At 72.7% G+C, this 43,001-nt stretch carries 39 protein-coding genes and 1 tRNA gene; 17 read left to right on the top strand and 23 right to left on the bottom strand.

Features of this window, described 5'->3' with window-relative positions; genetic code table 11:
* Positions 1 to 832: 832 nt before the first annotated feature.
* The 4 genes from ACO0E0_RS05795 to galU all read right to left on the bottom strand — a co-directional run bounded on the left by ACO0E0_RS05795 (position 833) and on the right by galU (position 3,936).
* Positions 833 to 908 (bottom strand) — tRNA-Ala (locus ACO0E0_RS05795).
* A gap of 148 nt (positions 909 to 1,056) precedes the next feature.
* Complete coding sequence (locus tag ACO0E0_RS05790) at positions 1,057 to 2,226, bottom strand: hypothetical protein (RefSeq protein WP_422870439.1); 1,170 nt, start codon at positions 2,224 to 2,226, stop codon at positions 1,057 to 1,059.
* A 90-nt stretch (positions 2,227 to 2,316) separates the two neighbouring features.
* On the bottom strand, positions 2,317 to 2,988 hold the full coding sequence (locus tag ACO0E0_RS05785) for a GNAT family N-acetyltransferase (RefSeq protein ID WP_422870438.1): 672 nt from the start codon (positions 2,986 to 2,988) through the stop codon (positions 2,317 to 2,319).
* Positions 2,989 to 3,045: 57 nt separating this feature from the next.
* Positions 3,046 to 3,936, bottom strand: a complete 891-nt coding sequence (gene galU / locus ACO0E0_RS05780; RefSeq protein ID WP_422870437.1) for a UTP--glucose-1-phosphate uridylyltransferase GalU — start codon at positions 3,934 to 3,936, stop codon at positions 3,046 to 3,048.
* A gap of 103 nt (positions 3,937 to 4,039) precedes the next feature.
* On the opposite strand from galU, the gene ACO0E0_RS05775 reads away from it, so the two are divergent.
* The 3 genes from ACO0E0_RS05775 to mscL all read left to right on the top strand — a co-directional run bounded on the left by ACO0E0_RS05775 (position 4,040) and on the right by mscL (position 5,606).
* Positions 4,040 to 4,624 carry a 5-formyltetrahydrofolate cyclo-ligase gene (locus ACO0E0_RS05775; protein WP_422870436.1) on the top strand — a complete coding sequence of 195 codons (585 nt, stop codon included), beginning with the start codon at positions 4,040 to 4,042 and terminating at the stop codon, positions 4,622 to 4,624.
* 2 nt (positions 4,625 to 4,626) lie between these two features.
* Positions 4,627 to 5,043 carry an FmdB family zinc ribbon protein gene (locus ACO0E0_RS05770; RefSeq protein WP_422870435.1) on the top strand — a complete coding sequence of 139 codons (417 nt, stop codon included), beginning with the start codon at positions 4,627 to 4,629 and terminating at the stop codon, positions 5,041 to 5,043.
* A 62-nt stretch (positions 5,044 to 5,105) separates the two neighbouring features.
* The gene (gene mscL / locus ACO0E0_RS05765) at positions 5,106 to 5,606 is read left to right on the top strand and encodes a large conductance mechanosensitive channel protein MscL (RefSeq protein ID WP_422870434.1); all 501 of its coding nucleotides are present in this window, start codon (positions 5,106 to 5,108) and stop codon (positions 5,604 to 5,606) included.
* Between the two features lie 27 nt (positions 5,607 to 5,633).
* Here the strand turns inward: mscL and ACO0E0_RS05760 are convergent, their stop codons facing one another.
* Both ACO0E0_RS05760 and ACO0E0_RS05755 read right to left on the bottom strand, forming a co-directional pair.
* Positions 5,634 to 6,221 (bottom strand): CDP-alcohol phosphatidyltransferase family protein, encoded by a 588-nt coding sequence (locus ACO0E0_RS05760; RefSeq protein WP_422870433.1) that lies wholly within the window; start codon positions 6,219 to 6,221, stop codon positions 5,634 to 5,636.
* A gap of 371 nt (positions 6,222 to 6,592) precedes the next feature.
* A complete protein-coding gene (locus ACO0E0_RS05755) occupies positions 6,593 to 10,288 on the bottom strand; it encodes an AAA family ATPase (protein ID WP_422870459.1) in 3,696 nt (1,231 codons plus the stop codon).
* 306 nt (positions 10,289 to 10,594) lie between these two features.
* Between ACO0E0_RS05755 and ACO0E0_RS05750 the strand changes: the two genes are divergently transcribed.
* Genes ACO0E0_RS05750 through ACO0E0_RS05735 form a run of 4 tightly spaced genes read left to right on the top strand, consistent with a single transcriptional unit; the run spans position 10,595 to position 15,207 of the window.
* The gene (locus ACO0E0_RS05750) at positions 10,595 to 11,467 is read left to right on the top strand and encodes an HpcH/HpaI aldolase/citrate lyase family protein (RefSeq protein ID WP_422870432.1); all 873 of its coding nucleotides are present in this window, start codon (positions 10,595 to 10,597) and stop codon (positions 11,465 to 11,467) included.
* The gene (locus ACO0E0_RS05745; protein WP_422870431.1) at positions 11,464 to 11,952 is read left to right on the top strand and encodes a hypothetical protein; all 489 of its coding nucleotides are present in this window, start codon (positions 11,464 to 11,466) and stop codon (positions 11,950 to 11,952) included. Before ACO0E0_RS05750 ends, ACO0E0_RS05745 begins: the two co-directional genes overlap by 4 nt.
* Positions 11,953 to 11,980: 28 nt before the next feature.
* Positions 11,981 to 13,885: a gamma-glutamyltransferase family protein gene (locus tag ACO0E0_RS05740; RefSeq protein WP_422870430.1), complete on the top strand. Its 1,905-nt coding sequence runs from the start codon at positions 11,981 to 11,983 to the stop codon at positions 13,883 to 13,885.
* Between the two features lie 35 nt (positions 13,886 to 13,920).
* A complete protein-coding gene (locus ACO0E0_RS05735; RefSeq protein ID WP_422870429.1) occupies positions 13,921 to 15,207 on the top strand; it encodes an FAD-dependent oxidoreductase in 1,287 nt (428 codons plus the stop codon).
* Between the two features lie 36 nt (positions 15,208 to 15,243).
* Here the strand turns inward: ACO0E0_RS05735 and ACO0E0_RS05730 are convergent, their stop codons facing one another.
* The gene (locus ACO0E0_RS05730; RefSeq protein ID WP_422870428.1) at positions 15,244 to 15,369 is read right to left on the bottom strand and encodes a hypothetical protein; all 126 of its coding nucleotides are present in this window, start codon (positions 15,367 to 15,369) and stop codon (positions 15,244 to 15,246) included.
* Between the two features lie 133 nt (positions 15,370 to 15,502).
* Here ACO0E0_RS05730 and ACO0E0_RS05725 point away from each other — a divergent pair, with 133 nt between their 5' ends.
* Positions 15,503 to 16,381, top strand: coding sequence for an aldo/keto reductase (locus ACO0E0_RS05725; protein WP_422870427.1), 879 nt, complete (start codon positions 15,503 to 15,505; stop codon positions 16,379 to 16,381).
* 163 nt (positions 16,382 to 16,544) lie between these two features.
* On the opposite strand, the gene ACO0E0_RS05720 is transcribed toward ACO0E0_RS05725, so the two are convergent.
* Positions 16,545 to 16,976, bottom strand: a complete 432-nt coding sequence (locus ACO0E0_RS05720; RefSeq protein WP_422870426.1) for a hypothetical protein — start codon at positions 16,974 to 16,976, stop codon at positions 16,545 to 16,547.
* A 106-nt stretch (positions 16,977 to 17,082) separates the two neighbouring features.
* Here ACO0E0_RS05720 and ACO0E0_RS05715 point away from each other — a divergent pair, with 106 nt between their 5' ends.
* Positions 17,083 to 18,063: an NAD(P)H-quinone oxidoreductase gene (locus ACO0E0_RS05715; RefSeq protein WP_422870425.1), complete on the top strand. Its 981-nt coding sequence runs from the start codon at positions 17,083 to 17,085 to the stop codon at positions 18,061 to 18,063.
* 3 nt (positions 18,064 to 18,066) lie between these two features.
* On the opposite strand, the gene ACO0E0_RS05710 is transcribed toward ACO0E0_RS05715, so the two are convergent.
* Positions 18,067 to 18,678 (bottom strand): TetR/AcrR family transcriptional regulator, encoded by a 612-nt coding sequence (locus ACO0E0_RS05710; RefSeq protein ID WP_422870424.1) that lies wholly within the window; start codon positions 18,676 to 18,678, stop codon positions 18,067 to 18,069.
* Between the two features lie 70 nt (positions 18,679 to 18,748).
* On the opposite strand from ACO0E0_RS05710, the gene ACO0E0_RS05705 reads away from it, so the two are divergent.
* Positions 18,749 to 20,188, top strand: a complete 1,440-nt coding sequence (locus ACO0E0_RS05705) for a DHA2 family efflux MFS transporter permease subunit (protein ID WP_422870423.1) — start codon at positions 18,749 to 18,751, stop codon at positions 20,186 to 20,188.
* Between the two features lie 163 nt (positions 20,189 to 20,351).
* Here the strand turns inward: ACO0E0_RS05705 and ACO0E0_RS05700 are convergent, their stop codons facing one another.
* The 9 genes from ACO0E0_RS05700 to ACO0E0_RS05660 form a co-directional block, all read right to left on the bottom strand.
* Positions 20,352 to 21,113 (bottom strand): amino acid ABC transporter ATP-binding protein, encoded by a 762-nt coding sequence (locus ACO0E0_RS05700; protein WP_422870458.1) that lies wholly within the window; start codon positions 21,111 to 21,113, stop codon positions 20,352 to 20,354.
* A 149-nt stretch (positions 21,114 to 21,262) separates the two neighbouring features.
* Entirely contained in the window at positions 21,263 to 22,132 is an 870-nt protein-coding gene (locus tag ACO0E0_RS05695) for an amino acid ABC transporter permease (RefSeq protein ID WP_422870422.1), read from the bottom strand.
* A gap of 7 nt (positions 22,133 to 22,139) precedes the next feature.
* Complete coding sequence (locus tag ACO0E0_RS05690) at positions 22,140 to 22,952, bottom strand: ABC transporter substrate-binding protein (RefSeq protein WP_422870421.1); 813 nt, start codon at positions 22,950 to 22,952, stop codon at positions 22,140 to 22,142.
* 121 nt (positions 22,953 to 23,073) lie between these two features.
* On the bottom strand, positions 23,074 to 24,645 hold the full coding sequence (locus ACO0E0_RS05685) for a transporter (RefSeq protein WP_422870420.1): 1,572 nt from the start codon (positions 24,643 to 24,645) through the stop codon (positions 23,074 to 23,076).
* A complete protein-coding gene (locus ACO0E0_RS05680; RefSeq protein WP_422870419.1) occupies positions 24,627 to 25,400 on the bottom strand; it encodes an ABC transporter ATP-binding protein in 774 nt (257 codons plus the stop codon). The genes ACO0E0_RS05685 and ACO0E0_RS05680 overlap by 19 nt, the downstream gene beginning before the upstream one ends.
* Before the next feature lie 35 nt (positions 25,401 to 25,435).
* The gene (locus ACO0E0_RS05675) at positions 25,436 to 25,936 is read right to left on the bottom strand and encodes a cupin domain-containing protein (RefSeq protein WP_422870418.1); all 501 of its coding nucleotides are present in this window, start codon (positions 25,934 to 25,936) and stop codon (positions 25,436 to 25,438) included.
* Entirely contained in the window at positions 25,933 to 27,309 is a 1,377-nt protein-coding gene (locus tag ACO0E0_RS05670) for an amidohydrolase family protein (protein WP_422870417.1), read from the bottom strand. Before ACO0E0_RS05670 ends, ACO0E0_RS05675 begins: the two co-directional genes overlap by 4 nt.
* Positions 27,309 to 29,033: an adenosylhomocysteinase gene (locus ACO0E0_RS05665; protein ID WP_422870416.1), complete on the bottom strand. Its 1,725-nt coding sequence runs from the start codon at positions 29,031 to 29,033 to the stop codon at positions 27,309 to 27,311. Before ACO0E0_RS05665 ends, ACO0E0_RS05670 begins: the two co-directional genes overlap by 1 nt.
* 63 nt (positions 29,034 to 29,096) lie before the next feature.
* Positions 29,097 to 30,239, bottom strand: coding sequence for a PrsW family intramembrane metalloprotease (locus ACO0E0_RS05660; RefSeq protein ID WP_422870415.1), 1,143 nt, complete (start codon positions 30,237 to 30,239; stop codon positions 29,097 to 29,099).
* Positions 30,240 to 30,355: 116 nt separating this feature from the next.
* Here ACO0E0_RS05660 and ACO0E0_RS05655 point away from each other — a divergent pair, with 116 nt between their 5' ends.
* On the top strand, positions 30,356 to 30,538 hold the full coding sequence (locus tag ACO0E0_RS05655; RefSeq protein WP_422870414.1) for a hypothetical protein: 183 nt from the start codon (positions 30,356 to 30,358) through the stop codon (positions 30,536 to 30,538).
* A 5-nt stretch (positions 30,539 to 30,543) separates the two neighbouring features.
* Here ACO0E0_RS05655 and ACO0E0_RS05650 read toward each other — a convergent pair whose 3' ends face one another.
* Complete coding sequence (locus ACO0E0_RS05650) at positions 30,544 to 32,103, bottom strand: carboxylesterase/lipase family protein (protein ID WP_422870413.1); 1,560 nt, start codon at positions 32,101 to 32,103, stop codon at positions 30,544 to 30,546.
* A 386-nt stretch (positions 32,104 to 32,489) separates the two neighbouring features.
* Between ACO0E0_RS05650 and ACO0E0_RS05645 the strand changes: the two genes are divergently transcribed.
* A complete protein-coding gene (locus tag ACO0E0_RS05645; protein ID WP_422870412.1) occupies positions 32,490 to 33,338 on the top strand; it encodes a glycoside hydrolase family 16 protein in 849 nt (282 codons plus the stop codon).
* 44 nt (positions 33,339 to 33,382) lie between these two features.
* Positions 33,383 to 33,652, top strand: coding sequence for a glutaredoxin family protein (locus ACO0E0_RS05640; protein ID WP_422870411.1), 270 nt, complete (start codon positions 33,383 to 33,385; stop codon positions 33,650 to 33,652).
* Between the two features lie 30 nt (positions 33,653 to 33,682).
* On the opposite strand, the gene ACO0E0_RS05635 is transcribed toward ACO0E0_RS05640, so the two are convergent.
* Both ACO0E0_RS05635 and ACO0E0_RS05630 read right to left on the bottom strand, forming a co-directional pair.
* The gene (locus tag ACO0E0_RS05635) at positions 33,683 to 34,495 is read right to left on the bottom strand and encodes a GNAT family N-acetyltransferase (protein WP_422870410.1); all 813 of its coding nucleotides are present in this window, start codon (positions 34,493 to 34,495) and stop codon (positions 33,683 to 33,685) included.
* A gap of 39 nt (positions 34,496 to 34,534) precedes the next feature.
* On the bottom strand, positions 34,535 to 35,011 hold the full coding sequence (locus ACO0E0_RS05630) for an ATP-dependent zinc protease family protein (RefSeq protein ID WP_422870409.1): 477 nt from the start codon (positions 35,009 to 35,011) through the stop codon (positions 34,535 to 34,537).
* Between the two features lie 100 nt (positions 35,012 to 35,111).
* Here ACO0E0_RS05630 and rimK point away from each other — a divergent pair, with 100 nt between their 5' ends.
* Positions 35,112 to 36,317, top strand: a complete 1,206-nt coding sequence (gene rimK / locus ACO0E0_RS05625; RefSeq protein ID WP_422870408.1) for a 30S ribosomal protein S6--L-glutamate ligase — start codon at positions 35,112 to 35,114, stop codon at positions 36,315 to 36,317.
* A 31-nt stretch (positions 36,318 to 36,348) separates the two neighbouring features.
* Entirely contained in the window at positions 36,349 to 37,254 is a 906-nt protein-coding gene (locus ACO0E0_RS05620; RefSeq protein ID WP_422870407.1) for a L,D-transpeptidase, read from the top strand.
* A gap of 74 nt (positions 37,255 to 37,328) precedes the next feature.
* On the opposite strand, the gene argG is transcribed toward ACO0E0_RS05620, so the two are convergent.
* Complete coding sequence (gene argG / locus ACO0E0_RS05615; RefSeq protein WP_422870406.1) at positions 37,329 to 38,771, bottom strand: argininosuccinate synthase; 1,443 nt, start codon at positions 38,769 to 38,771, stop codon at positions 37,329 to 37,331.
* 41 nt (positions 38,772 to 38,812) lie between these two features.
* Complete coding sequence (locus ACO0E0_RS05610; protein WP_422870405.1) at positions 38,813 to 39,397, bottom strand: uracil-DNA glycosylase family protein; 585 nt, start codon at positions 39,395 to 39,397, stop codon at positions 38,813 to 38,815.
* A gap of 96 nt (positions 39,398 to 39,493) precedes the next feature.
* Here ACO0E0_RS05610 and ACO0E0_RS05605 point away from each other — a divergent pair, with 96 nt between their 5' ends.
* Together ACO0E0_RS05605 and ACO0E0_RS05600 are read left to right on the top strand one after the other, a co-directional pair.
* A complete protein-coding gene (locus ACO0E0_RS05605; protein ID WP_422870404.1) occupies positions 39,494 to 40,711 on the top strand; it encodes an MFS transporter in 1,218 nt (405 codons plus the stop codon).
* A 144-nt stretch (positions 40,712 to 40,855) separates the two neighbouring features.
* Positions 40,856 to 42,997 (top strand): Ig-like domain-containing protein, encoded by a 2,142-nt coding sequence (locus tag ACO0E0_RS05600; RefSeq protein WP_422870403.1) that lies wholly within the window; start codon positions 40,856 to 40,858, stop codon positions 42,995 to 42,997.
* The last annotated feature ends 4 nt before the right edge of the window (positions 42,998 to 43,001 follow it).

Raw genomic sequence — 43,001 nt, 5'->3', positions numbered from 1 at the left:
CGACTCCACCGAGCCGGGGCGCTCTCCCGCGTCCACCCCCGCCCCCGCGCCGGCACGGGCCCCCCGTCGAGCGTGCAGTCCGGCCGCGTCCACGCCCGAACCACGCGGCGAAACTGCACCCTCAGCGCAGCCCCCACCCGCAGCCGACACGGGTGAGCACCCCCGACGCGGCCCGCACCGCCACCCGATGCGGGTGCGCACGCTCTGCGCGGCCGGCCTCCGAGACGCCCACCCCCACCCGCCTCCAGCAAGGGCGACCGCGAGCGTGCAGTTCGGCCGCGTTCCCGCCCGGTATACGCGGCCAAACTGCAACCTCGGCGCAGCCCCCACCCGCGGCCTCCATCCGCAGCCGACGAGGGTACGCACACTCGGCGCGGCCCCCACCCGCAGCCGACACGGGTGAGCACCCCCGATGCGGCCTCCACCGACAGCCGACGCGGGTGCGCACGCCCGACGCGGCCGGCCTCCGAGACGCCCCCCCCCCCCCCCGCCAGCACGGGCGACCGCGAGCGTGCACTTCGGCCGCGTTCCCGCCTGGAACACGCGACGGAACTGCACGCTCAGCGCGACCTCCACCCGCCGCCAGCACGGGCGACCGCGAGCGTGCACTTCGGCCGCGTCCCCGCCTGGAACACGCGGCGGAACTGCACCCTCAGCGCGGCCGCCACCCGGAGGCGACACGGGAACGACCGCGAGCGTGCACTTCGGCCGCGTCCGCGCCTGGACCACGGGGCGAAAGTGCACGGTCAGCGCGGGCGACCGGCGGGACAGGCACCGGCGCGGGAACGACGAAGGCCCGAGTCCTCGTGGACCCGGGCCTTCTTCGATGACCTGGTGGAGCTAAGGGGATTCGAACCCCTGACCTTCTCATTGCGAACGAGACGCGCTACCAACTGCGCCATAGCCCCAAGTGCCCGGCAAGCCTAGCACCGCCCGAGCCGTGATCCGAAATCGGGCCAGCCGGACCAGCCGGACCAGCCGGACCAGCCGGGCCAGCCGGACCAGCCAGACCGAGAGCATCAGCCGGACCGGCCAGACCGCCCGCGGCCCCAGGCCTCAGACCGCGCGACGACGACGCAGGACCGCGTCGAGGTCCGTGCGCTCGTACGACTCCGTGTCGAGCAAGCCCATGCCCGCGTACCGACTCGGTGGCTCTGCGGGCGAGGTCGGCTCCGGCTCGGGTGTCGCCTGCGCGGCGATGCTCCGCGCGATCGGCCCCTCGGCCGGCGACGGCGCCCGGAGGCCCATCCGCTCGGCGAGCGTCGCGGCGGGCGCGTCGTCGTACTCGGCGAGGGCGTCTGCCGCCGCCTCGACGTCGGACCGGATGCGCGTGACCCGGGCGCCGGACGGGTCGGTGTTCGCCGCGTGGATCGCGGCGGTCTCGGCCTGCCAGGCGGCGGCCTCCGCGTCGGCCTCCGCGGCCGCAGCCGCGACGCGTTGCCGGAGTCGGGCTGCCAGCGCACCGGAGGACTCCGCGGTCGCGCGTCGGGCGTCCTCACGGGCACGCTCGACGTCGGGCCGGGAGACGTAGAGCGGACGGGGGACCTCCCGGGGCGTCCACGAGCGGTCCTCGGCGGTCTCGGTGGTGGTCACCTCCGCCACGACCGGCGCGGCCGGCGCCGCGGTTCCTCGAGCGGACGGACGGGAGGCCCGGGTGCGGACCGGCGCGGCCGTCACCCCGCGCAGACGGCGGGCCCGGGACACGGCGGCGAGCTGCACCAGCACGGCGACGGACCCGACGACGGCGAGGATCCCCGCGAGCGCGACGAGCCACATGCCCGGAGCCACCACCAGCGTGACGACGGCGACGACGATGCCGAGGAGGCCGAACAGCGTCGCCCCGAGCCGGGAACGGCGCATGCGCATCACGGTCAGCGCCGGGGCCGAAGCGGCCCGCTCGAGCTCCGGGGCCTGCTCGGCGAGACGGCGGGTGATCTCGCGCTGGCGAGCGGCTTCGTGGGCACGGACGATGGCCCGACGCCGGGCCTCCTCGCTCGCGGCGACGCGCTGGGCCTCGGCCAGGGACTTGGCGTTCATCTCCACGCGGATCTCCTCCGGGAGCTCGGCGGTCTGCGCGAGGATCCGGAGCGTCTGCTGCAGCCGGATGGCGTTCCGTTCCGTCGCGAGGTACTGCCGACGGGCGTGCCACGAGGGCATCAGGTAGGCGAGCCAGAGGACGGCCGCGACGAGCAGCACGATGCCGCCGCTCCAGGACCCGATGCTCATGCGAACACGCTAGGGGCGCGAGGGAGGCCAGACCCTCATTGAGCAGTGCGTGTTGCCGCCGTCGGAGCGAGCGACACCCGCACGCGGCCCTCAGAGGACGCTGCCGCCGCGCCGCCGCGTGTCGAGCGGCATCGCCGCGTCCTGTCGTGCCGCATCCGGCACGGAGCCGACACCGGCCGGGACCGTGCCGCGGACCCAGCGGTCGAGGACCCCGTCGCGCACCTCCTCGGCCACGAGCGCGAAGCAGAAGTGGTCGCGCCAGTCCCCGTTGATGTGGATGTACCGGCGGCGGAGCCCCTCGAACCGGAACCCGAGCTTCTCGACGACGCGGAGCGAGGGGGCGTTCTCCGGACGGATGCAGATCTCGACCCGGTGGATGCCGACGACGCGGAAACAGTGGTCGACGGCCATCGCGACCGAGATCGGGGTCACGTTGTGCCCGGCGGCCGACTCGACGACCCAGTAGCCGATCGACGCGCTCGCCAGCGACCCGTACGTGATGCCGGACACGTTGAGCTGTCCGACGAACCGACCGTCGAGCTCCATCGCGAACGGCAGCCCGAGCCCGGCACGCGCGTTCGCCTGCAGGGCCCGGATGCTGCCGCGGACGTCGGTGGAGACATGCCCGGACGGGTTCGTGGCCTCCCACGTCCGGAGCCACTCGCGGTTCCCGGACAACGCCAGGTCGAGGTCGCGGGTGTCACGGAGCCGCAGCGGCCGGATGGAGACCCGGCCGTGCGTCAGGGTGGGGATGGTCGTCATCGAGGGGTCACGTTCCTGGTTCCGGTGTCCCTGGCGGGACGGTCCCCGAGGGGACGTCTACTCGCCCGCGTTGAACTCCTTGAGCCACTGCTTGAGTTCCGGCCCGAGGTCGTCGCGGTCTGAGGCGAGCTGGACGATCGCCTTGATGTAGTCGAGTTTGTCACCCGTGTCGTACCGGCGTCCACGGAACACGACGCCGTACACGCCGCCGGTCCACTCCTCGGCGCTCGCCATCTTCATGAGCGCGTCGGTGAGCTGGATCTCACCGCCCTTGCCCGGCTCCTGCTTCTCGAGGACGTCGAAGACCTCGGGACGGATCACGTAGCGCCCGATGATCGCGAGGTTCGACGGCGCCTCGCCCGGTGCGGGCTTCTCGACGAGGCCCGTGATCTTCACGACGTCGTCGGTGTCGGTCGGCTCGACCGTGGCGATGCCGTAGAGGTGCGTCTGCGACTCGGGGACCTCGAGGAGCGCGATGACGCTCGCGTTCTTCTCGCCCTGGACCTCGATCATGCGCTTCAGGAGCGGGTCGCGGGCGTCGATGATGTCGTCGCCGAGGAGCACGGCGAACGGCTCGCGACCGACGTGCATCTTGGCGCGCAGCACCGCGTGACCGAGGCCGAGCGGGTCGCCCTGCCGGACGTAGTGCATGTCGGCGAGGTCCGTCGACTGGTTCACCTTGGCGAGCTTGTCGTGGTCGCCCTTCTTCCGGAGCGTCTCCTCGAGCTCCGACACGTGGTCGAAGTGGTTCTCGAGCGCGTTCTTGTTGCGCCCGGTGATCATCAGGACGTCGGTGAGACCGGCCTCGACCGCCTCCTCCACGACGTACTGGATCGCGGGCTTGTCGACGACGGGGAGCATCTCCTTCGGCATCGCCTTGGTCGCGGGGAGGAAGCGCGTGCCCAGGCCTGCGGCTGGGATCACGGCCTTGGAAATCTGGTAACCCATGTCGCAGAGCGTATCTGCTCTCCATCGACGGGACCGTCGGTGGAGTGGAGGACACGGAACGGGGGACACGGGGCCGAGTGCACCCCCGGTTAGGCTCGCAGGCATGGAAGCCGACAGCGGGCACGAGAAGAAGCTCCTCCGCGCCGAACTCCGTCAGCGCCGACGCGCTCGCACCCGGACCGAGCGGGAGCACGACGCGCTCACCTTGACCGCGACCCTGCAGCGCTTCGTGGAGGAACGCGAGATCGCCTCGCTCAGCGCATACCTGTCGTCCCCCGACGAACCGAACGTCCGCCCGTTCCTGAACTGGGCCGCCGAGGCGGGGATCCGGTGCCTGTTCCCGGTCACCCGCGACGACGGACTCCTGGACTGGGCGGTCGGCGACGGCGAGACGGAGCGCGAGGGCCGGTTCGGGATGCCGGAGGTCGTCGGTGAGGTCCTCTCCCCCCTCGCGATCAACGACGTCGACGTGATCCTCACCCCGGCGGCCGCGGTCGACCGGAGCGGCATGCGGATGGGCTGGGGCCGGGGGTACTACGACAAGACCCTCGGTTCCATGGCGAAGCGCCCCCCGGTCTATGCTGTGGTGTTCGATGCGGAGTTCCTCGACGAGGTCCCGAGCGAGCGTCACGACCAACCCGTCGACGGCATCATCACCCCGTCTCGGATCCTCACGTTCCGGAGCTAGCGTTGCCCACCTATTCCTACCGCTGCACCGAGTGCGGCACCGCGTTCGACGTCAAGCAGGCGTTCACCGACGACACGCTCACCGAGTGCCCGACGTGCGGCGGTGTCCTCCGCAAGGTGTTCAGCCCCGTCGGCGTGACGTTCAACGGCTCCGGCTTCTACCGCACCGACTCGCGCTCCGGCGGCTCGGGAGGCTCGGGCTCCGGTGCGGAGGGTTCCGGGGGTTCCTCCAAGGACGGCGCGGCGGCGGCAGGGACGTCTACGGGCGCCTCCGCCGACAGCGGCTCGTCCACGCCGAAGACCGAGTCGAAGCCGGCTGCCGCGGCGTCGGGGTCGGGGTCGGGGTCGACCAGCGGGAGCAGCAGCAGCAGCGGGAGCAGCAGCAGCGGCGGGAGCAGCAGCGGCGGCTCTGGGGCCTGACCAGCGGACCCCGGGTCGGCTCCCCCGCTAGGGTGGCACCACATCCGACCGGAAGGGGTCCCATGAAGGGCTTCAGAGAGTTCCTGCTCCGCGGCAACGTCATCGACCTCGCCGTCGCGGTGGTCATCGGTGCGGCGTTCACCGCCATCGTGACGTCGATCGTCACGAACGTCATCAACCCGCTCATCGGCGCGGCGTTCAACGCGAACATGCTCGACAAGACGCTCATCGTGTCGATCCCGACGGCGTCCGGCGGGCACGCCAAGCTGCTCTTCGGCGCGGTCATCGGCGCGCTGATCAACTTCCTCATCATCGCGGCGGTCGTCTACTTCGCACTGGTGCTGCCGGTGAACCACCTCATGAAGGTCACCTTCGCCAAGTTGAAGGCGGACGAGGAGAAGCCGCCGGCCGACGTCCCGCCGACGGACGTCGAGGTCCTCCTCGAGATCCGCGACCTGCTCCGGAGCGTCTCCGGCCGGGACACGCTCGGGGTGGAGGGTGCGCACGCCGCCCACTCGGACGCACCGGAGGGACCCGGGCTCCCGAGCACGACGAAGCTGTAGTCCTCTGGACGGCCCGGACCCGTCGCGCTACGCGGTCCGGACCCGCCGCGCCTTCCGGACCATGCCGAGCACGTACTGGAAGCCCGCGACGACGTGCCCGACCGTGCCGGCGTAGACGAACACGAGCGCCACCACGCGGACCCATGGTGCGCTGTCCTGCACGGCCTGGACCGACGAGAACAGCAGTACCGGCAGTCCGACGAAGAGCAGTGCCGAGCGGATCTTGCCGGTCCAGGTGACGTCGAGGTCCGCCGAACCGTGGAACAGCGCGCTCGAGACGGCCAGCATGACGAGGTCGACGAGCAGGACAACCGCGACCACCCACCACGGCAGCAGCCCGACGAGGACGAGCGAGAGCACGATCGCCACGATCGAGGTGCGGTCTGCGAGCGGGTCGAGCATCTTGCCGAGCGCGGATCCCTGGTCGAACCGGCGCGCGATGAACCCGTCCGCCCAGTCCGTCACGCCGAGGACGGCCAGGGTGATGATCGCCCACCCGGGGTGACCCTGCACGACGAGGACCACGAACACCGGGATGAGCAGGAACCGGACCAGCGTCAGCAGGTTCGGCCAGGTCTGCCAGTCCGGCCGTGCACTCGGCGTGGTGTCGGTCATCGTCCCATTCTGTCAGCCCCAGTGGGGAGGCACGTCCGAGCGCAGCCTGGCGTCGTTCTCGCCCTCGCCGTGTCGGGCCGGCTCCGGCGCGGGATGCGGATCCGAGCCCGGCACCGGGGCGGTCGTCACGCGCCGGCCCCGGCGAGACGTGGGTCCGGACCGGACGGGAGGCACGGCCGACGAACCGTCGTCGGCCCGCGCCGCCGACGGGGTCGCGACCGGCATCCCGGCGACCGGCACCCCGGCGACCGGCACCTCGGCGACCAGCACCTCGGCGACCGGGGCCGCCCACGTCCCGCGGAGGTGGTCCGTGCCGGACGTGACCGGTCCCATGGGTCGGCTGGCGCGCCTCCCGGCCATCGGTGGGGGCCTCAGCGCCGCGCCGGCACCGGCGGGATCGCGATCTCCTGTGTCGCACCGCGGTCGACGCCGAGCACCTGCGCCACCGTCGTCGCGACGCGGTCCGGGTCGGAGAACAGCTGGAACGCGTGCACGCGGACGTAGTGCCAGCCGAGCCGTCGGAGGACCTCCGGGCGGAGCCGCAGCGACTCGCGCAGCGACCCGTTCGCGAGCGTCGCGTCGGTCTCGATCGTGACGCAGACGCCGCCGTGCGCCGCGACGAGGCCGAGCTTGCCGCGGTGTCCGAGCGCGACCGGGATGCCGCGCATCTCGAGGCGTCGGGCGAGGTCGACGAGCAACGGGTCGCTGTCGTCGGGCACGTACTCCATGCTCGTGCGGGCACGGACCTCGGCGAGGATCTCGGCGAGTGCGACCGTGCCGTGGCCCATCCGCTCGGCCTCGATGTCCGACGGCTGGAAGCAGGTCACGATCACCATCGAGCGCCGGGCCCGGGTCATCGCGATCGCGAGGAGCCGCTCGCCACCCGGCTGTCCGAGCGACCCGAAGTCGCGGAGGACCCGGCCGTGCGGGGTCCGGCCGTACCCGATCGAGAACACGACGCGGTCGCGGCTCTGTGCGACGGACTGCTCGAGCGTCGCGACCATGAACGGCTCCGCGCGGTCGCCGATCACGAAGTCAGTGAGGTCCTTGTGCCCCTGGACGGCGGTGAGCACGGCCTGCTCGACCCGCACCGCGTGCTTCGCCGACGCCGTGATGACCATGAGCGACTCGGTCGGCCGGGTCTTCGCGTGGTCGAGGACGAGCCGCACCACGCGGTCGACCTCGGCGTCCACGGACTCCACCGCCCCGGACTCCGGGTCCGGGACCGCCTTGCCCTCGGCGACGTAGTCGAGCGCGATCGACCCGTGCCCGAGGAACGACCCGGCCCACGGGAGCGACTCGATGCGGCCGCCGTAGAAACGCCGGTTGACGAGCTCCGCGAGGTCCTCGCCGCCCGCCCGGTACGAGCGGGTCAGGGACAGCGTCGGCAGGAGCGTCGACAGCTTGGCGAGTGCCGAGTCGGCGTGCAGGGAGTCGAGGATCTGCTCGTCCACCCGGAGCGCACGGTGGTCGGGGTCGACGGCGATCCGGAACGGCGACGGGGTCTGCGTCACCGGGTCACCGAACACGACGGTCTGCTTCGCACGGCGGATCGCGCCGACCGTCTCGGCGATCGTGACGGCACCGGCGTCGACGAGGATCACGGTGTCGAACGGCATCGTGTCCGCGATCGACGGCACCTCGTACGGCGACGCGAGCCACACCGGTGCGATCGCGCGCGACAGGTGCGGGGCGGAGTCGTGCAGGAGACGCGAGGTGATGGCGGGCTGGCGGAGCTGGGCCTTGAGCTGCGCCGACTCCTCCGGCCAGTCGACGAGCCCGACCTTCCAGTTCTCGGCGAGCTGCCACGCGAGGCCCTGGGAGACCCCGGCCGCGTGCGCGTCGTCGACGAGCCGGAAGTCGGCCTCGACCCGGTCGAGCATGTCCGTGTTCGCGCCGAGCAGTGCCCGATCGCCCTCGAGCATCGACTCGAGGGCCGACTGCCACCACGCGAGCTCGAGCTCGGCCGGGACCTGCGACTCCGGGACGTGCCGGTTCGCGAGGTCCGTGATGAGGGGTTCGAGCTCCAGGTCGCGGAGCGTCGTCATGAGCTCCGTGCGCTCCTGCAGGTTGTGCAGGACGTCGGACTCGGCGGCGAGTTCCTCCACGTACGCGACGAGGGTCGCGATCGGCAGGTTGGCGAGCTGGTCCTCGCGGCTCGTGTTGCCGAGCGGCTCGTCGAGCTTCGCGAGGTCCTCGGCGACGTTGGAGTACAGCACCTGGACGTCGGCGATGCCGGTCGGGATCTCCGGGTTCACCCCGGCTGAGACGTAGCGCTGCCAAAGGGTCCGCTGCTGCTGCACCCGGGTCAGCGCCTCGTGCAGGTCGGACACGTGCACGCCGGGGCGGACGTACTCGCGTGCGAGCTTCTTGAGGCGGCGACGGTTCGTCGCCGACATCGGCGAGCCCTCGCCGCGGGGCGCGGTCGCGGCGACGAGTTCCGACACCGAACGGTCGAAGACCACGGGGAGGAACCGGTCGAGGGTGTCGCGGATCTCGGTGAGCAGCCGGAGGTAGACCCCGAGCTCGGCGATGGTCGTGAACGGGCGCATCCGGGTCGAGCCGATGAGGTCGTTCCCGCGCTGCAGGAGCGACGGCAGTCCGCTCGCGTGCAGGTCCTTCGCGATCTGGTGCGCCCGGGTGGCGGCCGCCGACGACGCGAACCGCGCGCCGTACCAGGGCGAGTCGTCCGGGCCGTACTTGAACTCGCCGAGGTTCGCCGCGCTCACCATGGTCTCGGCGACCCGTGCTCGGCCGTCCACCATGCTCGCGACGGAGGTGCGCGACAGCCGCGCGGTGGTCGCGGGCGGGACGGGGAGGAGTGAGAGCCGGGACAGCTCGACGAGGCAGTCGAGCACCGACACCCCGATCGTCGGGTCCTGCCGGCCGAGCGCGCCCCGGTAGTCGAGGAGCACCTTGCGGAGCCGGACGAGCGCGTCGTCGACCTCGCGGAGGTTCGGCTTGGCGGACTTCTCGTTCCGGGCGATCGCCCGGATGACGTCGCGGCGGAGCGTCGCCGGGGTGACCGCGACACCGGGGAGCTGCACCTCGCCGAACCGACTGGCGATCCCGCGGAGCGTGGCACGGCGCGGACTCACGACGAGCACCCGCTTGTTCGCGGCGACGAGGCCGGCCAGGGCGTTCACGATGGTCTGCGTCCCGCCGGTGCCGGGCAGGGTCTTCACCACGATCGAGTTGCCGGCCGTGATCTGCGCGATCACGTTCTCCTGCTCGTCGTCCGCGTCGAGGAGCAGGGTGTCGGTCTCCGGGCTGCGGTCGTCCGACGGGGTCTGCGCCACCGGGTGGTAGGACTGCTCGACCTGCCACTTCGCGCTCGGGTTGCCGGCGAGCGCGTCGAGGATGGGGTGGGCGAGCTCGGTGGCGTCCTCGACCATGCCGGTCGCGACCTCGGCGAACGTCGACACGACGAGCCGGGGGTGGACGCTGAAGTGCTTGAGGTGCGCGGTCAGGCCGCGGAGCCGGTCGATGACGGGGTTCGGGGTGAACGAACCGTCTTGCTGGGCGAGCGCCACGAAGGTCTCGGCGTCGAGCACGATCCCGAACTGGTCGCGGAGCGCGTCCGCGAGGCCCGGGTTGAGCACGGGTTGGCCGAGCAGTCGCACCTCGAAGTCCCGCCCGTGGCGACGGATCGCGAGCGGACGGAGCAGCACGGGCCCGCGGTGGTCGACGTCCTGGTGCTTCCAGTCGACCATCCCGATGCCGAGCTTGACGGCGTCGATGCCCCGGACCGTCGCGAGTTCCATGCCGCGCTCCTCGACGAACGCCGCTGCGATGCGGGCCGCACGGAACGCGACCTCGTCGCGGATCAGGCTCGAGAGGAGGGTGGTCTTGCCGGTGATGAACTGCGCGAGACCGCCCGGGTGCGTGGTGCTCAGCTCGATGCGGGAACGAGGGTGGTCGCTGAAGTGCACCAGCGGCGAGGTACCGCCGACGCCGGCCAGCTGCTGACGCCAGGCGTCCCACGCCGGCTCGGCAGCGTTCCCCGCGGTCAGACGCGGGTCGCCGAGGCTTATCTGCTGCGGACTCGTCACCTGGTGCGCGGGGATGTTCGCCGACTCGGGGACGTCCGCCGACCCTGGGACGTCCGCCCGGGCCTCCCGTCCCGGCGCGGCGACGACGCGGCCGGCCTCCGGTTCGCGGTCCTGGGGTTCGGGCGCGCGCAGGTCGTCGCCGAGAGCGTCATCGCTCACGTCGTCCTCACGCTCGTTGGTCCTGTCGGCACGCCACACACCGCTACTGTAGGCGGCTTCGCCGACCCGATCTGGCAATGAACCGAGGTTTCTGCAGATCGACGGGCGGCGACGGGACGCCTCGGCCCGGTGTCGCGCATCCGGCCTGTGGTACCAAGGTGCATGGCCATCGACGACCGCACCGCTCCCCCCGTCCCGACCGCGGACCGTCACCGCGAGGTCCCCGCGGAGATCAGTCGGTCGTGGCTCCTGGTCTCCGGCACCGCCGAGGACCGGTTCGACCGTGCAGCCCGGTCCCGTGCCGACCAGGTGATCCTCGACATCGAGGACGCCGTCGACCCCGCCGCGAAACCCGCCGCCCGCGCCACCGTCGCCGCGTGGCTCGCCGGTGGTGGCGAGGCCTGGGTGCGCGTCAACGACGTCACGACGCCGTTCTGGACCGACGACCTCGAGGCGCTCCGGGCACTCCCCGGGCTGAAGGGCGTGATGCTCGCCAAGACCGAGGCCGCCGAGCAGGTCACCGACACGTTCCACCGCCTCGGCGGCACCACGCCCGTGATCGCGCTCGTCGAGTCCGCCCTCGGGATCGAGGACGCGAGCACGATCGCCCGCGCCAAGGGCGCCTTCCGGCTGGCGTTCGGCAGTGGTGACTACCGCCGCGACACCGGCACCTCCGCCGACACCCTGGCGATGGCCTACCCGCGCTCCCGCCTCGTCGTGGCGTCGCGGGTCGGGAACCTCCCCGGACCGATCGACGGCCCCACGGTCGGGTCCTCGCACCCCATCCTCCGCGAGCAGTCGCAGGTCGCGGTGTCGCTCGGGCTGACCGGCAAGCTCTGTCTCGACACGGAGCAGCTCCCCGTCATCAACGAGGTCATCTCCCCCACCCCGACCGACGTGGCCTGGGCGCAGGACTTCCTCGACGACTTCGACGCGCGCGGTCAGGTCATCCGGGACGGCTCGGACCTCCCCCGGCTCGGCCGGGCGCAGAAGATCCAGAAGCTGGCGCAGGCGTTCGGGGTGGAGGCACGGTGAGCTGGAACGGTGCGGGCGGCGGTCCGGCGGACCGCTGGGAGACGCCGGAGGACCGGGAGGCACGGCTCGCCTGGCAACGGGGCGGCACCTCGCTCCTGCCCTCCGCGGGCCGGTTCACGGACCGGGTCGTCACCGTCGTGCTCCTCGCGGCCGGAGCGCTCCTGACGATCATCGTCGGCATCATCACCGTGATCGCGCTCTTCGTGCAGGTCGCCGCCTGCGACGCCGCGACCGGGTGCTCCCCGGGCGGCGTGCTCGGCGGGGCCGCGATCGTCGTCGGCGGGTCGTTCGTGATCGGGGTCGCCGCGCTCGTCGCCGTCATCGCGACCTGGGTCCGACGCCGGACGACCTGGTGGATCGCGGCGGTCGGGCTCGTCCTGACGATCGCGTGCGTCGTCGGGGGCGCGATCGTGTACTCGGCCGCCGCCGAACACACCGGCGAGGGGCAGATGACCGCCCAGCCGTACCCGCTCCCGGGGAGCTGACCCCGCGACCACGCTCGAAAGGCGACCCATGGCCTACACCGTCCCGCCCGCGTTCCAGACCCGCCCCGACCTCCGCGGGACGTTCGGCATGTCCGCCGCGACGCACTGGCTGGCCACGGCGAGCGCGCAGTCCGTGCTCGAGCGGGGCGGCAACGCGTTCGACGCCGCGACGGCGGGGGCGTTCGTGCTGCACGTCGTCGAGCCGCACCTCAACGGGCCGGGCGGGGACATGGTGGGGATCTTCGCCACGGCCGCCGACCCGACGCCGCGCGTGCTGATGGGGCAGGGGCCGGCGCCTGCGGGTGCGACGGTCGAGCACTACCGGGGCGAGGGCCTCGAACTCGTCCCCGGGTCCGGCGCGCTGGCCGCGGCCGTGCCGGGCGCGGTCGACGCCTGGTTCCTGCTGCTCCGCGACCACGGCACGTGGGAGCTCGCCGACGTCCTCGAGTACGCCATCGGGTACGCGCGCGACGGGCACCCCCTGGCTGGTCGGGTCGCTGCGACGATCGGTGCCGTGGCCGCGCTCTTCACCGAGCACTGGCCGACCTCCGCCGAGCGGTGGATGCCGGGGGGCCGCGTGCCCGAGGCCGACGAGGTCGTCCGGAACGCGGCGTACGCGTCCGTGCTCGAACGCCTCGCCGCCGCCGGCGGGCCGGACGTCACGCGCGAGGAGCGGATCGACGCCGCGCGGTCCGCCTGGGCCGAGGGGTTCGTCGCCGAGGCCGTCGACCGGTTCGTCCGCACCCCGCACCGACACGCCTCGGGCTCGGACCACGCCGGCGTCATCCGGGCGTCCGACATGGCGGCGTTCCGCGCGTCCGTCGAACCCGCCGTGACCCTGGACTTCCGGGGACACACCATCGCGAAGACCGGCGCATGGGGACAGGGTCCGGCGCTGCTGCAGACGCTCGCGATCCTCGAGCCGATGGACGACGACCTGCTCGACCCGTCGACCGTCGACGGTGCGCACACGATCCTCGAGGCCGAGAAGCTCGCCCTCGCCGACCGCGAGGCGTACTACGGCGACGGCGACGTGCCGCTCGACCACCTGCTGTCGGCCGAGTACGCGACCGAGCGCCGGGCCCTCATCGGCGATCGTGCGTCACTCGAGGTCCGGCCGGGCACGTCCGGGGTCCCGGGTGCGATGCCGCCGCTCCGGGAGTCGTACTCACCGCCGTCGGGTGCCCAGGCGGCCGGGGTCGGCGAACCGACCGTCGGGTCGTTCCCGCGGCCCGCAGGGGGGTCCCGGGAGGACGCCGCTCCGCGCGACGGCGCCGCTCCGCGCGACGACGCCGCTCCGCTGGAGGACGCCGGAGAGGCGGTCGTCTCCCCCACGGGCGAGATGCGCGGTGACACCTGCCACATCGACGTCGTCGACCGCTGGGGCAACATCGTCTCGGCGACACCCTCCGGCGGCTGGCTGCAGTCCTCGCCGACGATCCCCGAGCTCGGCTTCTGTCTCGGCAGCCGCCTGCAGATGACCTGGCTCGAGGAGGGCACCGCCTCCACCCTCACACCGGGTGCGCGCCCCCGGACGACCCTCACCCCCACGCTCGTGCTCCGCGACGGCGTCCCCGTCGTCGCGCTCGGTTCGCCGGGCGGCGACCAGCAGGACCAGTGGCAGCTGCTCTACCTGCTCCGGACCATCGTCGGCGGGTACAGCCCGCAGCAGGCGATCGACGCACCGGCACTGCACTCGACGTCGTTCGCCGGGTCGTTCTGGCCGCGCACGTGGGAGCCGGGCGGCGCGGTCGTCGAGGACCGGCTCGGCGCCGACGTGATCGCCGGACTGGAGGCCCGTGGTCACGTCGTCACCCGCGCCGGCGACTGGTCGTTGGGTCGCCTCTCGAGCGTCTCCCGCGACCCCGCCACGGGCCTCCTGTCCGCTGCGGCCAACCCGCGCGGTGCGCAGGCGTACGCGGCCGGTCGGTGACCAGGCGATCCCGGACCGCTCGGAGTGTGCGCGACATGATCACCGTGTCACGGACCACCTGCGCGATCGTCGGCGGTGGCCCGGCCGGGGTGGTCCTCGGCCTGCTCCTCGCACGAGGCGGTGTCGCGGTGACCGTGCTCGAGCAGCACGACGACTTCAACCGGGACTTCCGCGGGGACACCGTGCACGCGTCGACGATCCGGCTCCTCGACGAGCTCGGCCTCGGCGCGGCGTTCCGGGCGATCCCGCAGTCACGGCTCGACGACTTCCGGCTCCCGCTGCCCGACGGGTCCGAGGTCACCCTCGGTGAGTTCGCCCGGCTCGAACCCCCCTACGACCACGTCGCCATGGTGCCGCAGTGGGACCTCCTCGACATGCTCGTCCGCGCGGCGACGGACGAACCGACGTTCTCGATCCGGATGGGCACGAGCGCGACGGACGTCATCGTCGAGAACGGCCGCGTGACCGGGGTGCACCTCCGCGGTCCCGGCGGCGGTGCCGAGGAGCTCCGGGCGGACATCGTGGTCGCGTGCGACGGTCGGGACTCGCGCATCCGGCAGGCCGCAGGACTGGTCCCGATCGAGATCCCCGTGCCGTTCGACACCTGGTGGTTCCGGCTCCCGCTCCGACCGGGCGACGCAGCGACGTCGCTCACGCCGCGGTTCGGCGGACACGACGTGCTGCTGAGCTTCCCGCGTCGGGACTACCACCAGGTCGCGTTCTTCGCCGCGAAGGGGTCCGACGCACGGCTCCGCGCCGAGGGTCTGGCGCGGTTCCGCGAGCGCGTCGCGGCGCTCCGACCGGAGTTCGCGGACCGGCTCGACGCACTGGCCTCGATGGACGACGTGCACGTGCTCGACGTCCGGATGAACCGGCTCCGGCGCTGGTGGCGCGACGGGCTGCTCTGCATCGGCGACGCCGCGCATGCGATGTCCCCGGCCGGAGGAGTGGGCATCAACCTGGCCGTCCAGGACGCCGTGGCCGCCGCGGCGATCCTGCGGCCGGTGCTCGCGGCGTCGACCGACGTCGCCGCGCCGACCGACCTCGCCGCGGCGCTGCGTGCTGCGTCGCGCGCCGTCCAGCGACGTCGGACCCCGCCGATGCTCGTGGTCCAGGCAGCGCAACGGGTCCTGCACCGCGTCGTGTTCCAGGCCGCGCTCGACGGACGGCTCGCGGACGGACCACCCGTCATCGCGACGGCGCTGGCCCGTCACGTGCCGTGGTCGCGCGGACTCTACGCACGAGGGATCGCGTTCGGACCGCTCCCGGAACACGCTCCGCCGTTCGCCCGGCGCGACGACCACACCGGGTCGGCTAGCTGACCCGGCGCGGGAGCCGGCCGACCCGGACCGCAGCGCTCAGTCGTCCGCGAGCTGTCCGGCCGTGTCGTCGAGGGGCTCGCGGAGCAGGGCGTCGCGGACCTCTTGCTCGTCGATGGACTGCTTGACGGCATCACGCTTGCCGGAACGGGACGTGGCGGACATGGCGACTCCTGATCTCGTGGTGGATTGATGGCCCCCAGTGTGAACCCGCCCACCACCCCGCACAAGCCTCCGCAGGAGGTCTGTGGACAACCGACCTGAACGCGTGCGACGGGGTGGAGCGCATGCTGGGTCGATGAAGCAGCGAACCATCGGCGACGTCGACGTCAGTGCCATCGGTCTGGGCGGCATGCCCATGTCCATCGAGGGGCGACCTGACGAGCGACAGGCCATCGCCACCATCCATGCCGCGCTCGAAGCGGGAGTCACCCTGATCGACACTGCGGACGCCTACCACTTGGCTGCCCACGACGAGGTCGGCCACAACGAGTCGTTGATCGCGAAGGCGCTCCGCGACTTCGGCGGCGACACCGACCACGTGCTCGTCGCGACGAAGGGCGGCCACCTCCGCCCCGAGGCCGGCGCCTGGGCGCAGAACGGCGACCCGAAGTACCTCAAGGAGGCCGCAAGGGCATCCGCGAAGCGCCTCGGCGTCGAGGCGATCGGGCTCTACCAGTTCCACCGCCCGGACCCCGACGTGCCGTACGCGGACTCGATCGGCGCGCTCGTCGAGCTCCTGGATGAGGGTGTGATCCGGATGGCCGGGATCTCGAACGCGACCGTCGACCAGATCCGGCAGGCGAACGAGATCCTCGACGACCGTCTCGTGTCGGTGCAGAACCAGTTCTCGCCGGCCTTCCGGTCGAGCGAGGCCGAACTCGAACTCTGCGACGAACTCGGCATCGCGTTCCTGCCGTGGAGCCCGCTCGGTGGTATCGGCGGCGCGGCGGACCTCGGCAGCACGTTCGAGGCGTTCGCCACCGTCGCCCGCGACCACGGCGTCACGCCCCAGGTCGTCGCGCTGGCCTGGGAGCTGGCGAAGAGCGACGTCGTCGTCCCGATCCCCGGCGCCTCCCGCCCGCAGTCGATCCTCAACTCGGTCACCGCGCCGACGATCAAGCTCCGCCCGGAGGAACTCGAGCGACTCGACGCCGCGGACGCCGCGTCGGCCTGACCCGTCGGGGCTGCCACACCCCGCGACGATGCAGAGAACCGCAGTGCGACGGCGTTCGCACTGCGGTTCTCTGCATCCTCGACGAGCGAGCCCCCGACGGGCATCCTCGACGGGCGAGCCCCGGACGGGCATCCTCGACGGGCGAGCCCCCGTCGGCGGCCGGTCAGCCGTCGCAGGTCTTCGACAGCGTAGTCATGCGCTGCTGGAGGGTGGCCAGCGTCGACTGCAGTTCCGACACGTCGGCGGACCCGGGGTCCTTCGCGTAGGCGCTGATCTCGGTCGACATGGTGTGGAAGGACTCCTCCGCCGCCGACGCCTGCTTCTTGACGGTCGGCTCGGTGACCTTGTCGACACCGTCCGAGAACTTGTCGTCGAACTTCCGCAGCGCCGCAGCAGCGGCACCGGGATCGGACGAGATCTTCGCGATCTGGCTCTGCAGCTGACTCGAGACGCCCTTCAGCTCGTCCTGGATCTGTCTGCAGGCGTCGGCCTTGGACTGGGACTGCGATCCGCTGCCACCGGAGCACCCGGCGAGCATCACGAGCGCGAGTCCGGCAGCCGCGATGCCGGTGACGATCCTCGACGGTGTCTGCACGGGTCCCCCTCAGCGTCGTCACCTCGGGTGGGACGACCCGTCGAGACTACATCCGCGGCGGACGACGTCCCAGGCCGCCGCAGCAGCCGCGCGTACGGTCGGGTCCATGCACGCCATCACCTTCGACCACCCCGGCGACGAGGACGTCCTCGCCTGGACCGAGGTCCCCGACGCCGCTCCCGCCCAGGGCGAGGTCCTCGTCCGGGTCGCCGCCGCCGGTGTCAACAACGCCGACCTCATGCAGCGGCGCGGCGGGTACCCGGTGCCGCCCGGAGCCTCACCGGTCCTCGGACTGGAGTGCTCCGGCACGATCGTCGCCCTCGGCGACGGCGTGACGGACTGGTCCGTCGGCGACCGGGTGTGCGCACTCCTCAGTGGCGGCGGGTACGCCGAGCTCGTCGCGGTGCCCGCTGCCCAACTGTTGCCGGTGCCGTCGGAACTCGACCTGGTCGCCGCTGCGGGCCTCCCGGAAGCCGCCTGCACGGTCTTCTCGAACGTCGGCATGATCGCCGGACTACGGGCGGGGCAGACGCTCCTCGTGCACGGCGGTGCGAGCGGGATGGGGTCGCACGCGATCCAGTGGGCGCACGCGCTCGGTGCACGTGTCATCGCGACGGTCGGCTCCGAGGACAAGGGACGAGCGGCCGAGCGGCTCGGTGCGGACGTCGTGGTGAACCACCGCGAGCAGGACTTCGTGCAGGCGGTCGCGGAGGCCACGGACGGCGTCGGTGCCGACGTGGTGTGGGACATCGTCGGCCCGTCCTACCTCCGGCGGAACATCGAGGCACTGGCACCGAACGGCCACCTCGTGGTGATCGGATCGGTCGGCGACGAGCCGGACGCCCCGCTCGACCTCGGCCTGCTCATGCGGAAGCGCGGCAGCGTGTCGGCGACCACGCTCCGCGCCCGGCCGGCGGCCGAGAAGGCGGCGATCGTCCGTGCGGTCCGCGAGCACGTCTGGCCGTTCGTCGCGGACGGGAGGGTCGCCCCCGTCATCGACACCGTCCTGCCGATGCGGGACGCCGCATCCGCACACCGGCTGGTCGTCGGCGGCGGGACGATCGGCAAGGTGCTGCTGACGGCGTAGGCGTCAGACGCCCCGTCGGGCGCGCTCCGCCTCGACGATCGGGGCGCACTTCGAACCGAACGTGACCTCCATGAGCGCGGCGGCATCCCGGTCGGCGTCGTAGAGCGTCGGCATCTCGATCCCGAGGAGGACGCTGAACAGCATGCCGCCACCGAGGAACTCGCTGACCCGGGGGCCGTCGAACCCGGCCTCGTGGACGAGGAACCGGTAGACCTCCAGGAACCCCGCACGCGCGGCCGCACCGATCGCCGGCTCGGCGCCGGACACGAAGCCCTGGAGCAGCAGCGTGTGGAACCCACGGTTCTCGGAGAGGTCGAGGTAGGCCGCACCGATGGCGCCGCCGCGCGCCTCCTCGTCGTCCCCGCGCTCGAGCGAGGCCGACAGGGCGTCGCGGAACGCGTCGAGGAGCGTCCGCAGCGTGTCGTCGAGGACCTCCAGGAACAGCTGCTCCTTCGAGCCGAACATGCGGACGACGTACGGCTGGCTGATGCCAGCGGCCTTCGCGACCTGGTCGGTCGTGGTGCCGTGGTAGCCGCGGCGGCCGAAGACGTCCCGCGCGGCGTCGAGGATCTGCGCCCGGCGTTCGCCAGCGGGCATCCGTGCGGTCGGGGTCATGGTTGACAGGTTATCAGTTGATTACTACAGTCCAGGTAATCATCCGATTACAACTACCGGAAGGCACCCCATGAGCAGCTTGCTCCCCTCCCGCCGCGTCCCCGTCTGGTTGGCGATCGTCGCGGCCTCCCTGCCGATGTTCATGGCGACGCTCGACAACCTCGTCGTCACGAGTGCGCTCCCCGTGATCCACGACGACCTCGGCGCGTCGGTCGAGGACCTGCAGTGGATCACGAACGCGTACACGTTGTCCTTCGCCGCCCTCATGCTCCTCGCGGTCGGGCTCGGCGACCGGTTCGGCCGACGGCACCTGTTCACCGCGGGCATCGGCATCTTCACGATCGCGTCCGCCCTCTGCGCCGTGAGCGGCGACCCGACCGCACTCATCGCCGCCCGGGCGCTCGAGGGTGCCGGAGCCGCCGCGGTCATGCCGCTCTCCCTGACCCTCCTCGTCGGCAGTGTCCCCGACCGGTTCCGCTCCCTGGCGATCGGCGTCTGGAGCGGCGTCTCCGGGCTCGGCGTCGCACTCGGCCCGCTCATCGGCGGTGCCGTGGTCGAGGGCTGGAACTGGCAGGCGATCTTCTGGCTGAACGTCCCGGTCGGTGTCGTCGCGATCCCGCTCGCGCTCCTCGCACTGCCGAACACCCTCGGTGCCCGACTGCGGGCCGACGTCCCCGGCGTCCTGCTCGCCGGGGCCGGCGTCCTCGGGCTCGTGTTCGGGATCGTCCGGGGGAACGACGCGGGCTGGGACAGCGTCCAGGTGATCGGTGCCCTCGCGGTCGGGGCCGTGATGCTCGTCGGGTTCGTGATCCGCGAGTCCCGGACCAGCGCCCCGCTGCTGCCGCTCCGACTGTTCCGGGACCGGAGCTTCACGCTCGCGAACGTCGTCGCGATGACGTTCAGCTTCGGCGCGTTCGGTGCGGTGTTCATCCTCATCCAGTTCCTGCAGGTCGTGCAGGGCAAGACCCCGCTCGAAGCCGGTGTCGCGACCATGCCGTGGACCCTCGCACCGATGGTGATCGCACCGCTGACCGGGCTGGTCGCACCGCGGATCGGCACCCGCGCGCTCATCGTCGCCGGCATGGTGTCCCTGTCCGCAGGGCTCTTCGAGATCGCCCTGACGATGTCGGCCGACGTGTCGTACCGCACGATGCTGCCGGGGTTCGTGCTCGCCGGCGTCGGGATGGGACTCGCGTTCGCCCCGATCTCGACGGCGGTGCTGTCCCGGATGGCGCCCGACGACCACGCGAAGGCCTCCGGGACGAACTCGACGCTCCGGGAGATCGGGGTGGCGCTCGGCATCGCGGTCCTCACGGCGGTGTTCACCGGGGCCGGCGGCCAGCTCACCCCGACGGGCTACGTCGACGCGGCGGTCCCGGCGGTGCTCGTCGGCGCCAGTGTCGTGCTGTTCGCGGCGGTCGCGGCCCTGTTCCTCCCCGCCGGCCGCGCCACGCGGACCGTGCCGGATGCCGAACTCGAGGCCGCTCCCGCCCTCGTCCCGACGCGCTGACGTGCTGACGTGCTGACGTGCTGACGTGCTGAGCGTGCCGACTCCCCCTCGTCCCGGCGCGCTGAGCGTGCAGTTCTGCCCCGTGTCCGCGGCGAACACGGGGCGGAACTGCACGCTAGCGAGCGCGCGCGGCGCCCGGTGCGAGGGGCCCAGCGCGCGGCACTCAGCGCGCGACGCGCTCCAGGAACGCGCGGAGCGCCGGGTGCTGTGGGTCGTCGAGGACCGCGGCGGGCGGACCCTGCTCCACGACCGCACCCTCGTGCAGGAACACCACCCGGTCCGCGACGTTCCGGGCGAAGTGCATCTCGTGCGTCGTCATGAGGATGGTCGAGCCGCCCTGCTTGAGCTCCGTCACGAGGTCGAGCACCTCGCCGACGAGCTGCGGGTCGAGCGCGGAGGTCACCTCGTCGAGCAGGAGCAGCTCCGGGTCGGTGACGATCGCCCGGACGATCGCGACCCGCTGCTGCTGCCCCCCGGACAGCCGGTCCGGCCAGGCCGAGGCGAACCCGCCGAGTCCGACCCGTTCCAGCAGGGCGACGGCAGCCGCCGAGGCCTCGGCACGTGCGACGCGGTGCACCCGCCGCGACGCGAGCGTCACGTTGTCGAGGACCGTCATGTGCGGGAACAGGTTGAACTGCTGGAAGACGACGCCGATCCGCGCCCTCGTCGCGTCGACGTCCACGCGCGGGTCCGAGATGTCCGACCCCTGCAGGAAGATCTGCCCGTCGTCGATCCCCTCGAGCAGGTTCACCGTCTTGAGGAGCGTCGACTTGCCGGAACCGGACGCCCCGATCACCGCGATGACCTCGTGGCGCTGCACGGCCAGGTCGATGCCCCGCAGGACCCCGACGTCGCCGAACGACTTGCGGACCCCGCGCAGCTCCAGGACCGGTGCCGACGCGTCGGACGCGCCCCGTGCCTCCAGTCCGTCGGGCGCCGGACCGGACCCGGGTTCCGGACCGGCTCCGGGCGCCGGACCGGACCCGGACGCCGGGTCGCGCCGCGCGGGTCGCCCGGACGACAGGATGATCGGCCGCGACTCGCGGTTCGGGTCCGACAGACCGCCGACGGCGCTCACACCGTCCCGCCGATCTGCTCACGGCGCTGCTGTCGCCGGGCGAGCGCGTCCGTGACCCGGATGAGCGGCAGGCTGATCGCGACGAAGAGCAGTCCGGCGACCACGTACGGCGTGAAGTTGTACGTGTCGGCCTGGGCGATCTGGGCACTCCGGACGGCGTCCACCGCCCCGAGGATCGAGACGAGACCGACGTCCTTCTGCATCGACACGAAGTCGTTCATGAGCGCCGGCGTGACCTTCCGGAGCCCCTGCGGCAGCACCACGAGCCGGAGCGTCTGGATGTGCGAGAGTCCGAGCGACCGTGCCGCGAGCCGCTGCGAGGGGTGCACCGCCTCCATGCCGGCGCGGAGGACCTCCGCCACGTAGGACGAGTACGTCAGGACGATCGCGATCGTTCCCCAGACCTCGGCCGGGAGGCGCGTGGACGGCAGGAGCGCCGGGATCCCGAACCCGACGAGGTACAGCACGATGATGAGCGGCAGACCCCGGAACAGGTCCGTGTACCCGGTCGCGAGGACCCGCAGCGGGAAGGCCACCGGGCTCCGCAGGCCGCGCACCACGGCGAGGAGCGTCGCGAACACCGCGACGCCGATCGAGGCGAAGAACAGGATCCGCACGTTCAACCACAGACCGAGGAGGATCTGCGGGAACTTCTCCACCGCGGTCGACGGGTCGAAGAACGTCTGCTGCACGGTGGCCCACCCGGGGGTGTTCACCAGACCGATCCAGACGATCGCCACGACGACCACCGTCGAGACGACGCTCACCACGATCGACCGGCGACCGCGCTGCTGCCGGAACAGCCGGCGTTCGAGCTCCACCTCGCTCGGCACCGCCGGGGGTGGAGCGGTCGTCGGTGCGGTCACGGTCCCGCTACTTCAGGACCGGCGTGCCGGTCTCCGCCGACAGCCACTTGGTGGTGAGGGCGTCGAGCGTGCCGTTCGACTTCAGCGTGTCCACGGCCTTCGTGACCTTCGGGGTCAGCGCGGACCCCTTCGGGAGCACGATGCCGAACTGGTCGCCGGAGCCGTCGGCGGGGAACTGGGCGCTGACCTCGCCGCCGGTGAGCTGCGACGCGGCGACGTAGAACGCGGTCGGCAGGTCGGTGACGAGCGCGTCGATCTGCCCGGACTTGAGCGCGAGCACGGCGTCGTCGTTCGAGTTGAAGACCTGCGGCTGACCGATCTGGTCGTTCACGACGTCGTAGCTCGTGCTGCCGGTCGCGACACCGATGCGCAGCCCCTTGAGGCCGGCGATCGTGGTGACCCCGTCGGCCTTGGACTGCTTCGTGGTGACGACCGCCTGGCTCGTCGTGTAGTACGCCGGCGAGAAGTCGACGGCCTTCTCGCGCTTCTTCGTGATCGAGAACTGCTGCAGGTTCATGTCCCAGTCCTTCGCACCGGGCGCGATCGCGCTGTCGAACGTGGAGCGCTTCCACACGACGTCACCGCGGCCGTACCCCATCTGCTTCGCGACGGCGTAGGCGACGGCGGACTCGAAGCCCTTGCCCGACTGCGGGTTGTCGTCGAGGACCCACGGGGAGTACGCCGGCTGCCCGGTCGCGATCGTGAGCTTGCCGTTCGTGACCGTCCCGCTGCTGCTCGTCCCCCCGGTCGAACAGGCGGCGAGGGCGAACGCCGCGGCAGCAGCGGTGACGGAGAGGAGCAGGGATCGGCGGAGCGACATGTCGTGCCTTCAGTCGGTCGAGCGCTCGGGTCGCGCTGCGGGGATGGCGACGATCGTACGACGGACTGGAGGCGCGGTGCGAGTCGATGACGCCCGGTTCCGTCGGCCGGGCGGCCGGTGGCTACCGCGCGCGGTTCAGCGCCACGAGGAGCTCGGGCGCGCGGCGGTCGAGCAGCGCGCCACCGACCCGGACGCCGACGACGAGCGCCACCGCTCCGAGGAGGATCCCGACGACGAGCGCGATCCACCCGAGCACCGCGCCGCCGATCAGGTCCGCGGCGACGAGCAGCGCGATCTCCGGCAGGCACAGCACGGCGAGGACGAGCCACACCACGAACATCTGGAGCGTGCCCGTGAGGTTCGCCCCGGCACGCGCTCGGAACGGGTTGTCGCCCGGGGCGGGCACCGGCAGGATGATGACGGCCGACGCGACGCTGGCCACCCCGACGCCGGTGCCGAGCACCCCGAGCGCCAGACCGAGGACCTGCGGCGCGTCCTCGAACGCCCGACCGAACGCCGTCGACCCGAGGGTGAACAGCACGACGACCGGCAGGGCGAACACGAGGAGCGCCGCCGCCCGCCCGGCACGGTCGTCGCGCCCGCGGATGCCCTCGGCGAGGTGGAGGGTGAACGCGCTGCCGTCGTACGACAGGTCGGACACGATGGCCACCGACAGGAAGAACGCCGCGGCCGGACCGAGGGCGAGCAGGAGCGGAGCGTGGTCGATCGACGCGTAGAACCCGAGGAGCACCGGCAGGATCGGGACGAGCAGGAGCTGACGCTGGTAGCGGGGGTCCCGCCGCCAGTACGTCAGGGACCGCGCCGCGACCGCACCGGCCGGGGTCGCGGGGACGCGGCCGAACACCCCGACGCGGGCGCGCGAGCGGGGCCGGTCGCTCGACGACGTCGCCTGCGTGACGAGCACCCGCGCGAGTCCCCACCGCCAGAGCAGGACGAGGGCGGCGAGTGTCGCGAGGGCGATCAACAGGCGCAGGACGGCCCCGACCGGGTCGCCGAGCGCGACCGACGACGGGATCGCCCAGACCGCACCGATCGGCGTCCAGGAGACGATCTCGACCGCTCCGGCGATCGACGAGTGCACGCGCGCGACGAGGTCCGTCACGCCGAGGATGATCGGACCGGCCAGGATCAGCGGCACGAGGACCAGGAGGCCCCGCGCCTCGCGGAACCGTCGTCCGCTCGACAGGCTCGTCAGCGCGGTGGCCGCGGCACGGGACGCGACGACGCACGTGGCCGTCGCGAGCACGCCGCATCCGAGGGCGACCACGGCGACGCCGGGCAGGTGCAGCCACGAGCCGGCGGTGGCGAGCGCGGCCACGGTCGTCACGGCCCCGGGCACGCCGAGCACGCCGCCGAGGAAGAGCCCGGTCATGAGCTGTCCGAGCGGGATCGGGTAGACGGCGAGCCGGGCGGGTTCGAGGGTCTCGTCGATCCCGGTCGCGACGAGCGGCAGCAGCGTCCAGCCGAGGACCACCACGGCGCCGACCAGGACGACGACCGTCCGGATCACCGACGTCGGCGCCACGCTCAGCACGAACAGCCCGACCACGACCGCGATGAGGATGCCCGCGCCGTACACCGCACCGATGACGACCGCCACGAGCTGCGCCGTCTGCCGCCGCAGCGTGTTCCGGAGCAGCAGCAGGCGGAGCCTCACGAGTGTCGCAACCACGACGGCCCTTCCTCGTGACGACGCCCGCCGACGAGCTCGACGAACCGTTCCTCGAGCGAGACGTCCCCGCGGACCTCGTCGACGGTGCCGGTCGCGAGCACCCGCCCGTCGGCGATGACCGCGACGTGGTCGCACATCCGCTGGACGAGGTCCATGACGTGGCTCGACACGATGACCGTGCCGCCGGAGGTCACGAAGCTCTGCAGCATGTCCCGGATGTTCGCGGCCGAGACGGGGTCGACCGACTCGAACGGCTCGTCGAGCACGAGGAGCGACGGCGCGTGCACGAGGGCGCACGCGAGCCCGATCTTCTTCGTCATGCCCGCCGAGTAGTCGACGACGAGCGTCCCCCCGGAGTCCTGCAGGTCGAGCATCCGGAGGAGGTCGGCCGTGCGGGACGTCGCGGTCGGGCGGTCCATCCCGCCGAGGAGCGCCGCGTACAGCACGAGCTGCTCGCCGGTGAGCCGGTCGAACAACCGTGCTCCGTCGGCGAGGACCCCGATGAGCCGCTTCGCCTCGAGCGGCCGCGACCAGACGTCGACGCCGTGCACGGACACGGCACCGGCGTCGGGGCGGAGCAGCCCGGTCGCCATCGAGAGCGTGGTCGTCTTGCCGGCGCCGTTCGGTCCGACGAGGCCGAAGAACGACCCGGCCGGGACGTCGAGGTCGATCCCCGCCACGGCCTCCTTGTCACCGAACCGCTTGACGAGACCTCGGACGGAGAGCGCCGGTCCCCCCGGCGGTTGCGTGCTCATGAGCGAAGGCTAGCGCGGGGCCGCCCGAGCCGCGCTCACTCGGCGAGGGCGAAGTCCTCGAACGAGAACCCCGGGGACACGAGGCAGCTCAGGAGCACCTCGCCGTCGCCCGGGAGGGTCCGCTGCCAGACCCCGCCCCGGACGAACCCCTGGGCGTCGTGGACCCGGTGCCGGCCGGCGTCCGGACCGAGGGTGATCTGCTCGCCGGGCACCGGAACGGCACCCGACCCGCCGAGTTCGAGCACGACGCTGTCCGGGCCGTGCCACATCCAGATCTCGTCGCTGACGACCCGGTGCCACGCTGACGCCTCGCCCGGCGGCAGCAGGAAGTGGATCAGCGTCGCCGCTGGACGTTCCCCCGCCGGGGTCTGCACGGTCGCGGGCGAGGTCCACGTGCGGACGTACCATCCGCCCTCCGGATGCGGCTCCATGCCGAGCGCGGCCGCCCGGCGCGGGACGTCGAGCCACTCGACGACGGTGCCGTCGACGGACCGCCGCGGGACGGTGGTCGGGTGGGGCTGGACGGGCTCGGTCATGCAGGCTCCTGTTCTCCGGGCGAGGCCGCGGTGACGCGGACGGTCTCGGTCAGCTCGTGGTCCTGCGCGCGGAGCACCCCGCGGATCACGGTGGCGATCGCGCGACCGGCACCGTCCTCGACGAGCTCGGCGAACGCGTCGGGGACGGTCCTGGCGTCGACGTCGAACACGGCCAGGTCCGCGCGGGCCCCGACGGCGAGGTGCCCGGTCCGGTCCGGTCCGACGGCGAGTCCCATCGCGTTCGCGCCGCCGAGCGTGACGGCCGCGAGCAGTCGCTCGTGCAGGTCGTGGGCGGAGTACCCCTGCGCCCGCGCGATGCGGTGCAGCGCGGTGACGTCGGCCATCGGGTCGAGGGACGGCGACGACGACAGGGAGTCGGTCCCGACGGCGATCGGGCTGCCTTCCCGCAGGTAGTCGGCGACCGGCGGCGGGTCGAGTCCGATGACGGCGTTGGACCGTGGACACAGCGCCACGGCGGTGCCCCGCGCCCGGAGGAGTGCGCGGTCCGCGGCGGTCATGTACACGCCGTGCGCGATGTGGCAGTCCGGCCCGAGCACGCCGAGCCGGTCGACGAACGCAGTGGCACTCGCCCCGAACCCGAGAGCACGGAGCGCCCGGAACGACGGCACGTTCGCGAGGTGCCAGTCCGCGCCGTGGCCGATGCCGACGACGCCGTCCAGACCCGGGACGGGTTCGAGCACCGAGCGCTCGCCCTCGAACGCGGCCTCGCCGAGGTGCAGGTGCAGGCGGAGTCCCCGCTGCCGGACGAGGTCGGGCAGCTCGAGCAACGGTGCGACGTCGAGCGAGTACGGCGCGTGCGGCGACAGTCCCGCGCCCGGTGTGGTCGGGATCCGGGCGAGTTCCTCGAGCACGTGCTCGCGCCCGCCGTCCTGCCAGGTCGCGTTCTCCCAGTCCATCACCTCCCAGTAGGCGATCCCGCCGAGCCCGGCGTCCGCGAGGACCTCCGCCGCCTCGATGTCGGTGATGACGTCGGCGATGCTCGTCACACCCGCGACGATCGACCGGGACGCGCCCTCGGCGGCGTCGAGCGCCCAGTCGTGCCCGTCGCCGTAGGAACGGTTGAAGGCGCGCGCCCAGTCCTCGAACCCGTCGTAGGACCCGGATCCCACCCGCGCCATGCCGGTGTACTGCAGGTGCGAGTGCGCGTTCACGAGCCCCGGCAGGATCGCACCGCGCCAGCGTCGCTCGGTGAACGGGCGGTCGCCGAGCTGGTCGACCACCCAGCTCCGCTCGCCGACGTGCAGGATCCGGCCGGCACGCACCGCGACGGCGCCGTCGAGGATCGGCGGTGCGGTCATCGGGACCACGATGCGCGCCGAGTGCAGGGTCACCGGGTCCTGTCGGTGCTCCATCAGGTCGGTCCGAACCGGGTCGTGCGGACGTCGTCCTCCGGGTGCGGGTCGGCGTCGGCGGGTCGACCGGCCGGGTCGATCACGAGCCCGCGGTGCGCGAGGGCGGCCGCGGCGATCCGGTCGTCCACGGCCGGGTCGATCGGGTGCACGCCGACGTCGAGCTCCGCGCCGTGTTCGAGCAGCGTCCGGACCGCGCCGAGCTGCACCGCGAACGACATGTCCATGATCTCGACCGGGTTGCCCTCGGCCGCGGTGATGTTGATGCACCCGCCGTCGTCGAGCATGAGCACACCGTCGGACCCCGCGGCCGGCCCCGGACCGGACACGGCGGACCGCGCCTCCGGGATCGTCCACCGCGCGACCTTCCGGGCGACGGCGACCGCCGACGCCCCCGCGGCGAGCGCCTCCTCGAGCGCGATCTCCTGCTCCACCCCGCCCGCCACCGCGACGACCGCACCGGCCGGCATCGCGCGGAGCGCCTCGAGCGTGATCGTGTCGCGGACCCCGGTCGCCGACACGACGAGGTCCGCGGCGCGCACCGCGATGTCGAGCGGCGCGACCGCGTGCCCGGCGAACACGGCCTGCAGCGCCCGGACCGGATCGGTCTCCGCCACCACGACGCGCATCCCGAGCGCGGACAGCACCAGGGCGACCCCCTCGCCGACGTGACCGTAGCCCGCGACGACCGCCGTGCCTCCCGTCCGCACGCGGTGCGCAGCACCGTCCAGGCCGTCGAGCAGGTCCATGATCGCGAACACGCAGGACTGCCCGGTGCCGTACCGGTTGTCGAACAGGGTCTTCGCCCGGGCGTCGTTCACGGCGATGACGGGGACAGCGAGTTCGCCGCGCTCCGCCATCGTGCGGAGCGGGCGGAGTCCGCTCGTGGTCTCCTCCGCCGCACCGATCATCTCCGGTAGGAGCTCCGGCCGGGCCTCGTGCGCGAGCCGGATCACGTGCGCGCCGTCGTCGACGAGCAGGTGCGGCTCCCGGTCGAGCATCTCCAGCGCGAGGGCCCGCTGCTCGGCCACGCTCGCCCGGCTCGACGCGAACACGACGAGGCCGGCGTTCCGGAGCGCGTCGGCGACGGCGTCGTCGGTCTCGTCGGCGTGGGCGTAGACGACCACGTCGGCGCCGGCGTCGAGGAGCAGCAGGGACAGCACCGCCGTCTTCGGCTCGAGCACCATGCTGACGCCCACCCGCATGCCACGGAGCAGGCCGCTCTCACGGAGCCCGGCGGCCAGCGCGCGCGAGACGGGCATGAACCGGCCGGCCCACCGGATGCGTTCCTCGGCGGCGGCGGTCGCCTCGAGGTCGCGACCGGTGCTGACGAGGAACACGTCGTCGGAGAGCATCGGGACCCCGAGCACGCCGGGGCGCACGAAGCGGGCGGGACCGAAGGCGTCCTCGTCGACCGCGGGCAGGTGCCGCCCGGCGTCGACGACGATGAGCGAGGACCCGCGAGGGCGGTCCGCCAGGGTCTCGACGGCCGCGGTGCTCGCCGCGACGTCGCCGGTGCACCAGAGCTGGTCGACCGTGTCGCCGGCGGCCGCGGGACGCGCGCCGAGCGCGGTGAGGACCGCGGCGAGCGCCCGGGCGTCCGGGCCGTCCCCGACGATCTGGAACCGCCGCCCGGCGACGAGCAGGTTCGTCGCCGCCGCGAACCGCCGGACGGCGGCGGACGCCCAGGACGCCGTCGCGGCGTCGGAGGCGATCGGGGCGGCCATGTCGTCAGTGTAGGGGCGGCCTCCGCCGGGCGGGCCCGCCACCGGACGCCCGCCCGCGGCGACTCAGCGCGGTGCGGCGGGCGGCGGGGTGCCGTGCCAACCGGCGTTCGTCGGGTCGGACTGGAGGTGCGGGGCGGCCGGCCAGGTCGGCATCCCCCCGGCGGGACCCGCGCCCGGCACCGCGGGCCGACCGTCCGTCGTCCAGTGCTGCTGCTGGTGCTGCAGGGGCGGGCCGGACTGCTGCCCGGACGGCGTGCCGAGCCGCTGCTGCGCTCGTCGCGCCGCCCGGGCGTAGTGGACGAGGACCGCGATGAGGAGGACCACCCCGATGATCGACACGATCGCGATCCCGAGGACGTAGAGCACCGTGGTCAGCGACCCCACCGTCGTCAGCTCCGCCGGGGACAGCGCGCGGAGGTCGACCGACAGCGTGCCGGTGAACGCGCGGGCCAGGAACTGCGCGACCCCGGCGGTGGAGTCCCAGATCCCGTGCAGCAGGGACACGACGACGTAGGCGACGAGGGCCATCCACGACCAGCGGAACTTGGCACGGCCGTGCGCGAGCCCGAACACCACCGCGCCGAGGATCGCCGTCCAGAGCACGTGGCCGACCGGCGACAGGACGGCGCGGATGACCTCGGTCTGCAGCAGCGAGTACAGGTCGATGCCGCGGGTCGTGATCGCGGCGTTGAACGCGTACCCCGCGGACTCGAACGCGGCGAAGCCGGCACCGACCGTCGCGCCGAGCAGGGCTCCCTGCCGCGCGTTCTTCGGTCGGACCCGCCAGCCGATGACGAGCAACAGGACGCCCTTCACGAACTCCTCGACGAACCCGACGAGGAGGTACACGAAGACCGTGTTGCTGAGGTTCGCCTCGAGCAGCGAGGCGCCGAGCACGCCGAGGATCCCGCCGACGAAGAACGCGACGATGAGCTGCAGGGTGCTCACCGTCCCCGTGACGCGCTCGATGACGAACAGCACGACGGTGAAGGGCACGAGGAAGCTGCCGATCAGGATGATCGTGGGGACGAGGTTGACGTTGAGCGTGACGAGCGTCACGATGATCGTGATGATCCACAGGGCGAGGCCCAGCAGCAACGTCTTCCACCACCAGCCGTGGCGGTGGTGCGCGTGCGGGCGCGGGGTGTCGAAGTCTGGGTCGATCGGCGCGTCGAAGGCTGCGCGCGCCGGGTCCGTGATGGCCATGGCCCCATCGTCCTCCCGAACCAATGAGTCCGCTCGGAGTCGACCACGCGGTCACTGGGCGCAGATGACCACCCGCTCAGCTTGCGGATCCCGCGCGGTCGACCATCGGAGCCACCATGTCGAACCGTGATGCCCCGCTGGTGTTCCGCGTCCTCCGTGTGGTCGGGCTCGGTGCCGTCCGGCTGGTGGCGATCGTCGGGGCAGTCGTGAACGCCTGGTCGCCGAACCGGCTGAACGCCCTGGTAACGCCGCCGTTCCAGCCACCCGAGGCCGATCGCCGCGAGGACTACCGCCCGTAGCTCGCTCAGAACTCGTAGTGCGTGCCGCTCCAGGCCCGGCGGACGTCGGCGTCCGGGTCGTGCTCGACGTGGCTCACGCGGTCGATGCAGAGCGTCGCGCGGTCGGACTCGTCGCCGTCGACGGTGTACCGCGGCCAGGTCCAGCCCTCGTGCGAGGGGACGCCGTCCGTGACGAACGCACTCCAGGAGCCCGCCAGGACCGAGTGGACCCGACGGCGGACGCGCGGGGTGTCGGTCCCGGTGACGATCCTCCCGAGCGGGGTGCCGTAGGCGGCGAACAGGTACGGCAGCTCGGTGCCGTGCGCGGCGCCGAGGCCGATGAGCCGCATCAGCGGTGACGCGTGGTCGAACCGGTACATCCACGTCGGGTGGCCGTTCGCGGCATGCGCCTGGGCGACGTCGATGGACGGCACGTGGAACACGCCGTCGCCCCCGGCCGCCACCCAGTCGCGACGGACCTTCCCCGCACCGGGGTCGGTCGTGTAGAGGCGACGGATGCGCTCCCACGCCGCGGGGTCGGTGCCGGCGACGAGGTGTCGAGCGCGGTCCTCCGTGGTCGGCAGGATCGCGGTCTTCGAGCGCTTGAAGAGCGACGACTCGTCGTGGTTCGTCCCGATGACGAGGGGGACCGGGGCGGCGCGGCCGTCGCGGAACGCCTCGAGCGGGTGCTCCGGGAGGACGTCACCGTCGATGGTCGGCGAGAACACCGCCACGAGCGGCGTCGCGCGGGTCACGTCGTCGTCGAGCTCCTCCCCGACGGCCTGGAGGCGCGCGGCCGGTACCCGGAGCAGGTCGCGCCCGGCATGGGCCGGGTCGAGACCGAGGCGCTCGACGAGCATGTGCGCGTGCTCGGACTTCTTCTCCGGGGTGTGCGCGGTCATCGGGTGCGGGCTCTGCGCGATCGCCCCGGCGAACAGGCCCTGCGCGCGCGGGGTGCCCATGAGCGTCGTGACCGAGTTGCCGCCGGATGACTCCCCCGCGATGGTCACCCGGTCCGGGTCGCCCCCGAACGCCGCCACGTTGTCGCGCACCCACACCAGCGCGGCGACCTGGTCAAGGAGGGTGCAGTTCGCGTCGAACGCGACGCCGTCGGCCTCGTCGTCGAGCACGCGCAGGTCCATGCCGCCGAACGCGCCGAGTCGGTAGGAGATCGTGACGACGACGATGCCCTGCCCCACGAGAGCGGTGCCGTCGTAGTCGGCGGACCCGCCGGTGCCGGACCGGTAGGCGCCGCCGTGGATGAACACGAGCACCGGCAGCGGTCCGGCCGCGGACGCCGGGCTGGTCACGGTGAGGTACAGGCAGTCCTCGGACTGCGGGAACGACGCGGGGATGCCGCCGGTGAACGGACGCGCCTGCTGCGGGGCGGCGGGACCCGGTTCGGTTGCCGGCCGGACCCCCTCCCACGGGACGACCGGCTGCGGTGCACGGAACCGCAGCGCTCCGACGGGGGCTGCGGCGTAGGGCACGCCCTGCCAGCGGCGGACACCGCGGTGCATCGCGCCACGGACGTCACCGCCGCGGGTCCGAACGGTCAGGGCATCCGTCGACGTGGTGGAGGTCATCGTGGTCCGACGGTACGCGCGGCACACTCGGTGCGCCCGCCCCAGTTCGGGACCCCCGGACCGTTCGGACGCGTCGCGTCGGCGGGATCGGGACCGAGAAGCTCGCGGGAACCCGCATCATCGGGCCGCTCCCATCGCGCTCGCGACATCTCGTCATACCATGATCGGACCCGAACGCAGCACCGCTCTCGTCGTACCCGCGAATCCGAGCCGTGCCGCATCTCCCTGGAGTTCCTGTGGACTCGAAGTTCAGGGCGCCCCGAACGCCCTGGGCCCGAGATGTCCCCGCATCTCGGCGCCCCACCCTGCGCGGAACCGTACCCGCCCGGTGGTCCGTCCGGCGCGCCCGGACGACCCGCGCCAGGACCCGGACGGCGGCGCTCGGCATGGCACTCGCCGCGGCATTCGCCCTCGGCGGTTGCAGCGGGTACTCCCCCGGCAACTCGGTCCCGGCGTTCGACGCCGCACCGACACCCTCGTCGCACGCCTCCGCGAGCACGGCCCCCGAGGACACCCCCGCTCCGGGCTCCTTCGACGAGTTCTCCGGTCCGGCCGGATCGCAACCGGACCCGGCGCACTGGGTGCAGCAGACCGGGGGCGGCGGCTGGGGGAACCACGAGCTCCAGACCTACGCGGCGACGAACGGCGTCCTCGACGGCAAGGGCCACCTCGCGATCACGGCGACGATGGGCCCCGGCGGCACCGCGCCCTACACCTCGGCCCGGGTCACGACGCACGGCAAGGCGTCCTTCGGCTACGGGACGGTGTCGGCGCGGATCAAGTTCCCGGACGGCGGGTCCCTGCTGCCGTCGTTCTGGATGCTCGGGTCGGACGTCGACACGGTCGGCTGGCCGCAGTGCGGCGAGATCGACGTCGTCGAGGCCCCGATCGACACGCACCGCACGACCCACTACGTCCACGGGCCCGAGGTCGGTTCCCCGACCGCCAACGTGCAGGCCGGCGAGGTCGTCATGCACGAGCAGCCGATGAGCAGCGCGTTCCACGTCTACTCGGTGACGCGGAGCCCCGGGCACGTCGTGATCTCGGTCGACGGCCGGGTGGCGACCGACCTCACCCCGGAGTCCGCGCCGTCGAACCTGCAGTGGGTCTTCGACGGCCCGTTCGACATCGTGCTGAGCATGGCGATCGGCGGATCGACGCCCGCACCGACCGCGTCGAGCGCGACGAGTGCGACGATGCTGGTCGACTGGGTGCGGTACGCGCCGGCATCCTGAGCGACCGGCGCGCGGGGCCGGCCGTGCGGGGTTAGCGTTGGGTCATGGCTGACGAGACGTTCGACACGGTGACCATGTTCGGCGCGGACTGGTGCCGCGACTGCCGCCGCTCCAAGGCGCTCCTCGACGGACTCGGCGTGGCGTACGACTACGTCGACGTCGAGGCGGTCGAGGACGGTGCCGCCCGCGCGCAGGCGATCTCCGGCCGTCAGGCCATCCCGGTCGTGGTGCTCCCGAACGGCAAGCACTTCGTCGAGCCGTCCGACGCCGAGCTGCGGGCGGAACTCGTGTCGTCGGGCATCGTCACCGCCTGACCGACGCCTGGCGGACTGACCGGCGCTCGGTCAGCCCGCAGCGGAGGAGGCGTCCGCGACGGGCTCGCCGGTCCCGCCACCTGCTGCGGCGTCCGGCTCCGCATCCGCGACCGCCGGGTGCAGCCCAGCGACGCACCGGCGCTTGAACTCGTCGAGCGGGATCTCGTACGCGCCGAACCGCGGCATGTGCTCGGTGACGAACCCGCAGTCGATCATCTCGACGCCGGCTCCGAGCTCCCCCATCACCCGGGCGAGGAGCACCGTGCCCGCCCGGTTCTCGTGGTGGAAGATGCTCATGATCGCGAAGGTCGAGCCGAGTTCGAGGCCCCACAGCCCGGCGACGAGTTCGCCGTCGTGGTACGCGCCGCACGACCGGACCGCACCGGCACGGTCGAGACCCTTCCACGCATCGGCCACCGTCGGCGTGATCCACGTCCACCCCCGGTCCGCCGACGCCGCGAGGATGTCGTCGAGCGGGGCACGGAGATCGATCGTGAGGTCGGTGTTCCGGCTGTACCGCCGGACCCGGTCCGGGATGTGCACGCTGCCGGCGTCGATGACGGACCGCGGCTGCACGAGCGTCCAGGCGATCGCGTCGCCCTGGTCGGAGTCACCGAGCGGGACGTAGCCCCGCAGGTAGTTGCCGAGGATGTCCGCAGGCCCGGAGGGTCCCTCGTTGAGCAGTTCCTCGTTGAGGATGCGGCGCGCGGTGCTGCCCCGGGCGGCGCGGGCGAGGGTCCGCGCTGCGGTCCGAGGCATGCCGGCCACGACCGGACGCGCGCCTGCGGTGATCCGGCCGACGACGTCGCGGGCTCGGCTGGTCAGAGATCTCGGGTCTCCCATACACCGGACGATAACGCACTCACGGACTGCCCGGATGCCTCACGCCCGCCCGCGGTTCCGGCGCCGGACCTCCCGCGGCGCACGACCGGCGAGGAACGACCCGGCCGGGTCGACGAGGAAGCCCTGTCGGAGGGCTTCCCGGCCGACGAGCATCCGGAAGCCCATCTGGTCCCGGTTGCTCAGCGTGACCTCACTGACGACGGTGCGGCCGGCGAGCTCGATCTCGGTGAGGACCATGATCCGCTCCTCGGTGTGCCCGGACGAACTCCGGACCGTCCGACGGTCGTGGATGGCGCACTCGATCGTCGTGGCGTCGGTGTCGGACTCCTGCCAGGGATGCACGGAGAACCGGACGCGGTCCCCCGGCAGCTCCTCGACGTCGAACGCATGGAGCGCCGAGCTCCGCGCTCCGGTGTCGAGCTTGACCTTGATCCAGGGCACCCCGATCCCGGGCAGCCCCGCCCATTCGCGCCACCCGGCGACGATGCGCTGGGAGTCCTGCCGGTCGGGAGCCATGGGACCCATCCTGGCAGGCGCGCCGGACCGTTCGCCGTGACCACCCCGGACACGGCAGGATGGGGACCGCCGCCGATTCCTCGATCCGCCGGAGCATCCGATGAAACTCGCCATCCTGTCGCGCGCCCCCCAGGCGTACTCGACCAAGCGGCTCCGCGCCGCCGCGATCGACCGCGGCCACGAGGTGAAGGTGCTGAACACCCTGCGCTTCGCGATCGACCTGTCCGGGGCCGAGCCCGATCTGCAGTACCGAGGGCGGCTGCTCTCCGACTACGACGCGATCCTGCCGCGCATCGGCAACTCGATCACGTACTACGGCACCGCCGTCGTCCGGCAGTTCGAGCAGATGGACGTCTACACGCCGAACACCGCCAACGGCATCACCAACTCCCGCGACAAGCTCCGCGCGAACCAGATCCTGTCCCGGCACGACATCGGGATGCCGGCGACCGCGTTCGTGAACAGCCGGGCCGACGTCCGGATGGCGATCGAACGGGTCGGCGGCGCCCCGGTGGTCATCAAGCTCCTCGAGGGCACGCAGGGCATCGGTGTCATCCTGGCGCCCGAGGCCAAGGTCGCGGAGTCGATCGTCGAGACGCTGCACTCCACGAAGCAGAACGTCCTCATCCAGAGCTTCGTCCAGGAGAGCCGCGGACGGGACATCCGTGCGCTCGTCGTCGGCGACCGTGTCGTCGCGGCGATGCGGCGGGTGGCGAGCGGCGACGAGTTCCGCTCGAACGTGCACCGCGGTGGCACCGTGGAGCAGGTCGAGCTGTCCGCGGAGTACGAGACCGCCGCGGTCCGCTCCGCGCAGATCATGGGCCTCCGGGTCGCGGGCGTCGACATGCTCGAGGGCAACGACGGCCCCCTGGTGATGGAGGTCAACTCCTCGCCGGGGCTCGAGGGCATCGAGCGGGCGACCGGACTCGACGTCGCCGGCGCGATCATCGACTTCATCGGCCACCAGGTCGACTTCCCCGAGATCGACGTCCGCCAGCGACTCAGTGTCTCGACCGGGTACGGCGTCGCCGAGCTGCTCGTGCACTCGAACGCTGACCTCGTCGGCAAGACCATCAAGGAGTCCGGGCTCTGGGACCGCGACATCACGGTGCTGACGCTGCACCGCGGTCCGTCGGTGGTCCCGAACCCCCGGAGCGGCGTCGCGCTCGAGGCCGGTGACCGCCTGCTCTGCTTCGGCAAGCTCGAGGAGATGCGCTCGATGCTGCCGGACCGCAGGAAGCGCCGGACCAAGCTGCGGAAGCTGCCCAAGGAGTCGCTGCCGCCGTCCGACGGGTCGGACCGCTGAGTCCCCGCGGACCGGTTCGGCGGTCGCGGCCGTGAACCGGCGAGGACAGCTCGCCGCCGGCGGCGCCGCGGCCGTCGTGGCGGCCGTGGGGCTGTGGATCGGGGTCGGCACGCACGTCGGTGCCGACCGACCGACACCGTCCCCGACGGCGGTCGCCCGCAGCACCCCGACGCCGACCCCGTCGCTCGCCGCGGTCCCGGCCGCCCCGGACGCATCGGCCCTCGCCGCACTCCCCGAGGCGTACTTCGACGGCGTCGTGCCGGGCCTCCTGGACGGGTCGGTCGTCACCCCGGACAACCAGTGGGAGATCGCGACGCCCCGCGCACCCCTCGTCGCGCTGTTCGCGAGTCCTGCCGCCGACGCGACCCCGATCGCCACCCTCTCCGCCACCGTGCCGACGATCGACCGCCCGGCGGCGACGGCCGTCTGGGGGCGCTCCCCCGGTCTCGACGGCGGGATGGTGCTCGTGTCGACGCCCGCCAGGAACCGCGTGCCGGGCGACGGCGGGATGGCCGAGGCGCCGAGTGCGACGTTCGCGTGGGCGCGTGCGGCGGACTTCACCCTGACCCCGGCCGACCGGATGGTGCGGATCGACGTCGCCGCCTCCACCATCGCGATCGTCAACGAGGACGGGTCGGTCGGCGCGACGGAGACGGCACGCCTCGGCACGCCGGCCGATCCGACGCCGGTGTCGACCGCCACCTACATGGAGGCGAACTACGTCGATCCGCAGGTCCGGTACACGAACGGGCACCCGATCGCGCTGACCGGGGCGCACTCGTCGCGCATCGCCTCCTACGGCGGGAACTCCGCGCTGACGGCGCTGCACTACTACCCCGACCCGACCGGCAGCTCACACGGGTGCGTCCGGGTGTCCGCGGCGATGACGGACGCACTCGCCACCCTGCCGGTCGGCACCGCGATCCAGTTCAGCTGACCGACGCCGGAGACGGACGGGAGGCGCGGGGCCAGCCGGCACCGCGCCTCCCGTCCGTCAGGTGGTGCGGACCGTCAGTCGGTGCCCGAGTCGAACGCCGCGCCTTCGGACGCCGCGTCGGTCGCGCGACCGAGCGCACGCTCGTCCGCGCTCTCGACCGCGGCGCCGCCGAGGATCTCCTCGGACTCGCCGGCCTCGAGCTCGCCGACGAGTTCGGCGGTCGCGCCGCCGATGAGCCCGGCCGCCGCGTACTGCTCGAGCCGCGCCCGCGAGTCCGCGATGTCGAGGTTCCGCATGGTGAGCTGGCCGATGCGGTCGTCGGGGCCGAACGCCGCGTCGCCGACGCGTTCCATCGACAGTTTGTCGGGCGAGTAGCTGAGCGCCGGACCCGTGGTGTCGAGGATCGTGTAGTCGTCGCCGCGCCGGAGTCGCAGGGTGACCTCGCCGGTGACGGCCGACGCGACCCAGCGCTGCAGGGACTCCCGGAGCATGAGGGACTGCGGGTCGAGCCACCGGCCCTCGTACATCAGGCGCCCGAGTCGGCGACCCTCGTTGTGGTACGCCGCGACGGTGTCCTCGTTGTGGATCGCGTTGAGGAGTCGTTCGTAGGCGATGTGCAGGAGGGCCATGCCCGGGGCCTCGTAGATGCCGCGGCTCTTCGCCTCGATGATGCGGTTCTCGATCTGGTCGGACGCGCCGAGCCCGTGTCGGCCCCCGATCGCGTTCGCCTCGTACACCAGTGCGACCGCGTCGGTGAACTCGGCGCCGTTGATCGCGACCGGACGGCCGGCCTCGAAGCGGACCGAGACCGTCTCCGTCGTGACCTCGACGTCGTCGCGCCAAGCGGCGACGCCCATGATCGGCTCGACGATGTCGAGGCCGCTGGAGAGCTCTTCGAGGCTCTTCGCCTCGTGCGTCGCACCCCAGATGTTCGCGTCGGTGGAGTAGGCCTTCTCGGTGGAGTCGCGGTAGGGGAACCCGCGGGCGACGAGCCACTCGCTCATCTCCTTGCGACCGCCGAGCTCTGCGACGAAGGACGAGTCGAGCCACGGCTTGTAGACGCGCAGCCGCGGGTTCGCCATCAGGCCGTACCGGTAGAACCGCTCGATGTCGTTGCCCTTGTAGGTGGAGCCGTCGCCCCAGATGTCGACGCCGTCGTCCTTCATGGCGCGGACGAGCATCGTGCCGGTCACCGCGCGGCCGAGGGGGGTCGTGTTGAAGTACGTCTTGCCGCCGGAGCGGATGTGGAACGCGCCGGTCTGCAAGGCGACGAGGCCCTCCTCCACCAGGGCGCTCTTGGCGTCGACGAGGCGGGCGATCTCGGCACCGTACTCGTGCGCCCGACCGGGCACGGCGTCGATGTCGGGCTCGTCGTACTGACCGATGTCGGCGGTGTACGTGCACGGCACCGCGCCCTTCTCGCGCATCCACGCGACGGCGCAGGAGGTGTCGAGACCTCCGGAGAACGCGATGCCGACTCGTTCGCCGACCGGGAGACTGCTCAGGACCTTGGACACCCCACAAGCGTAGGGGACCGCGGGCGTGCGTTGCGCTCCGGTCAGTCGTCGTCGAGGGCGCTGCGCACCCGGGCTCGGAGGAGCGGCACGACGTCCGCTTCGAACCACGGGTTCCGCCGACGCCAGATGCCGGCGAGCGGTGACGGGTGCACGATCGGGAACGGACCGTCGTCCGTCGCCCCCGCGCGGACCGTGTCGGTGAGCGTCCGTCCCGCTCGCGGCCCGAGGTGGTGGCGCTGTGCATGCGCGCCCACCAGGATCGTGAGCCGGACGTCCCGGAGCTCTGCGAGGACCCGTGGATGCCAGCGCGGTGCGAAGTCCGGCCGGGGCGGCAGGTCCCCGGTCGGCGCCTTGCCGGGGTAGTAGAAGTCCATCGGGACGATCGCGACGTTGCGCGGGTCGTAGAACTCGTCGTCGGTGACGCCGAGCCAGCTCCGGAGCAGCCGCCCGCTCGCGTCGTTCCACGGCACGCCGGTCTCCTGGGCGCGTCGTCCGGGAGCCTGGCTGATGATGAGCACCCGCGAGGACGGGTCCCCGACGAGGAGCGGTGCCCATCCCGCCGCGGTCGCCCAGGCGTTGCTCGGGTGCGCGGCGACCTCGGCGCGGAGCCGGTCGAACGTGGACATCGTGCCATCGTCGCAGCACCCGCCGACGTCCGGGACGGCCGCACCGTCCGGCCCTTCGGGCTGTCCCTGCCGGGAGCGTGATGGCAGGGTGGGGACATGGACTCCGACCGGTCGCTCGCGGCACTCCGCCGACACCGGCTCGCCCTCTTCGCCACGTCGACGCTGACGGGGTTCGGGATCGCGTCCTGGGTCACCCGCACCCCGGCGGTCCGTGGCGAACTCGGTGCGTCGATCGCGACGATGGGCATCGTCCTGTTCGGACTGTCGGTCGGGTCGATGCTCGGGATCCTCGGGGCCGGCGCCCTGATCCGGCGACTCGGGACCCGACCGCTCGTGCTGCTCGGGGGCGGTCTCCCGGTGCTGGGGATGCTGCTCGTCGGACTCCTCGCGCCGCACCAGGCCAGTGTCGGCGTGTGGGCGGGGCTGTTCCTGATCGGCGCCGGGGCCGGTGCCGCGGAGATCGGGCTCAACGTCGAGGCGGCGGCCGTCGAGCGCGCGCTCGAGCGACCGGTGATCCCGGTCCTGCACGCGTGCTTCAGCCTCGGCACCGTGATCGGCGGTGCCGTCGGGATCGCCGTCACCGCGGCGCACGTCCCGGTCGCGGTGCACCTGCCGCTCGCGGCCGTGGTGATGGCGGGCCTCGCCCTCGTCGCGGTTGTGAACCTCCGCCCCCTGCCGCGCGCGGTCGACGCCGACGCCGCGCCGGCCGCACCGGGCTCCGACCGGTCCCGGTCCCGCGCGCGGTCGGTGCTGACGTTCCAGGTCGCGCTCCTCGCCGTCGTCGTCCTCGCGATGGCGTTCGCCGAGGGCGCGGCGAGCGACTGGCTGCCGCTCCTCGTCACGGCCGACCACGACGCCTCGGAGGTCCTCGGCTCCCTCGTCTTCACCGGCTTCGCGCTCGCGATGCTCGTCGGCAGGTCCTCCGGCACGCCCCTCGTCCGCCGGTTCGGCCGGGCATCCGTCCTCCGAGCGTGTGCGGTCGTCGGCCTGGTCGGCGTCCTCGGTGTCGTGTTCTCCCCCACCCCGGTCGTCGCCGCCGTCGCCGCCGGCGTGTGGGGGCTCGGCATCGCGCTCGGGTTCCCGTTGGCGATCTCGGCCGCCGGGGACCACCCCACCGACGGCGACCGGCGGGTCTCGCTCGTCGCGATCGCCGGGTACGTCGCGTTCCTCGTCGGGCCGCCCGCGCTCGGGTTCCTCGGGCAACACCTCGGTCTGCGGCCGGCGATGCTCGTGCCGGCGGCACTCCTCGCGGTCGCACTCGTGGCGGCGTCCGCCGCGGCACCGCGGCGCGTGGCCGGTCCGGCGACCGGCTGACAGACCCTCGAAGTGGGCGTGTCGTCCGGTCGAGCGGTCCCCCTACGGTGATGGGCACCGCCCCGCTCAGGACCCGCGTCCGAGCGCAGGAGGGCAGTCGACCACGAGATCAGGGGATCACACATGACGGACACCCGTCGGACCATGTCAGGACGAGTCGCGGCGGTCATCGTCGGCTCAGCGCTCGTCATCGGACCGAGCATCGGCGGAGCGCAGATGGCCTCCGCCGATCCGGATCCGAGCACCACGACCTCGACGACCACCACGAACTCGACGGCGACGACCGACCCGCCGAGCGCCTCGGGCTCGACGTCGAGCACCGGCCCGTCGAGCACGACCGCCTCGCCGAGCGCGAGCCCTGCACCGACGCCGAGCGACACCTCGACCCCGACGGACACGTCGACACCGACGGACACGTCGGCGCCGAGCGACACGTCGACGGACACGTCGACGCCGACGGCGAGCCCCTCGCCGACGGACTCGTCCACCCAGACCGAGAGCCCGTCGACCGGCTCGACGTCCTCGTCCGGTCCCTCGTCGAACTCCCCGGCGACCCTCGCCGCTCCGGTCGTCACCCTGACGTCGAGCCAGCCCGTCGCGTGGATCTGGTCGACCGGCGTCTCGGTCACCGTGTCGTCCGCGGACGCGGAGGGCGTCCGGCCGACCGGCACGGTGCAGTTCCTCGACGACGGCGTCCCGATCGGCGCACCCGTCGCACTCGAGTCCGGGTTCGCCCGTTCGCCGGACTTCGACTTCCCCGACGTCGGGAAGACACGGACGGTGACCGCCGTCTACCAGGGCGACAGCACCTACGCGAGCGCGACCTCGAACGCCGCCAGCGTCTACTTCTACTCCCAGCCGTACGCGTACGGGTACGCCCGCGAGAACGAGCACGTCGTGCAGGGCGCGACGGTCGAGGTGCTGCCGTACCCCGGTGGCCCGGACGGCACGCCGGTGTTCACGGCGACGACGGACGAGAACGGCTCGTACACGTTCAACCTGATCGGCACCATCCGGACCATCGCGGACGCGGAGCGCCTCTACGTGCTGCGCGCGACGTTCCCCGACGGCACCGTCGTCTACTTCTCGAACACGAGCCGGTCCAACCCGACCACCGTCACGTCGTGGGCGGACGCGACACCCTCCGGCCCGCTGACCTGGGTGAACGGCGACACCGGGTTCCTCATCGACGTCCCGCCGACCTGGTCCGACACGACGCTGGCGCCGTTCACGGCCGGCACCCCCTACTCGGACCAGGTCACGGCGACGGTCGACGACGGGTACCGCGTCGCCTACTCCGTCTCGTCCGGTGCACTGCCGCAGGGCCTGCAGCTCGACCCCTCGAGCGGCACCGTGGCAGGTCTCCCCGCGGCGGGTCCCTACGCGTTCACGATCAGCGCGCAGACGATCGGTCGCTACGGGCAGTACGGCATCGCGACCACGTCGTTCTCCGGCACCATCGCGGCCCCCGTCGCCGCGCCGGTCGTCGGCCGGACCACGATCGCCGATCCGCAGGTCGGAGCCGCATACCACGACACCGTCGACGTCGCCGGGACCGGCCTGCACTTCGCGGTGACGGACGGGGCGCTCCCGGCCGGGCTGACGCTCGACCCGGACACCGGCGTCGTCTCCGGCCTGCCCGTCCAGGCCGGCGCCTGGCACGCGGTCGTCACCGTGTCGAACCCCGGCGGAGCGGTGGTGGTCCCGCTGAGCGGCACCGTGCTGCCCGCGGCGGTGACCGCACCGGTGGTGTCGATCGTCTCGGGGCTCACCGTCGGGGAGACCGTCGCCGGCACACCCGTCGCGATCGCGGGCGTCGGACTCCGGAGCGGGTCGCCGTACAGCCTCACGCTCCACTCCGACCCCCGCGTCCTCGCAGCGGGCAGCACCGACCCCGCCGGGACGTTCAGTGACCTGATCACCCTGCCGTCGGACATCCCGGTCGGAGCGCACAGCCTCGTCCTCGCCGGGACGGGTGCCGACGGTCGCCCGGTGACCTCGACCGTCTGGTTCTCGCGGACCGCCACCGGCGTCGTCGGTGCGGTGTCGACGACCGGACCCGTCCCGGACCCCGGGACCGGCGTCGTCGCCCCGGTCGCGACCCTCCCGGTCCCGACCGTCGCGACCGTGCCGACCGTCGCATCGGCCCCGTCGGTCCGGACGTCGAGTGCCGCCGCCCTGGCGTACACGGGGAGCGACGTCGGGTCACCGCTCGTCGCCGGTGTGCTCCTCGTCCTCGGTGGGCTGCTGGTCGTGGCACGCCGCCTGACGCTGCGCCGACGCTGACACC

This window comes from Curtobacterium phyllosphaerae (assembly GCF_049341865.1).
GTDB classification, from domain to species: Bacteria; Actinomycetota; Actinomycetes; order Actinomycetales; family Microbacteriaceae; genus Curtobacterium; species Curtobacterium phyllosphaerae.
The sequence above is the reverse complement of the archived record's forward strand: the minus strand, read 5'-3'. Positions and strand labels throughout refer to the sequence as shown.

Excerpts from the sequence above, each read along its gene's own strand:
- ACO0E0_RS05610 (WP_422870405.1), bottom strand. The coding sequence starts at position 39,397 with ATGTCCACGTTCGACCGGCTCCGCGCCGAGGTCGCCGCGCACCCGAGC.
- ACO0E0_RS05690 (WP_422870421.1), bottom strand. The coding sequence starts at position 22,952 with ATGTCGCTCCGCCGATCCCTGCTCCTCTCCGTCACCGCTGCTGCCGCG.
- ACO0E0_RS05775 (WP_422870436.1), top strand. The coding sequence starts at position 4,040 with ATGGAAGCCGACAGCGGGCACGAGAAGAAGCTCCTCCGCGCCGAACTC.
- ACO0E0_RS05705 (WP_422870423.1), top strand. The coding sequence starts at position 18,749 with ATGAGCAGCTTGCTCCCCTCCCGCCGCGTCCCCGTCTGGTTGGCGATC.
- ACO0E0_RS05655 (WP_422870414.1), top strand. The coding sequence starts at position 30,356 with ATGTCGAACCGTGATGCCCCGCTGGTGTTCCGCGTCCTCCGTGTGGTC.
- ACO0E0_RS05760 (WP_422870433.1), bottom strand. The coding sequence starts at position 6,221 with ATGACCGACACCACGCCGAGTGCACGGCCGGACTGGCAGACCTGGCCG.
- ACO0E0_RS05675 (WP_422870418.1), bottom strand. The coding sequence starts at position 25,936 with ATGACCGAGCCCGTCCAGCCCCACCCGACCACCGTCCCGCGGCGGTCC.
- ACO0E0_RS05670 (WP_422870417.1), bottom strand. The coding sequence starts at position 27,309 with ATGGAGCACCGACAGGACCCGGTGACCCTGCACTCGGCGCGCATCGTG.
- ACO0E0_RS05710 (WP_422870424.1), bottom strand. The coding sequence starts at position 18,678 with ATGACCCCGACCGCACGGATGCCCGCTGGCGAACGCCGGGCGCAGATC.
- ACO0E0_RS05740 (WP_422870430.1), top strand. The coding sequence starts at position 11,981 with ATGGCCTACACCGTCCCGCCCGCGTTCCAGACCCGCCCCGACCTCCGC.
- ACO0E0_RS05680 (WP_422870419.1), bottom strand. The coding sequence starts at position 25,400 with ATGAGCACGCAACCGCCGGGGGGACCGGCGCTCTCCGTCCGAGGTCTC.
- ACO0E0_RS05650 (WP_422870413.1), bottom strand. The coding sequence starts at position 32,103 with ATGACCTCCACCACGTCGACGGATGCCCTGACCGTTCGGACCCGCGGC.
- mscL (WP_422870434.1), top strand. The coding sequence starts at position 5,106 with ATGAAGGGCTTCAGAGAGTTCCTGCTCCGCGGCAACGTCATCGACCTC.
- ACO0E0_RS05785 (WP_422870438.1), bottom strand. The coding sequence starts at position 2,988 with ATGACGACCATCCCCACCCTGACGCACGGCCGGGTCTCCATCCGGCCG.
- ACO0E0_RS05750 (WP_422870432.1), top strand. The coding sequence starts at position 10,595 with ATGGCCATCGACGACCGCACCGCTCCCCCCGTCCCGACCGCGGACCGT.
- galU (WP_422870437.1), bottom strand. The coding sequence starts at position 3,936 with ATGGGTTACCAGATTTCCAAGGCCGTGATCCCAGCCGCAGGCCTGGGC.
- ACO0E0_RS05640 (WP_422870411.1), top strand. The coding sequence starts at position 33,383 with ATGGCTGACGAGACGTTCGACACGGTGACCATGTTCGGCGCGGACTGG.
- ACO0E0_RS05630 (WP_422870409.1), bottom strand. The coding sequence starts at position 35,011 with ATGGCTCCCGACCGGCAGGACTCCCAGCGCATCGTCGCCGGGTGGCGC.
- ACO0E0_RS05725 (WP_422870427.1), top strand. The coding sequence starts at position 15,503 with ATGAAGCAGCGAACCATCGGCGACGTCGACGTCAGTGCCATCGGTCTG.
- ACO0E0_RS05730 (WP_422870428.1), bottom strand. The coding sequence starts at position 15,369 with ATGTCCGCCACGTCCCGTTCCGGCAAGCGTGATGCCGTCAAGCAGTCC.
- ACO0E0_RS05645 (WP_422870412.1), top strand. The coding sequence starts at position 32,490 with ATGGCACTCGCCGCGGCATTCGCCCTCGGCGGTTGCAGCGGGTACTCC.
- ACO0E0_RS05635 (WP_422870410.1), bottom strand. The coding sequence starts at position 34,495 with ATGGGAGACCCGAGATCTCTGACCAGCCGAGCCCGCGACGTCGTCGGC.
- ACO0E0_RS05605 (WP_422870404.1), top strand. The coding sequence starts at position 39,494 with ATGGACTCCGACCGGTCGCTCGCGGCACTCCGCCGACACCGGCTCGCC.
- ACO0E0_RS05735 (WP_422870429.1), top strand. The coding sequence starts at position 13,921 with ATGATCACCGTGTCACGGACCACCTGCGCGATCGTCGGCGGTGGCCCG.
- ACO0E0_RS05665 (WP_422870416.1), bottom strand. The coding sequence starts at position 29,033 with ATGGCCGCCCCGATCGCCTCCGACGCCGCGACGGCGTCCTGGGCGTCC.
- ACO0E0_RS05715 (WP_422870425.1), top strand. The coding sequence starts at position 17,083 with ATGCACGCCATCACCTTCGACCACCCCGGCGACGAGGACGTCCTCGCC.
- ACO0E0_RS05790 (WP_422870439.1), bottom strand. The coding sequence starts at position 2,226 with ATGAGCATCGGGTCCTGGAGCGGCGGCATCGTGCTGCTCGTCGCGGCC.
- rimK (WP_422870408.1), top strand. The coding sequence starts at position 35,112 with ATGAAACTCGCCATCCTGTCGCGCGCCCCCCAGGCGTACTCGACCAAG.
- ACO0E0_RS05660 (WP_422870415.1), bottom strand. The coding sequence starts at position 30,239 with ATGGCCATCACGGACCCGGCGCGCGCAGCCTTCGACGCGCCGATCGAC.
- ACO0E0_RS05600 (WP_422870403.1), top strand. The coding sequence starts at position 40,856 with ATGTCAGGACGAGTCGCGGCGGTCATCGTCGGCTCAGCGCTCGTCATC.